Annotated in this window: 44 protein-coding genes and 2 tRNA genes (2 of these 46 running past the window's edge); 21 read left to right on the forward strand and 25 right to left on the reverse strand. The window is 54.7% G+C overall.

What is annotated here, in order from left to right; translation table 11 throughout:
* The 9 genes from IPI58_01420 to IPI58_01460 all read right to left on the reverse strand — a co-directional run.
* Positions 1-2,258 carry the 5' portion of a hypothetical protein gene (locus tag IPI58_01420; protein QQR69368.1) on the reverse strand. 232 nt of this gene lie to the left of the window's left edge, so 2,258 of the gene's 2,490 nt are visible here — the first part of the coding sequence; it begins with the start codon at positions 2,256-2,258; the stop codon falls past the left edge of the window.
* Positions 2,255-3,538, reverse strand: a complete 1,284-nt coding sequence (locus IPI58_01425; protein QQR69369.1) for a polysaccharide biosynthesis C-terminal domain-containing protein — start codon at positions 3,536-3,538, stop codon at positions 2,255-2,257. The genes IPI58_01420 and IPI58_01425 overlap by 4 nt, the downstream gene beginning before the upstream one ends.
* 52 nt (positions 3,539-3,590) lie before the next feature.
* Positions 3,591-5,507 (reverse strand): hypothetical protein, encoded by a 1,917-nt coding sequence (locus IPI58_01430; protein ID QQR69370.1) that lies wholly within the window; start codon positions 5,505-5,507, stop codon positions 3,591-3,593.
* A gap of 99 nt (positions 5,508-5,606) precedes the next feature.
* On the reverse strand, positions 5,607-6,377 hold the full coding sequence (locus IPI58_01435; protein ID QQR69371.1) for a class I SAM-dependent methyltransferase: 771 nt from the start codon (positions 6,375-6,377) through the stop codon (positions 5,607-5,609).
* A gap of 107 nt (positions 6,378-6,484) precedes the next feature.
* Complete coding sequence (locus IPI58_01440; GenBank protein QQR69372.1) at positions 6,485-7,534, reverse strand: glycosyltransferase family 2 protein; 1,050 nt, start codon at positions 7,532-7,534, stop codon at positions 6,485-6,487.
* Between the two features lie 74 nt (positions 7,535-7,608).
* On the reverse strand, positions 7,609-8,913 hold the full coding sequence (locus IPI58_01445; GenBank protein QQR69373.1) for a nucleotide sugar dehydrogenase: 1,305 nt from the start codon (positions 8,911-8,913) through the stop codon (positions 7,609-7,611).
* 122 nt (positions 8,914-9,035) lie between these two features.
* The gene (locus tag IPI58_01450; protein ID QQR69374.1) at positions 9,036-13,205 is read right to left on the reverse strand and encodes a glycosyltransferase; all 4,170 of its coding nucleotides are present in this window, start codon (positions 13,203-13,205) and stop codon (positions 9,036-9,038) included.
* Positions 13,202-13,738, reverse strand: coding sequence for a hypothetical protein (locus IPI58_01455; GenBank protein ID QQR69375.1), 537 nt, complete (start codon positions 13,736-13,738; stop codon positions 13,202-13,204). The genes IPI58_01450 and IPI58_01455 overlap by 4 nt, the downstream gene beginning before the upstream one ends.
* A gap of 166 nt (positions 13,739-13,904) precedes the next feature.
* Positions 13,905-16,019 carry a fused MFS/spermidine synthase gene (locus IPI58_01460; GenBank protein ID QQR69376.1) on the reverse strand — a complete coding sequence of 705 codons (2,115 nt, stop codon included), beginning with the start codon at positions 16,017-16,019 and terminating at the stop codon, positions 13,905-13,907.
* A gap of 271 nt (positions 16,020-16,290) precedes the next feature.
* On the opposite strand from IPI58_01460, the gene IPI58_01465 reads away from it, so the two are divergent.
* The 3 genes from IPI58_01465 to IPI58_01475 all read left to right on the forward strand — a co-directional run bounded on the left by IPI58_01465 (position 16,291) and on the right by IPI58_01475 (position 18,679).
* A complete protein-coding gene (locus IPI58_01465) occupies positions 16,291-16,659 on the forward strand; it encodes a response regulator (GenBank protein QQR69377.1) in 369 nt (122 codons plus the stop codon).
* 89 nt (positions 16,660-16,748) lie between these two features.
* Positions 16,749-17,852, forward strand: coding sequence for a chemotaxis response regulator protein-glutamate methylesterase (locus tag IPI58_01470; protein ID QQR69994.1), 1,104 nt, complete (start codon positions 16,749-16,751; stop codon positions 17,850-17,852).
* The gene (locus tag IPI58_01475; GenBank protein QQR69378.1) at positions 17,849-18,679 is read left to right on the forward strand and encodes a protein-glutamate O-methyltransferase CheR; all 831 of its coding nucleotides are present in this window, start codon (positions 17,849-17,851) and stop codon (positions 18,677-18,679) included. The genes IPI58_01470 and IPI58_01475 overlap by 4 nt, the downstream gene beginning before the upstream one ends.
* 8 nt (positions 18,680-18,687) lie before the next feature.
* Here IPI58_01475 and IPI58_01480 read toward each other — a convergent pair whose 3' ends face one another.
* The 3 genes from IPI58_01480 to mreC form a co-directional block, all read right to left on the reverse strand.
* Entirely contained in the window at positions 18,688-19,536 is an 849-nt protein-coding gene (locus IPI58_01480; protein ID QQR69379.1) for a 23S rRNA (adenine(2030)-N(6))-methyltransferase RlmJ, read from the reverse strand.
* Positions 19,533-19,994 carry a rod shape-determining protein MreD gene (mreD, locus tag IPI58_01485; GenBank protein QQR69380.1) on the reverse strand — a complete coding sequence of 154 codons (462 nt, stop codon included), beginning with the start codon at positions 19,992-19,994 and terminating at the stop codon, positions 19,533-19,535. The genes IPI58_01480 and mreD overlap by 4 nt, the downstream gene beginning before the upstream one ends.
* 68 nt (positions 19,995-20,062) lie before the next feature.
* A complete protein-coding gene (mreC, locus tag IPI58_01490; protein QQR69381.1) occupies positions 20,063-20,980 on the reverse strand; it encodes a rod shape-determining protein MreC in 918 nt (305 codons plus the stop codon).
* 216 nt (positions 20,981-21,196) lie between these two features.
* On the opposite strand from mreC, the gene trxB reads away from it, so the two are divergent.
* Together trxB and IPI58_01500 are read left to right on the forward strand one after the other, a co-directional pair.
* Complete coding sequence (gene trxB / locus IPI58_01495; protein ID QQR69382.1) at positions 21,197-22,180, forward strand: thioredoxin-disulfide reductase; 984 nt, start codon at positions 21,197-21,199, stop codon at positions 22,178-22,180.
* 17 nt (positions 22,181-22,197) lie between these two features.
* Positions 22,198-22,758, forward strand: a complete 561-nt coding sequence (locus IPI58_01500; GenBank protein QQR69383.1) for a PH domain-containing protein — start codon at positions 22,198-22,200, stop codon at positions 22,756-22,758.
* Positions 22,759-22,823: 65 nt separating this feature from the next.
* Here IPI58_01500 and leuA read toward each other — a convergent pair whose 3' ends face one another.
* Both leuA and IPI58_01510 read right to left on the reverse strand, forming a co-directional pair.
* Positions 22,824-24,590, reverse strand: coding sequence for a 2-isopropylmalate synthase (gene leuA, locus IPI58_01505; protein QQR69384.1), 1,767 nt, complete (start codon positions 24,588-24,590; stop codon positions 22,824-22,826).
* A gap of 208 nt (positions 24,591-24,798) precedes the next feature.
* The gene (locus tag IPI58_01510) at positions 24,799-25,593 is read right to left on the reverse strand and encodes an NAD kinase (GenBank protein ID QQR69385.1); all 795 of its coding nucleotides are present in this window, start codon (positions 25,591-25,593) and stop codon (positions 24,799-24,801) included.
* A 57-nt stretch (positions 25,594-25,650) separates the two neighbouring features.
* Between IPI58_01510 and mutS the strand changes: the two genes are divergently transcribed.
* The 4 genes from mutS (at position 25,651) to IPI58_01530 (ending at position 30,699) form a co-directional block, all read left to right on the forward strand.
* Positions 25,651-28,335, forward strand: coding sequence for a DNA mismatch repair protein MutS (gene mutS, locus IPI58_01515; GenBank protein ID QQR69386.1), 2,685 nt, complete (start codon positions 25,651-25,653; stop codon positions 28,333-28,335).
* 196 nt (positions 28,336-28,531) lie between these two features.
* Positions 28,532-29,047 (forward strand): peptidoglycan-associated lipoprotein Pal, encoded by a 516-nt coding sequence (gene pal / locus IPI58_01520; GenBank protein ID QQR69387.1) that lies wholly within the window; start codon positions 28,532-28,534, stop codon positions 29,045-29,047.
* Positions 29,048-29,245: 198 nt separating this feature from the next.
* On the forward strand, positions 29,246-29,944 hold the full coding sequence (locus tag IPI58_01525) for a hypothetical protein (protein ID QQR69388.1): 699 nt from the start codon (positions 29,246-29,248) through the stop codon (positions 29,942-29,944).
* Positions 29,905-30,699, forward strand: a complete 795-nt coding sequence (locus IPI58_01530) for a nucleotidyl transferase AbiEii/AbiGii toxin family protein (GenBank protein ID QQR69389.1) — start codon at positions 29,905-29,907, stop codon at positions 30,697-30,699. The genes IPI58_01525 and IPI58_01530 overlap by 40 nt, the downstream gene beginning before the upstream one ends.
* Here the strand turns inward: IPI58_01530 and IPI58_01535 are convergent.
* The gene (locus IPI58_01535) at positions 30,692-31,582 is read right to left on the reverse strand and encodes a hypothetical protein (GenBank protein ID QQR69390.1); all 891 of its coding nucleotides are present in this window, start codon (positions 31,580-31,582) and stop codon (positions 30,692-30,694) included. The genes IPI58_01530 and IPI58_01535 overlap by 8 nt on opposite strands.
* 281 nt (positions 31,583-31,863) lie before the next feature.
* On the opposite strand from IPI58_01535, the gene IPI58_01540 reads away from it, so the two are divergent.
* From IPI58_01540 to IPI58_01555, 4 genes are all read left to right on the forward strand, one after another.
* The gene (locus IPI58_01540) at positions 31,864-32,442 is read left to right on the forward strand and encodes a RecX family transcriptional regulator (protein ID QQR69391.1); all 579 of its coding nucleotides are present in this window, start codon (positions 31,864-31,866) and stop codon (positions 32,440-32,442) included.
* A gap of 80 nt (positions 32,443-32,522) precedes the next feature.
* Positions 32,523-34,484 carry an NADH-quinone oxidoreductase subunit L gene (nuoL, locus tag IPI58_01545; protein ID QQR69392.1) on the forward strand — a complete coding sequence of 654 codons (1,962 nt, stop codon included), beginning with the start codon at positions 32,523-32,525 and terminating at the stop codon, positions 34,482-34,484.
* Between the two features lie 143 nt (positions 34,485-34,627).
* Positions 34,628-35,542 carry a response regulator gene (locus IPI58_01550; GenBank protein QQR69393.1) on the forward strand — a complete coding sequence of 305 codons (915 nt, stop codon included), beginning with the start codon at positions 34,628-34,630 and terminating at the stop codon, positions 35,540-35,542.
* Between the two features lie 41 nt (positions 35,543-35,583).
* Positions 35,584-38,550, forward strand: a complete 2,967-nt coding sequence (locus IPI58_01555; GenBank protein ID QQR69394.1) for a response regulator — start codon at positions 35,584-35,586, stop codon at positions 38,548-38,550.
* 119 nt (positions 38,551-38,669) lie between these two features.
* On the opposite strand, the gene IPI58_01560 is transcribed toward IPI58_01555, so the two are convergent.
* Together IPI58_01560 and IPI58_01565 are read right to left on the reverse strand one after the other, a co-directional pair.
* A complete protein-coding gene (locus IPI58_01560; protein ID QQR69395.1) occupies positions 38,670-39,497 on the reverse strand; it encodes a hypothetical protein in 828 nt (275 codons plus the stop codon).
* Between the two features lie 67 nt (positions 39,498-39,564).
* Positions 39,565-39,759 carry a hypothetical protein gene (locus IPI58_01565; GenBank protein QQR69396.1) on the reverse strand — a complete coding sequence of 65 codons (195 nt, stop codon included), beginning with the start codon at positions 39,757-39,759 and terminating at the stop codon, positions 39,565-39,567.
* A 121-nt stretch (positions 39,760-39,880) separates the two neighbouring features.
* On the opposite strand from IPI58_01565, the gene IPI58_01570 reads away from it, so the two are divergent.
* Positions 39,881-40,207 (forward strand): hypothetical protein, encoded by a 327-nt coding sequence (locus tag IPI58_01570; GenBank protein ID QQR69397.1) that lies wholly within the window; start codon positions 39,881-39,883, stop codon positions 40,205-40,207.
* A 204-nt stretch (positions 40,208-40,411) separates the two neighbouring features.
* A tRNA-Cys gene (locus IPI58_01575) sits at positions 40,412-40,477 on the forward strand.
* A 4-nt stretch (positions 40,478-40,481) separates the two neighbouring features.
* Here the strand turns inward: IPI58_01575 and ftsY are convergent.
* From ftsY to IPI58_01600, 5 genes are read right to left on the reverse strand one after another with little or no spacing between them, the layout of a single operon-like run.
* Positions 40,482-41,429, reverse strand: coding sequence for a signal recognition particle-docking protein FtsY (gene ftsY / locus IPI58_01580; GenBank protein QQR69398.1), 948 nt, complete (start codon positions 41,427-41,429; stop codon positions 40,482-40,484).
* A gap of 41 nt (positions 41,430-41,470) precedes the next feature.
* Positions 41,471-42,250 carry an ABC-2 family transporter protein gene (locus IPI58_01585; protein ID QQR69399.1) on the reverse strand — a complete coding sequence of 260 codons (780 nt, stop codon included), beginning with the start codon at positions 42,248-42,250 and terminating at the stop codon, positions 41,471-41,473.
* A gap of 11 nt (positions 42,251-42,261) precedes the next feature.
* A complete protein-coding gene (locus IPI58_01590; protein ID QQR69400.1) occupies positions 42,262-43,053 on the reverse strand; it encodes an ABC-2 family transporter protein in 792 nt (263 codons plus the stop codon).
* Positions 43,050-44,000, reverse strand: coding sequence for an ATP-binding cassette domain-containing protein (locus IPI58_01595; protein QQR69401.1), 951 nt, complete (start codon positions 43,998-44,000; stop codon positions 43,050-43,052). Before IPI58_01595 ends, IPI58_01590 begins: the two co-directional genes overlap by 4 nt.
* A complete protein-coding gene (locus IPI58_01600) occupies positions 43,988-44,908 on the reverse strand; it encodes a GNAT family N-acetyltransferase (GenBank protein QQR69402.1) in 921 nt (306 codons plus the stop codon). The genes IPI58_01595 and IPI58_01600 overlap by 13 nt, the downstream gene beginning before the upstream one ends.
* Positions 44,909-45,210: 302 nt before the next feature.
* Between IPI58_01600 and IPI58_01605 the strand changes: the two genes are divergently transcribed.
* Positions 45,211-47,541 (forward strand): DNA translocase FtsK 4TM domain-containing protein, encoded by a 2,331-nt coding sequence (locus tag IPI58_01605; protein ID QQR69403.1) that lies wholly within the window; start codon positions 45,211-45,213, stop codon positions 47,539-47,541.
* 160 nt (positions 47,542-47,701) lie between these two features.
* Here the strand turns inward: IPI58_01605 and IPI58_01610 are convergent.
* A tRNA-Asn gene (locus tag IPI58_01610) sits at positions 47,702-47,777 on the reverse strand.
* A 351-nt stretch (positions 47,778-48,128) separates the two neighbouring features.
* Here IPI58_01610 and IPI58_01615 point away from each other — a divergent pair.
* Together IPI58_01615 and IPI58_01620 are read left to right on the forward strand one after the other, a co-directional pair.
* A complete protein-coding gene (locus tag IPI58_01615; protein ID QQR69404.1) occupies positions 48,129-49,733 on the forward strand; it encodes a DegQ family serine endoprotease in 1,605 nt (534 codons plus the stop codon).
* 78 nt (positions 49,734-49,811) lie between these two features.
* Entirely contained in the window at positions 49,812-50,597 is a 786-nt protein-coding gene (locus tag IPI58_01620) for a DsbA family protein (GenBank protein QQR69405.1), read from the forward strand.
* Positions 50,598-50,690: 93 nt separating this feature from the next.
* On the opposite strand, the gene IPI58_01625 is transcribed toward IPI58_01620, so the two are convergent.
* The gene (locus IPI58_01625; GenBank protein ID QQR69406.1) at positions 50,691-51,116 is read right to left on the reverse strand and encodes a hypothetical protein; all 426 of its coding nucleotides are present in this window, start codon (positions 51,114-51,116) and stop codon (positions 50,691-50,693) included.
* Between the two features lie 244 nt (positions 51,117-51,360).
* On the opposite strand from IPI58_01625, the gene accB reads away from it, so the two are divergent.
* The gene (accB, locus tag IPI58_01630) at positions 51,361-51,816 is read left to right on the forward strand and encodes an acetyl-CoA carboxylase biotin carboxyl carrier protein (protein QQR69407.1); all 456 of its coding nucleotides are present in this window, start codon (positions 51,361-51,363) and stop codon (positions 51,814-51,816) included.
* 5 nt (positions 51,817-51,821) lie between these two features.
* Here the strand turns inward: accB and IPI58_01635 are convergent, their stop codons facing one another.
* Positions 51,822-52,766, reverse strand: a complete 945-nt coding sequence (locus tag IPI58_01635; GenBank protein QQR69408.1) for a hypothetical protein — start codon at positions 52,764-52,766, stop codon at positions 51,822-51,824.
* Between the two features lie 256 nt (positions 52,767-53,022).
* On the opposite strand from IPI58_01635, the gene IPI58_01640 reads away from it, so the two are divergent.
* Positions 53,023-55,938, forward strand: coding sequence for a DotA/TraY family protein (locus IPI58_01640; GenBank protein ID QQR69409.1), 2,916 nt, complete (start codon positions 53,023-53,025; stop codon positions 55,936-55,938).
* A gap of 11 nt (positions 55,939-55,949) precedes the next feature.
* On the forward strand, positions 55,950-57,671 hold the 5' portion of the coding sequence (locus IPI58_01645; GenBank protein QQR69410.1) for a DotA/TraY family protein. It continues 984 nt past the right edge of the window; only the first 1,722 of its 2,706 coding nucleotides appear in the window; the start codon lies at positions 55,950-55,952; its stop codon lies off the right edge, out of view.

Below are 57,671 nucleotides of genomic sequence, written 5' to 3' on the forward strand. Positions count from 1 at the left end.
GTAACCATGGCATGGGCAAACAACACCATGCGTTTGGGCGCGGGTTCATCGGGATTCAGCGTACATTCGAAATAGGCCTTGGGGCCATCCGACCAACGTCCGTGCCCCTCGGCTGTACTGAAGCCATCGATAAGTACAGATTTCCCTATGATTTGTGAAAAATCATTATTTCTTAGACAATGACCGGATGCGTAGGACTGTCCGCTAATTTCGTATAAATACCATTCCGATGTGTTGGTCCTATGCCTTGTCGGCAGGAACATGTTGGAGGAATGCATTGTGTTGTGTATCCCATTCCTATGTAGATGTTCCCCGTTTGTGAAGAATGAATTTGAAAAGACGAGTTTTTTGACGAGATGCACCCCCCCTTCTTCTGCGGGGGTTGGTGATATGTAATAGAGTTTTCCTCCCATTTTTTTTGTCATCTCGTGTAATTGTTCGATTACCTGTTCCTCATGTGGCATGTCTGCGCGGCTCTGCGAATAAAGGAATACTTTAACTCCGTAATAGAGTCGTAAGGGCGTGAGTGGCACGGAGTTCATAGCTATCGTGAACAGGATGTCGTTATCAGATACGGCCTTTGCGATTTCTTGGGCAAAGGCTGGGGCCTCATCTTCCTGTTTTCCATATTGCAGGGCGGTATAGATGGAGAAGTATGTCAGCATGATTCCTATGCCTGCTAACGCGTACCATTTCTTATGGTTAGTGATGAAACTCACGAGAATGGCGGCGCATAGAATGAGGCTGATTGGTACCATCTCTCCCGATAAGTAGCGGCCATAATAATACAGATAAGGGATACTTGGTTGGAGAAGGACAACCATCCATGCGAGGGAAAAGAATATCACAAATAATTGTGTTGCTCCATTCCATCTCAAATTTGAAAGAGGCGTAATACATAACAACAAAAGGCCCAACGGGCTGATAAGCAGCATCAGGCGATAGAGGACATGGTAGCGGATAATCCATGGGTCTTGATCTGGCGAGATGGCGCTAAAAAACAAGAAAGGATGAAGAATGCCCGTTTGATATAAGGCTATGATTGACGGGATTGACAGCAAGAGAGCGCAGGGTATGGCCCATGGCGCAAATCGTTGTGTGATGATGCTGACTTGGTAAGCCAAATGATCTCCTGGTCGCGTTCCCTTTGGCTTTCGCCAGACTACCAGAACAACCAGAACGCCCAACGCCACTCCGGCAGCGGCAATCGCCACCAGAATTTGTGGTTTTGCCATTAGATTCAGGTGATTCATGATTGTCGTGAATAGAAGGTTTTGGTAAAAATAATAAAAAATGATGCTGACGGCGAATGCCAGTAATAAAGACAAGAGATACCCAGCGATCATAATACGTTGACGCACAGCCCATAAGGGCAGCAGGCACGCAACACCAAGCGCGGCCATAAACGGAATATGCATGATGAATTGGGGACGTGTATAAAGCAAAGCGTTAAAGCAAAGAAAAGAGATCAAGAGAAACAGAGTTTGCTGACGAGGCGGTTTCGCGCGCCAGCCACGCAGTAGGAACAGATAGCCGTTAATGGTGAAGGCGAAGGCGACCATCTCGCTTGCTGGGAATTTTGAAAAGAAAGCCAAAGCCGGATTGATGGCCAGGAATGCCATAGCCAGTAGGGCGGCGTGACGGTTTTCGAATACCTCTCGAGTTAAAAAGTAACCGCCTGCCAAGTAAAAAATGGAGAACATCAGTAAGGATAAAGTGTGGTTGCCTTCCCCAAGAAGAAAACCAGAAATTGCCATCCATGCGGGATGCAAAGGGTAGAAAACGACGCTCAACAAGGACTTCTCAGGATTAACCAAGGTAACCCCGGCCAAAGGAGACAAATCATATATATGTTTTAATTCTTCCGAGAGCATGTTCCGAAGGGGATCGACGAAGAACAGACTCTTATCATGCAGCAGCATCTTGGACATATTTGTATAAAGGCCCTGGTCTTGTCCGCCCATCAGATGGGGATAGATATCTATGCGGGCAAGGAGTGCGACGACGATGATGGCCAGAACGATAAATATGAATCGTCTCTCTTGGTTTTCTAAACTTAAACGGGGCATGTAAATCTGCACATTACATACATGTAATGTGGCCATGCAGAGTAGGGCGGTCGTCCCCAAGATCAAAGGCACATCGAAATAGGACAGCGCGATAAGAACCATGGCTATTGCGCTGGCGATTCCCGTGGCCAGGATGGCCAAGCTATGTAAATCGATGGAGGTCGGCGGTATAGGTTTGGTGGTGCTCATAGGCGAAATCCCAGTCGGCGGCGGACAAGCCAGACAAGATAAGGAACGAATAACACCTGGGAAATGGCGGTGCCCACCGCTGCTCCCATGGCTCCGAACCAGGGAATCAAGACCAGATTCCCAACCAGATTGGTCACGACAATCAGACCCGTTAACAAGGACTGTGACCCTGGATGGCCCCCTTGCTGAAGCATTCCTCCAAAAGGAATATAGCCGGAAGCGAGGATAATGCCGATCGCAAGGACCGCAAATACGGGCCAACTTTCGCTGTAGTCCGCTTGGTGCGTGATCCATTCAAGAACCCATGGGAAAAGCAGAATGGCAATTCCTCCGATACCAATCATCCCCAAATATCCCATGCGCTTACCTGTCGATACCAGATGGTGCAGGGCATCCCACTGTTTGGTGTGGTAGAGCCTGGCAATCATGGGATCGAAATTCAGCCGTAAGGTCGTATTGAGTAGGAATAAGCCTTCGGCGAAAACACTGGCCAGGCTGTAGATGCCCACCGCCCTGTCATCCGCCATTAACCCCAGGACTAGTATATCGATTCGGGTATTCAGGTCCGCCAACATGCCACCGGCCACGCCCTTGGCACCAAATCTCAGATGTTTGCGTGACCAATCGCGGAATTCATTGATACTCAGGCGGCGCAAATGCGGCAGACACGCCAGCATCAGCATGGCGAATAGCAAAGATTCGGACACGGCAAGGCACAAGGGAAAATAGGCACCCGGTACGTGTTTGATATGCATGGCGGACAGAATAAACAGCATCAGGACATAGCGCCCCGCATTGCCAATGGCGTAAAGCCACATGCGCCGTCGTGCGTTCAGATAGGTCAAAAGAACCTTGTTAAGTGGAAAGAAGAAGATTCCTATCGCCGCCGCGTTCAATCCCACGGCCACCGCTGGGCTATTCAACAATTGGCTGATGGAATCGCGTAGTGACCATAACAAAATGGCTGTGGCCGCTGCACAAGCTGCGACAGTCCATAGGGCAGAAGACAAGGCTGCGCTGATTTCAGCATGAGAATCTTCGATCTTTGAGACATGGTAGAGAACGGAGTAATGGATAGCAAACGCCGCCAGTTGGCCGGATAGCATGAAAATGGCTAGAACTTGATTAAACGCTCCCAAAATCTCTGGGGGGTAATGGCGTGCAATCAGCAGATTGATCAGGACACCGCAGATGCCAACGACAGCAAAGCCGACCAGGTTCGAGACGACGCCCTGGCTTATTTGACCGTGACCGCTGAGATGTCTGAACAATCGCCGCACATCGGTTCCTTGGGGGTTGCCTGGCCGATCTTATCCGGCCTCGGTGGTAAGACTAGCGTAACTTCTGTGTGTTGTTGATGACCGATAACGCCGCATCCAGGTTAAAACCGACCAATTGGGCGTATTCACGCATAGATTCGAAGCGAGGTTGATTGTCTCGTGCGATGGCCTTCATGGCCTCGTCGCGGGTGATCAGTCCCGCGCGGATTTGGTTGCTACGGAAGGTGTCGTGTTCGCTAAAGCCCGCAATGCTATGGTAGATGTAGTTGTAGAAAGATGCCGTGCCGTCGCCGATGCGCCATGTGCTGGATGCATCGGGAGAGCTTTCCCAGCCGTATTCATCGCGCAGGGTCTTGGCGATGGTTTGCTCGTTCCAATCCAGATAGCTGTAAAGATAAATCATGTCCTCGCGGCCGATATAGGTCGAATAAAAACCGAACAGTGTGTCTGCCAATGACCGGTTCAAATAGGCCGGGTTCAGGGCGATATTCTTGGCGTAATAGGCCAGCATTTTGAGCTTACCTGCCAGATCCAGGCCCAGCATGTTATTGTCGCTTCGGTCCTGCACGCCACAAAATCCAGTCTTGAATCGTGTCAGCTCTAGATTGTTGCCTGCGCAAAAGATAACCAGCGGCGCTTTCGTCTGCCGTGCGACTTGGCTGGCAAAATAGAAGAACTGCTTGTCGCCCGCCATGAACAGCGGGATCATCCCCAGCTCTGGCCGTTTCAACCACGCTTCGATGTTCAGGCGGATATTGCGGCGCTTGTTGATGATATCGGCGGATCGGATGATATGCTCGACGCCCAGTTTGCCACATACGCGGGCGCAATTGCGCCTGGCCTCGTCGGTGACCATGGCCCAGTCATAGGTATAGGCAACGGGGTTCATGCCCATTTCATGCTTCAAGACATGCAGGCCATAACAGCTATCACGCCCGCCGCTGAGCGCGACGACGCAATCGGGGCTGCCATCGCGGCTACGCAAGGGAGCCAGCCTCCGCTCCAAAGCTTCACGGTCAAAGGGACGTGTATGCGCGGGTTCACGGCAAAAGTTACACACGCCTTCCGAGTCGAAGCTGATATAGGGGAAAGTGTGAGGCAGAACGCATTTCGTGCATCGTCGCAATTCACGGGTACGGGGCGATTCATCACTGATGGTCGCAGACGAGGAATGTGCCTGGCCTGTTTCCTTCTCCGCCTGGGTAAGGACAAAGAGTTCCGCATGGCTGTCTTGGATGTCGATCAGCTGCCCATAGCCTGGCTTCAGTTGCTTTTCCGTACAGCTCAGTCGATGGTCAACAAGGGCAGGGTGACGCAGCAATTGGCGGATGAAGTAACCCTCCGACGCAAAGACAAAGAATTTATCTTGCGGCGCATGGGCGTAATAAAGCGAACCGACATTGGTGGCCAGGCCCAATTTGTCCTCGGCGTCGAAGTGAAAGGCGATGGATGCCTCGCCCTCTAACTGCGCATATGTCCGACCGATGGCCGCCGGGAGGCTCCCTGTGGCGGCGTATTCTTTTTCAACCAGGCGGTAAAGAACCTCGGTATCGACCTCGAATCGGCGGGTCAGGTCGGGGTGCCGCGCCCACAAAGCCGCATCATTGACGATAATGCCGTTATGAACGCCGACGATGTGATCGGTCACGACAGGTTGATTGTTGTCCTCAAGCCCCTGACTACCATTGGTGACCAGGCGGGAATGGCCGATGATGGCGATTGCTTCGCCAGGGCGGCGGTCACTCAGACACGACTCAAAATAGGCCTGGTATTCTGGGCTTCTTAGCATCTGCGAGGCCGGAATCGATCTCTTGAAATAACGGATACGTCCACCGCAACGAATAGCAATTCCAGCCGCCTCTTTGCCGCGATGCTGCGACAGACGAAATAGCCTTTGCGTCAGCGCGTCGATGGCTTCGTTGGATAGCGCGTTGCCCTGACCCAGCACAATTCCGAATATGCCACACATATTCTACCCCCTTTTTCACCGAAGCCGTTTGCCGCCGCGCACTCTATTAGCATCTTCCCATATTGCCCACCATTTTTCCTGCTCTTAAGGCAAGAAATGTCATGGCTTCTTGAAGATTTCCAGCATCGCGTCCGATGGGAAGATGCGTAACAACGGTACCAACATCATGGATGCTGCCCATGAGGCAATCGCCGCAGGTTTCGAGATGGACTTGTCATAGCAAATCCGATTCCACAGCGCCTTGGGCGAGACGGCCTGCAATTCGTGGCTTGCGGCAGGCACAAACCCAGCAGATGCCGTCATCCGTGTCAGTTGGCTGCGATTGAAGTAGCTGATATGTGGGGACGGGAAGGGTTTTTGCCACATGCGGTCGCGCGGCCCATGCACGCCCAGTACAGAGGCCAGCGCGGCGGCGCGAAAGAACAACCCATCCGCCGACGGAACCTTGACGACCAGCAATCCGCCCGATCTTAGGCGAGCAAAGCTCTCTTGCACGGCCATGCGCGGATTGGGCAGATGTTCTAGGGAATCGTTCCAGCTGATGATATCGAATGTCTCACCCTGCGGCACGGCGTCGGGGAAGAAGCCGTTCCAGATGGTGGCGACGCGGCGCGCCTCGGGTTCGACGACATCCGCGTCAGGCTCCACGCCAAAGCATGCATGGCCGCGCTTGGCGGCCGCCTCCAAAAACCAACCATGGGCGCATCCGACATCCAATAAACGTTTGCCCGTTGCAGGTGTCAGTTTGGCGATGTGGTCAAGGGTCAGATCGAAATTAAAGCGCCGTAATTCGCCAAGTGCCTCGCGCCGTATGTCTTCGGCCACGGCATCGGAATCGGGCTGTCCAATACGAATAGGCAGGCTGGACATCAAGAATCCGCACCCCGTACATTTCTTGATCCAGTCGGTGGCAGTTGGATTTAGTGATGATCCACATACGGGACAAGCAGGGATATCTTGGCTGGACATCACGTCTCCTAATCTATCGAAGGGGCCGACTTTGGGGGATCTTGCCGCCGCGCCAGTGACCCTTGTTTGCGCAAGAGGTAAAGAATGCGGTCTTGGTTACAGCGCACTTTGTCTAACATGTCGGCGACGATGCCGACCATGACGAACAGCATGGCCAGGATCATCAGGAAGGCCGAAAGGGAGCCAGCGAAATAATAGCCCTTGAATTCGCCGGTCAAAAGAAAACGCCCGGCAAACAGGGCCCCAAAGGCCAATGACGGAACGGCGAAGGCCAATGCGATGCCCAAGAAAAAGCGTAAGGGGAAATAGTCGCGATACGACCGAAAAATGATCGTGGCGGTATTCATCGCGTATTTAAGAATGCTACTGGCCACACGCGATTTCCGATCGCCGAAGTAACGCACGATCACCGGCACTTCCATGATGCGGATATTCTTGGCGGCGAAGTCCAAAAAGGTTTCTTGGGTATAGGTGAAGGCACCGTGCAGATTGATTTGCAGCAACGCTTCTCTTCCATAGCAACGAAATCCGCATGACACGTCCGCGAATTTCTTGCGGACCAACCGACTGATCAGCCAAGACATCATGTGATTGCCCATCAGCTTGACGCGCGGCATGTCAGGGGTTAGGTCGCGGTCCTTGAAACGCGACGCGGTGACCATATCTGCCTTACCTTCAAGTACTGGGGGCACCAATTTGTGAATATCTTGCGGATCAAACTGGCCATCGCCGTCAATATTGATCATCACGTCATAGCTATGATCAACGGCAAAGACCACGGCGGATTGAAAGGCAGCACCCACGCCACGATTCACTCCATGGCTATGCACCATGGCACCGGCAAGCCGCGCTTTTTCGGCGGTGTCATCGGTCGAACCGTCGTCCACAACAAGAATATCAATGCGTCCAATGCCGACGATGGAAGTCGGTATCTGACCAATGACCTTGGCGATGGTTTCTGCCTCGTTCAAACAGGGGATGGCGACCAGAAGCGTCTTGCCCTCTGTAAACGGGGAAGCCATGAGTAGATCGGTGGAAGCCGTAACGACGCTATCCATCAGCATGTTTCCGAATGTCGGGTATGGTCGAAAACGATGGGCATACGGACCTCGTTATGTAAATCGCGCAAGGGTCATGCCTTGACGATGTGGGGTGCGGGTTCCAGATAGACGCCGCGCGTATCCACGATCAACGGCGCATGGGCGCGGATCATGGCGTAGTCGAAGGCGTCGTGGTTCGTGGCAACCAGGACGACATCGTACGCGGCCACCGATTCGGGAGTCAGCGCAACGCTGTTCAGATCAAAGCTGTGTTCGCGCATCTTGGGGAAGCTGGGCAGATAGGGGTCGCTGTAAGAAACTTCAGCTCCCTTGGCGCGCAGCAATTCCATGATCTTGACCGAGGGCGATTCCCGCATGTCGTCGATGTTCTTTTTATAGGCGATGCCCAGCACCAGAACCTTGCTGCCGCGAATAGATTTTTGACGATCATTCAGCGCGTCCGCGACCTTGTGCATGACCCATTCGGGCATGGCGCAATTGACCTCGCCCGCCAATTCGATAAAGCGGGTGTGCAAACCGTATTCGCGCGCCTTCCAGGTAAGATAGAAGGGATCAATGGGGATGCAGTGTCCGCCCCAGCCCGGTCCGGGGTAATAGGCCACAAAGCCAAAGGGCTTGGTGGCGGCGGCGCGGATGACTTCATGAATATCAATGCCCATGCGGTCGGCGATGATCTTCATCTCGTTGACCAGGCCAATATTGACAGCACGATGGATGTTTTCCAGCAATTTGGTCAGTTCGGCGGCGCGTGTGGAGCTGACGGGCACCACTTTATCGATGACCTGACGATACAGCGCGATCCCCGCCTCTAGGCAGGCCGGTGTGCTGCCGCCGCAGACTTTGGGAATGGTGCGTGTGCAAAAATGGGGATTGCCGGGATCTTCGCGCTCGGGAGAGAAGACCAGAAAAATATCTGTTCCCACCCGCAAGCCGCGCGATTCCACGCGCGGACGGATTTCCTCTTCCGTCGTGCCGGGATAGGTGGTGCTTTCCAGGGCCACGATCTGACCGGAACGCAGCCAGGGCACCAATTGCTCGGTGGTGTTTAGGACAAAGCTTAGATCAGGCTCGCGTTGCTTATCCAGCGGCGTGGGCACGCACATGATCAGCGCGTCCGCCTCGGCTGCACGGGCGAAATCACAGCTTGGCTCAAACCCCGATGCGCGCGCCTTGGCCACGGATTCATCGGAAATATGCCCGATATAGCTTTCGCCGCGTGTGAGCTTGGCAATTTTATCTGCATCAATGTCAAAGCCGATGACGCGATACCCGGCCTCTATGAAGCTCAGCATCAACGGCAATCCAACATACCCCAACCCGACAACACCTATGATGGCGGTTTTTTTATCCAGTTTGGCGATCAGTGTGTCTTTCATTATCGCTTCCATTATCGCGTCTCCGATGGGGTGCGGCCCAATTTATAGGTGAGAAATAAAGGTCAAACAAGGGGCTGGAACGGTTCCGCTTTCATCTAAAAACCGACTACCAGGCAAGTATTTCAAGATTCGGGTGCAATATCGGTACGCTCCAGGACGTATCCGATAACTCCACCTATGACCGCATGATCCACCTCGAGACGGAAGGTCATGTTCTGCACATTCTGGGTTAACACGATATGTTCCTGCGGCTGCCAATGCCCCACAAAGGACGGCAACGCGCTTTGCCAAAGGATCACATCCGCGCTTTCGCCGCAGAGCAGGGATATCTTGGCATTGGCGTTCTCAGGAACATCAAGATGACCTTGCACGCGAAGTCGCCAGGTTCCAACCGAAATGGAGCGCGGATCGGCGGATAGCAGAACACCGTCCTTGCCAGTGGTCATCATACACTGGCCTTTCCGTTGACCTATCACTGTTCGTAAAGAAGGATCGCCCACATACTGACATAGGCGCAGCCCAGGGTGCCAGTGATATAGCCAAGGCCCTTCCATCAGCAATTTTTTAAGGTTATGGGCGCTTTCCTTCCATGTAAGCCAGGGGATGCCTTCAGGCTTGGGATGATGGTTCTGGCGGTGCAGTTTGAACCATTCGCGCACAGTTCGGGCCAACCCCTCGCCCGATTCGCCATCAAAATAATAAGCGTGTTCACCGGCGACTTCACGAAAAACCGGCAGATCACGCGTGATAATAGGCTTACCGTGCCGTGCGGCTTCAATCAAAGGCAGGCCAAAGCCTTCACCTTCAGAACAGATCAAAGCAGCCGTGGCCAGGTGATAGCAAGCCAGCAACAGATTATCGCTGGCAGCCTTCATCCAAAATAGGCGTTTGTTTATCTCGGGATGATTCTGAAGGCGCTGAATTAACTCATCAACCATCCAACCCGGCTTGCCGACTATAACCAATTTGGCGTTTGAGCCTTCCTTCCAAAGAATGTCAAAGGCGTCCAGGGCTTGTCGGTGACCTTTGCGCGGCTCCACCGTTCCTACCATCAGAATGATATCGTCATCCGTGGCGATGCCTTTGACCAAAGCATCGTCCTCTGTCGTCAATTTGTTTGTCACGCCCAGCGTTTCAATATCCGCGCCCAGGTGGAAATAGCCCAGCTTGAGGTCGCGGCATGGCGCATCGGGCATCCCATCAATCCAGTCGCGGATTTCGTTCGCAACAGAACGAGAGATCGCGACCAGTCCCGTGCTTATTTTTGCCAGACGGTTCAGCCATTCTTTAAATAAGGCTCCCTCATCCTGGAACATAAAACAATCCGGGCGGCGAACCGGCAGAAGATCATAGACCACAAAAGAGATATCCATGCCTCGCTGCGCATGATAGCTCAACCAACGCCAGGATTGCTCAACCATCAACATATCGAGATCGAGGCCCAGGAAATGGTCGCCAGGATTTACATCGACCGGTTCGTTTTCTAACCCTGGATTTTCAATTCCCAGCATGCCGCAGGTGAAGTGTCGCGCATAACGGTAAATGCCGCCATCTCGATAGACGGTTTCAATTCGCCATCCTGGGGGGGGGCTTTCCAATAAATGCATCAGGATGCATCGCACGACGCGTTGAATGCCGCTCTTCGAGTCGCGTTGGACCAGTTCGGAAATGTCGATCAGCAGTTGATGGGTCAGTGACAAGGAATGGTTTTGTGCAATGCAGATGGCTGCAGCCTTGATGTCGATATCTTGTAACGCGTTACTACTATGTGCTATTTCCTGCGCCAATTCGTTCATCACCCGATGACGCTGGATGATCGGATGCTTTCGTGCGAAGCCTTCAATGGCTTCGTAATACATCGCGCCGATATGCGCCGGTGAAAAAGTCTGACGCGCATAGCAGGCTGCCTTCTCGCCAATATCCATACGTTTTTGGGGGTCTTTGTAGAGCGTCTCAATTGCGTGAGAAAGCTGGGTGGTCGTGAAATCGTCAGGAATTTTGTAAACGACCGTGCCGGGCAGATCATGGGCCGTCCCTTGGGCATTCACGATCAAAGGGAGTCCATTGACCAAGCAATCGACTATGGCGACCGAGGCATCGCCATAGGAACCGCGGTGCAGTTGGATGGCCACATCGGCCACAGCCATATAATCCCTATAGGCTTCTTCATCCACATGGCCTGTCATGATGACGCGACTCTGCGTTTCGTCCATCATGCGAAGGCGTTGGTTTATCTTCGACCAATAAGCACTGTCTACGCATTCACCGACGAAAATCAACGTGCATTCCGGGTTGGCCGCCAAAGACGAAGACAACCAGGCATCAAGCAATTCTTCATTCATCTTATTTGAATTCATGAATCCGAAACAGCAGGCCACAAAAATGTGTTCAGGAACCCGCAGCCAGGACCGTGCATTTGCGCGCGAGGCCGGCAAGGGAACACGACGCAACATGGGAATATGAGTCAAAAGTTTACCGACATCCAAGCCATACCATTGCTGTGCTAGGCCGATGGAGTATTCCGAGTGAAAGATTATGCCCTGAGCCAGTTTGAGGATGCCAATGTTGCAAGGGAAGGCCCACGCCGCCTTTTCCGATTGACCGTTCGATGCCTGTTTCAGCGCAAGATAGCCATGCGCGTGGAACAGAGCCAGCCGGAATCTTGATGTCCTATGCCCACCGGATTCAAGAAGATACAATAGGTCGCTGATAAAAAAATCATGCAGCACGACCGTACCCGGATAACGTTCTAGCAAAGCCAACATATGGGCATGGAATTCCGAAGTGCCGAAGTGATACAAAATTCTGTCATATTGGTGAGCATTGCGCGAAAACGTGTCGATGCTAACCAAAGGAAAATGGTTAGCGAGGCGAGGGTGGCTGATGTCCTTTAGATCAGTAATCAGGTCGATATCGTAGTCCGCTAACAGCTCAGGCAGCAGATCGGCGCTGTAATCCGCGACGCTGGATTGCTGAGGAGGTAGAGGCGAAATATAGGCTAAACGCAAGCGTCTCTTTGTCTGCGGTTTTTCTGCTGGACCGATTGATCGGATAGCCACAGGAGCCTGGCGGCGATCATGAACCTCTTGCATGGCCTCTAGACTAATACGGGCGCTTTCCTTCCAAGAGAATTTGCGCGCTTGTCGTGTTCCTGATTCCAATATAGCCGTTCGAAATCCTTCGTCCGTCAGGGCGCGCTGCATGGTACCGGTGATAGACGGAACAGAATAGGGATCAAAAGTGGCTTCGGGCAGGGCAATGATCTCGGGAATGCTGCTGGTGTTCGATGCGATCACTGGCGCGTTGCATCTCATGGCCTCCAGCACGGGAAGGCCAAAACCCTCATGCAGAGAAGGCAGCACAAACAGGCGACACAAGGTGTACATTCCCACAAGGTCGGCATCGCTGATATAGCCGGTAATGACCATGTCGTGCGGTCCCAGGCCGTGTTTGGCGGCCAGGGCCGTCAACCTGCGCCGGTCGTCGTCACTCATAGCGCATACCAGCGCCAATTGGTATGAGCGGCGTAATTTACCCGGCAAAGCCGCGAAAGCTTTGATCAGGGCATCCAGATTCTTGCGCGGGTCAACACCCCCCGTATACATCACAAAGGGGCGTTCCAATCCCATGCGATAGCACAAAGAGGTTTCTTGGTCTGATGACAGTTTTTTGGCCACGAATTGGGGGTCCACATCGCCCATGATGGCCACCACGCGCTCTGGTGCGATCTTTAAGCGATCTATGGCTTCACGACGCGAATGCTCGGATATAGCCAACAGCAGATCGGCATGACGCAGCATGTCCAATTTGCGCAGATACCAGGCCTTCATCACTGGATTGTCCAGATACGACTCGGGATGCGCCATGGGGATAAGGTCGTACAGAGTCGCCGCTTGACCGTAAGAAGATTGCGGCGATAGCGATGTCACGCAATCATCAACAAAGCCTTCGAATAAGCTGCTGACATGAACCATGTCGGCACCCAGATCGGCCAGAAAGGACTGACGCAATTTCTCGGCCATCCTTACCCTGGCCATGGTGGGCGAATCGCATTCGCGTATGGGAACCGGTGTTGAGAAGCAATGCCAAGCTTCTTTAGGTAATAAGTCGTCCAATGCGGCCTTTGCCCATTCCAGATCCTCGAACATGTTTAGATTCAAGACGGCCTCGACGGATATATTGTCTTTGGCCTGTAAGATCATCGCGCGCGATAATGCGCGCGCATAACGTCCGATCCCGCGCATGCGCGAAGACGCATTTTGAAGCGACTGAAGGTCCAAAAGAAGTTTCATAGACCAGACTGCCAGGAATCTCTATGCGACACGGCATCTATCCGCTGACGCAGGCTCTGATAAACTTCCTGTGCGTTGGGCGTCATAAGATTGACAGCGAACTGCGTAGCGGTTTTGGGAATTCCCTGCTTGCTGTGTTGAACGGGATCGGTCGCGCGAGTCATGAAATCGAAGATACGGTAAGTCGCCAGCAGCGAACGGATTGCTCTTCCTACCAGTCTGCCTGGCCATGAATATCGCCAAGAGCGGCTCTTGTAAAAAGCATTTATAAGAATGCTCATGTGCAATAGTTGGCGGTCGCGTTCTTCAAGTTTTGCATGCAAAATCGATAGCTGGCGCTTTCTGAATTGCAATTCACTGCGCAGCTGAATCATCTCACACACATCTGCGGCGAGCAGAACATTCTCCCGTTTCGTAGTTTCCAGATCATGACTTAGCTGCAACACTCTTTGTTGCAACGGATTGGATTTTTTCGTCCATGTATCGAGATACGAGGGGATATCATCTCCCCCATCCTTTCGGATCGGCCTCACGCATCTCTCCTCAATGTCGCATATTCGTTCAAAGGATATCGCGAGTTTTGTACTGTTTATGGATATGTAAGGCTCGCATAATATCCCGCCTGATTCGTCCAATATTTAGACCGGAAACGCCATTCGTTTCAAGCCGCGGAACCGATTGGCATAACTGAGACTGTATCTATTTCCGATTTAATGACATCAATGTTGGCAATAGAGGCGCATAATCATCACTCCATGGTCGTTCTTGGGAAGAAAATCCTATCTCCTTCCAGCCTCGTTCTCGTAGCGGCTGTAATTGCGAAAAATCGTCGCTCAGCGCCACCCAAATCGATTCGTTCATCAGTGGATGCGTTTTTTTGAGGCTCGATCCCAGAACAATGCTCATGCCCAATTGCTTGGCCACGGTCGCAATTGGAGGTCCAAGCTTAAAATAACGATTCGATATATGAACCACGATCATGCCATTCGGAGCTAAACGCTGCCGATAAACCGAAAAAGCTTCCTGTGTCAGCAAATGAACCGGGATCGCGTCAGATGAGAACGCATCCAGGATGATGAGGTCGTGCTGGGTGTCTGTGGCCAATTCGAGTAGTTTGCGTCCATCACCGATCTTCACTTCCGCTGGGCCACAATTCCGGAAATTGCTGAACCACTGGCGAGCCACGGTTTCAACGGCAGGATCAATTTCATAATAGGTAAAATGACGGCCTGGTGCCGTGTAGCAAGCGAGGCCGCCTGCGCCAAGGCCGATGATGCCAATATCATGGGCATTTTGTAAGACATCGAACACGTCACCGACAGGACCGCTGCGGTGATAATAGCTGATGGGCTCATGTTCATATTCGGCGGTCAGGCCTTGGGTGCCGTGCAAGGTGGTGCCGTGGAGCAGTTCGCGCACGGGGATGCCCTTGATCTGCTTGTCTTCCACACGCATCACACCAAAGAAATTACGTTCAATATGAAGTGCAACACGTTGTGGTACGACGGATATTGTCAGTAGCACAACCAGCAGACAGGTGATACTCCATCGTCGGCGGTGCTGCGAGAGACATAAGGTAAAATTCATCACCACGGTGAGGGCCAGGGTACCCGCAATCAAAGCCCCCATGAATCTTTGATTTTGCTCACCAAGAAACGCCCAGGCAGCGGCTCCCAAAGACAGAGGGATCAGTGCCAAGCCAAAAATAACGGCGCTTTTCTTGGTTCCTTCGTTGTCATACCCAGGATGCATGGCGCAGGCCAAAGCCAGGATAATCGGATATTCGATCGGCAAAGGGAAAAGTATGGGAGCCAGAAACGCATTAAAACTGCCACCCAAAGCACCACCCAGAGCGAGATAAAAATAGAACAATGTCAGATGCTTGGCATCGGGGTGCTCTTGAGCCAGCAGGCGGTGGCACATCAATGCCGTTGAGGCAAAAGCGGCCAATTGCCAGGGGACAGCCCACCATCCCGGTGCCATGCCGCCACTGAACAGAAACAACAACCAGAATTGCAAAGCGGCAAAGAAAGGCTGTTCGATGAATTGCATTCCATCATGCGTCTGAATTTTCTTACCAAAGGCCAGAACGAAGGTCAGTAGATATAGGGCCAAAGGCATGACCCACAGAAGCGGGAAGGATCCCACATCCGTCGTGATGGATGATGTCACTCCTAGCATCAAGCTGGATGGCAAAAATGCCAGCCACAGCCAGCGTAACTTGGTCGTCAAAGGAATGGCGTCTTGCTTATACCGTATCGTCGGAGATTGGTGGAGCGCTTCGCACGTGTCTTTGCCTTGGCGTAACGACAATCCGAGGCATGAAGCGACGAGGAGAATCAAGGCGGCATATCCCCAGCCCCATCCTGCCGATTGATTGGAAAGTCCAATCATGTTCTCGATCACCAGAGGATAGATCAGCAGGCCTGTGAAGCTGCCCAAGTTGCTGGCGGCAAACAAGAAATACGGGTCCGCTTGTGTCGTTTGGGCGTATAGGCGCTGTAACGTGGCGCTAAGCGTTGACATGACGACAAAAGGTAAGCCGAACGCCGCTGCCAAGGCAGTCACCACGGCCAGAGCGGGTGTCCGGGTCAATTCCTCCACCCAGCCTTTTGGCACAGTAGGCGGCATCAGCAACAATCCGGCGGCCAATAGCCCCAGGATTACGGCAGCCTGTCCGCGCGGCGAGGTAAGTGTGGATAATCCCCATGCCAGAGCATAGCCAGCCAGCAACGCCATCTGAAAGAAAGCCATGGCCGTCAGCCATGTGGCCGGAGAACCGCCCAACATCGGTAGCAGAATGCGTCCCGCCATCGGCTGCACAGCAAAGAGCAGAGCGGCAGATGTAAACAGCGTTAGAGAGAATGCTAAACAGGCCGCAATCGGCGATCTAGTAACGTGCGATGGCATGTTTCACACCTATCCTGCAACAAATAAGGTTGTCCAAACTTAGCGTCAGACGCCAACCGTGCCTTATCATTATCGGAACTGGTTAAGGAAATCTTCGTGAATGAAGCGCAGTGTTTTTGAAACGTGATCAATGTGATCACAAGCATTGGATTGACTGAACGGTGGGGCAGATTCCGTGGCCAATACCTGTCTACTCGTCGACGATAGCCGCGTCATCCGCAAGGTGGCACGCAAAATCCTAGAGTCGATGTCCTTCGCCTGCGAAGAGGCCGAAAACGGTCAGCTGGCACTGGATGCCTGTAAGCTCGGCATGCCGATGTGCATCTTGCTGGATTGGAACATGCCGGTCATGAACGGACTAGAATTCCTGGTGGCTTTGCGTCAGTTGCCCGAAGGCGCTACGCCCAAGGTCATATTCTGCACGACCGAGAACGACCTGGAAAAAATTCAAGCCGCCCTGACGGCAGGGGCGGACGAATACATCATGAAGCCGTTCGATGGCGAGATTCTGCATGACAAATTGACACAACTTGGATTGCTCTAAGGAGGTTCGATACGGTGGCTGATCCTTTGAACTCACCCCCATCTTCCGGCGCTCAAGTCAAAACGCCCAGCGGCCAGCCACTACGCGTGATGGTGGTGGATGATTCCGTGGTCGTGCGCGGCATGTTGGCGCGCGCCCTTGAGAATGATCCCGGCATCACGGTTGTCGCATCGGTGGGCAACGGGCAGATCGCTGTTTCAACCTTGCAGCATGAACCGGTGGACGTGATTGTCCTGGATGTAGAAATGCCGGTGATGGATGGTCTGACGGCAATTCCTTTGCTGCTCAAGGTGATGCCATCGGTCAAGATCATCATGGCGTCCACATTGACCCAGCGCAATGCCGAGATCAGCATTCGCGCTCTTGAGGCGGGGGCCACCGATTATATCGCCAAGCCCCAAGCTACGCGAGATATGGGCAGCACCAGCATCTTTCGTCAAGAATTCGTGACCAAGGTCCGGGCGCTGGGCGATGCCGCTCGGCGGGGCAAGTCACATATTGATGCCATGTCAGGTGTTCGCGAACGCGCGGCTCCTGCGCCCAGGGAAGTTGTCAAACCGGTTATCACCTTGCGTTCGATGCCCGTTATCCCTCAGCGGCCCGATGCCATTGCGATCGGCAGCTCGACAGGCGGGCCGCAGGCTTTGATGAAAGTTCTGGAACGCTTGGCTCATAACGGGCCACCTTTGACCCAACCCGTGCTGATGACTCAGCACATGCCCGCCACCTTCACCTCGATCCTGGCCGAACATATCAGCCGTCAATGCGGCATTCCCTGCACTGAGGCTAAGGAAGGCGAGATCATCCAAGGCGGACATTTCTATGTGGCTCCCGGCGACAATCACATGACGATTGATCGTGATCTTGCCCGTAATCAAATATGTGTGCGCCTGAACAAGGACGCGCCCGAAAACTTCTGCCGTCCCTCGGTGGATCCGATGTTGCGCAGCATGACCAAGATCTATGGGCGCAAGTTGCTGACTGTCATCTTGACGGGTATGGGCAGTGATGGCTGCAAAGGATGTGAGTCCGTGGTGGCCGAAGGCGGAATCGTGCTGGCGCAAGATGAGGCCAGCAGCGTTGTTTGGGGTATGCCGGGTGCCGTAGCCGTGGCGGGGCTGTGTACGGCCATTTTGCCTTTAGACCAGATTGCCGATTCCATCCGTCGCTTGGCGACAGGGGGGGCGGGATGAAGGTCGAAGACTTCGACTGGATTGCCAATCTTGTGCGCCAGCGTTCGGGCGTTGTCCTGACGCGCGACAAGGCTTATTTGGTCGAATCGCGCCTGGTTCCCGTGGCGCGTCGCAACAACATGCCAAGCATTGACGAGCTGAGCCAGCGTCTGCGTGACAGGCGTGAAGAAAGTCTGATCCATCAGGTTCTGGACGCCATGATGACCAACGAGTCGTTCTTCTTCCGCGACCAGAAGCCGTTTGACATTTTTCGTCAGATTCTGTTGCCCAAATTCATGGAAGCCCGCGCCGCCAAAAAGCAAATACGCATCTGGTCGGCGGCGGCTTCAAGCGGACAAGAGGCTTATTCTCTGGCGATCTTATTGTCCGAGGAAAGAGCGCGGCTGGCCGATTGGAAGATCGAGATTGTTGGAACCGATATTTCATCGGAAATCCTTGAACGCGCGCGCAGCGGCACCTATACGCAATTCGAGGTCCAGCGCGGACTGCCGATCACGATGTTGGTCAAATATTTCACCAAGAGCGGCGATAAATGGCAGGTCGCGCCCAAGATCCGCGAGATGGTCAGCTTTCAAGAATTGAATCTTTTGGGCGAGTTCGGCCCTATCGGCACGTTTGATGTCGTCTTCTGCCGCAATGTGCTGATTTATTTTGATCAGCCCACAAAATCGCGCGTGTTGGACAGCATCGTCAAGGTGATGCAGCCCGATGGGGCGCTATTTTTGGGCGGTGCCGAGACCGTGCTGGGCATCACCAACCGCTTTAAGCCGTTAAGCGACGAGAACCGCAACGTCTATATGCCGGCCACCACGACGCGACCGGTTTAGGCTGGCATCTACGCTTCCGCGCGCAGCGTTGTCACATGGCTGGCACTGGTATCTTCGCTGAACCTCTCGTTCAGCAAAGGTAGAACTTCATCTGACAATGTTTGCGCCAAAGACCATGGCGCGTTGATGAACAAAAGGCCGGAACCGTTCAGGCGGTCGATGCGGTCGGGACTGTGCGTGAAATGCTCGGCCACCAAAATCGGGCGTTTGGGCGCCAGCTCCATCGCTTTCTCGTGAAAACTCCAGGCGGCCATGCGATCCTTGATCGGATACCAAACCATATATATTCCGTGACCAAAGCGGCGCAGAGCTTGGGACAGGCCGCGCAGAATATTCTCCCATTCATCCGCCGCCTCAAAAGGCGGATCGATCATCACCAACCCTCGGCGTTGCGGCGGAGGCAGGCAAGAGGCAAGGGCGGCATAACCGTCTTGCTCCAATACCCGCACACGGCGGTCATGCCCCATGCATTCGCGCAAATGGGCGGCTTCTTGGGGATGTTTTTCGATGGCGATCAACTGGTCGTTTGCACGCAGCATGCCCCGGATCAAGCTGGGCGAGCCGGGATAGTGGCGCAAAGCATCCTGGCCGCCATTCGCGGCCTTAAGGCCTTGCAGATAGGAGTCGAAAGAGGCGGGCAGGGGGCCGGACGAGATCAAGCGCAACACGCCGGATTCGGCATCAGCACTGCGCTGGGCTTGGGAACTTTCCAGGTCGTAAAGCCCAGCTCCGGCATGCGTGTCTAAAACCAGAAATGGCGCGTCTTTACGGGCCAGGCAAGACAAGACAAGGCACAAAGCGACATGTTTAAAGACATCCGCCGTGCTGCCGGCATGAAAGCCATGACGGTAGTTCATGATCCGCCGAAGAAGCGTTTCAGCCGATACAGGATCACCGCGATCAACGGGAAAAGAATGATGGCCAGGGCGGCTTGCACCACGACAGGTGCCAATGGAGGCAAAGAACCACCATCGGCGGCAGGTGTCACTGCCGCCGCAATAAGCCAGGACAACGCGGCAATAGCGATGCATGTCAGCGAAAAGCCGCGCCACAGCGCCATGAAGCTCTCCGTGACGTTCCACATGTGCGCAGCCATCAGGGCAGCCTGACGGGTTATCACAAATCCCAAGGCACCCAGCCCCAAAGGCCCCCCGCTGATGAGATCGTGCAGCACGCCGCACAACAAGGCGCCCCATAAGGGCATCAACAACGGTGCCAGCGCCGACCAGAAGAACAGGCTCATCATGGCCAATGGAGGGGCAATGGATCCCATGCCCGGGATATGCAGCGCAAGTCCGCCAAGAGGGGTCAACATCAATGTAATGACCAACGGATAAGAACGCCGAACCCCCCGGTCCAGCGCGTCAAGGAATCCCCCGATCATCAGGGCATACCGGAGGATTTGGCAGGCGCGCCGTTGTTGGGCGGCGGCGATGCCGTTTTAAGTCCCGCCAATAAGGTATTCGTCGTGCGGAAATCCACCAAACGCAGAACATCCAGCCGATCAAGTCCAGCCGTCAGGGAAATCTGAACACGATTGCCCTTCACATCAGCCACCACGCCAACGACCAAATCCGCCGGGAAAATGCCGCCCTGGCCTGAGGTCACCACGCGGTCCCCCGGCTTGGCCTCAAAATCCGTGGGCAAATAAATCAATGAGGGACGTGCGCTACCATCACCGGCCAGGATGGCCTGTACACGGGCACTGCCCACCGTAACCGGCAGGCGCGATATAGAATCCGTCAGCAACAGAATGCGAGAAGACCAAGTCCCGGACTCGATGACGCGCCCGGCCACGCCATCGCCGCTCATGGCCACCAACCCGGTACGGACGCCGTCGCGCTCGCCTGCCGTCACAATCACGCTGCGACGAAAAGGTCCGCCAGGATCCGAGATGACGCGCGCGGAAATAAAGCTGACCGATGGGTCGGGCTTAAAGTTCATCAGGCCACGCAGCGAGGCATTCTCAGCCTGCAGATTCAAGGCCAATTGCTGCCATTGCTTTAGATGCTCAACTTCCGCCCTTAGGCGTTCGTTATCGCTGTATATCTGTGAGGCATGCTCCAGCCCAAGAAGGCCCTGATTCATGGTGTCCACCGGACGCGACAGCGCATCCAACAGAGGAGCGAAGGCATCCATGGTGCGTGTACGCGCACGACTGACGGTATCGGGATGGGCCTGCCCATAAAATAGCATGCCGACAGCGATCAGCACGGCTGCCGTGAACGACATGCGCTGTGTAAATTCTCTATTATTGCCAATCAGCCAGGCCATCGCCATGGTCTGACGCCAGTCGCGCATGCTTTGCCCATCCTGCTGAATCAAGAGACCGAACCGATATTTTTTCTACGCCGATTTGCGGTCGTCTTCAACCACCGAATTGGGAAAAACTTGCCCCATGTGGTCTTTCCGACAACATGCCCCAGCCTTCGGCTTTTCCCTTGGGCGCAGGATATGCTAAGCCTGAGCGCGACTCGACTCGCATCGCCCTGCTGGCATAAAGGATCCAAGGCCGCCATGACCACACCCATCCCTACCACGCAAACCGCGCAGATTCTGATTATCGGGGCGGGACCGGCAGGCTATACGGCCGCGATCTATGCCGCGCGCGCCAATCGTCAACCCGTTGTTTTGCAAGGAATGCAGCCCGGCGGTCAGTTGACCATCACCAGCGATGTCGAAAATTTTCCCGGTTTTGCCGAGCCTGTGCAAGGTCCCTGGTTAATGGAGCAAATGTCAGCCCAGGCGGCACATGTTGGCACCAAATTGGAGGCAGATACCGCCTCACGGGTTGATTTTAATCAATATCCTTTTGTTATTGAAACGGATAGTGGCGTCACATGGCATGCCCATGTGGTGATCATCTGCACGGGCGCTCAGGCACGCTGGCTGAACGTGGCAGGTGAGCAGGAGTTTCGTGGCTATGGCGTATCGGCTTGCGCCACATGTGACGGTTTCTTCTTTCGCGGTAAGGATGTGGCTGTGGTCGGCGGGGGAAATTCTGCGCTGGAGGAGGCTTTATTCCTCACCAATTTTGCCAAAACGGTGACACTGGTTCACCGACGCGATTCTTTCCGGGGCGAGAAGGTGCTGCATCAGCGCGTGATGAATCATCCCAAGATTCGCGTGCGTTGGAACAGCGTGGTGGACGAGGTATTGGGCACCATCCAGGGCTCTTTGCGCAGCGTGACCGGCTTACGCCTGAAGGACACGGTGACGGGCGCGCTGAGCGACATGCCCGCCGATGGGGTATTCGTGGCCATTGGTCACGATCCAGCCACCGCCTTGTTTCATGGACAGGTGCAGACAGACAAAGAAGGCTATATCCTGACCAAACCGGATTCGACGGCGACCAATATTCCCGGCGTTTTCGCCGCCGGCGATGTGAAAGATCGGGTATTCCGCCAAGCGGTGACGGCGGCGGGTATGGGATGCATGGCGGCTTTGGAGGCCGAACACTTCCTGGCCATGCGGGAAAGCGATTCGTCTGCGGCAGTCTGATCGAGGAAAGAAAAAAGATGTCCAGTTATACGCGCTCTGTCTTAATGCCTGGAGAACAAATCCGCGCTCATGGCGTGCTGCACTGGGTGATGTTCTTGCAGCCTCTGCTGCTGACGGCGATCGGCGGGGCTTTTGCGGTTGCCGCGCCCAAAATGGGCGGGTTGCCGTTGCCGGATCTTTTGAAGACTGGGGCCATGCCCGAAATTCCCGTGGATAAATTGGGTTCGTGGTTGGCTATGGGCGTGGTGATGATGGGCGTGGTCAGTCTGCTGATCGCTTTCTTAAGACAAGTTACGACCGAGATCGTCCTGACCAATCGTCGAGTGATCATGAAGGTCGGGATCATCCAGCGTTCGACAGTAGAAATTCTGTTGGCGAAAGTCGAAAGTGCCAGCATCCATCAAAGCATCCTGGGACGGCTCATGGGATTTGGCAACGTTCTGGTGCATGGCACGGGCGGTGCTATGTCGCCCATTCGCTGCATCACCTCTCCGATTGAGTTTCATAACGTTTTGATGATGCTGATTGAGAAAGCGCGCGTCCACCGCGAGGATGTCAGTCATGATCTTCACGGATGATGAGGCATCCCAAGCCCCCCAGCTCAGGATGCCTCTGCTACTGTCTTGATGAATTTATCTTTGTTTCAGCCGATGTTGTTCCTCTCGGGTCTGCCGGATTGAACATCAACCGGGCGGTGGCTGGTTGGTTCGACGGACAGTTTCGGGAACCGCGCATCGATATCCAACTTGCCTTGCCGCGCCGCACGATTGACGCCGCCCAGCACGGCCAGGACCGAGGCCGTGGTGGTGTTCTCGTGAATGCCAACGCCCCATAGCTTGCTGCCGTCTTTAACACCGATTTCCACAAAAGCGATGGCCTTGGCGTTCGAGCCTTGCCCCATGGAACGTTCTTCGAAGTTACGAACATCAATCGGCAGACTCAAAGCATTGACGACGGCGTCAACCGGTCCGTTGCCTTCGCCGGTTACGCTTTGTTCTTGCCCGCCGATCTGCAGAGTTAGCCCGACTTTCTGGACGCGATCATCGCCATTTTGGCTAAAGCGGTGGCGGGAATGAGCGATTGGGTCTTTGGGGTGCCCCAGATATTCATCGCGGAATATCTGTCCGATATCGTCGGTTGTCACCTCACGGCCTGTCGCTTCGGCTCGTGCCTGCACCATGTTGCTGAACTCGATCTGGAAGCCGCGCGGGGTTTGGATGCCGCCCAAGGATTGCTCCAGAAGATAGGCCGCGCCAGCTTTGCCCGATTGGCTGTTGACTCGGATGACGGCCTCATAGGAACGACCCAAATCTTTCGGATCAATGGGAAGATAGGGTACATCCCAATGCTGCTGTGCGTGACTCTCTCCGGGCATATTCTTGCGGATCGCGTCCTGATGCGATCCTGAAAACGCCGTGAAGACCAGCTCACCGGCATAGGGGTGACGCGCCCCTACGGGAATCTTCGTCAATTCCTCGACAGTGGCGATGACCTCGTCCATGTTCGAGAAATCAAGGCCGGGGCTGATGCCTTGCGTGTAGAGGTTCAAGGCCATGGTGACAAGATCGACATTGCCCGTTCGCTCGCCATTGCCGAACAGGCAGCCTTCCACGCGGTCCGCGCCCGCCAGCAACCCCTGTTCCGCCGCTGCCACAGCCGTGCCGCGATCATTATGGGGATGCAGACTGATGATGGCGGAATCGCGTTTGTCTAATAGACGGCCCATGCATTCGATCATGTCGGCATAGGCGTTGGGCGTACTGGCCTCAACCGTGGCCGGTAGATTCAAGATCACCTTGCGCTGTGGAGACGCGCCCCACGCATCCATGACCGCGCCACAGATAGACTGGGCATAGGTCAGCTCGGTTTGGCTGAAGACTTCGGGACTGAACTCTAGGGCAAAATCTGTCCGTGGCTGTTTTTGCGCCAATTCGCGGATCAGCTTCACGCTGTCCACGGCCATATCGATGACGTCCTGCTTAGACATCCCTAACACGCTGTCACGGAATTTAGGTGCCGTGGCCGCATAGACATGCACGATGGCTTTTTTTGCGCCGCGCAGAGATTCCATGGTGCGACGAATAAGGGGCGCGCGCGCCTGGGTCAGGACTTGGATCGTCACATCATCCGGGATGCGGTCTTCCTCGATCAAACGTCGAACGAAATCGAAGTCGGGTTGCGAGGCGGAAGGGAAGGACACTTCGATTTCCTTGAAGCCAATCTCAGTCAGCATGTCGAACATGCGAAGCTTGGCGTCAATGCCCATCGGTTCACGAAGAGCTTGATTGCCGTCGCGCAGATCCGTGCTTAACCAGATCGGCGGCTTCGTGATGGTCCGCGCGGGCCATTGGCGATTTTGCAAGGGAATGGGTTGAAACGGACGGTATTTGGTTTCGGGATTCTCCAACATATGCGCTCTCCCCTAGGTGGGTGTGTGACGTGTGGCTCAACGATATGGGGGGAGGGGAGGGTATGTGCGCGCTATGCACGCAGAAACAGCGCCTGCAGGCCCGTAAAGAGCCAGCTCGTCAACGAGAAGGTGGCGACTGCGTAAGTCATGCGATGACTATAAACGCAAAACCGGCCCGATCGTCAAGAGCCATTGGTTTCAGTTGCCCTCAGCTTTGAAATTGCTCACGCAGAATCCGCTCCGCCAGGCTGTGTTCGGGGTCGAACAATAGGTTCAGGGCCAGGGAACGATCTTCGCTTACCTGGACGCGGCCGACGCGGCGCGCCTCGGTGATATCGGCGGCGGCGCTGACGGGGCGTTTGGAAGGCTCCAGCACCTCAATGGTGATCTCGCTGCGTGCAGCCACCAATGCGCCGCGCCAGCGCCTGGGACGGAAAGGGTTGATCGGCGTCAGGGCCAGCATATTGGCTTCCAAAGGTAAAATAGTGCCATGGGCCGAGAAGTTATAGGCCGTGCTGCCCGCGGGCGTGGCCACGATGATGCCGTCGCTGATCATTTCCTCTAACCGCACTACGCCATCCACGGATACGCGCAATTTGGCCGCTTGGCGGCTTTCGCGCCACAGCGACACTTCGTTCAATGCCAAAGCCTCGATAGGCGGCGCGTCAGGGTTTTCGGCTGACCAAGCCTGCATACGCAAGGCGTGCAGCGCCACTTCTTGGGCGGCAGAAACCCGTTCAATCAAATCGTCTTCGCGGTACTCGTTGCACAGGAATCCAACCGAGCCGCGCCGCATGCCAAAGACCGGCTTGGATTGTGTGATATTATTATGCAGCGTTTCCAGCACAAAGCCGTCGCCGCCCAGCGCCACCAGAATATCGGCTTGATCAATGGTGCATTGGCCATAGCGTTCCGTCAGACGCGTCAGGGCGCGCGTCGCGGCGGCATGCGGTGAGGCCAGAATGGCCATACGGGGAGGTAAGCGTTTAGTTATTTGATTCATTAAGATTTCTCCCAGACGTAGCGCGATGGCTCTGGGGGCATTATAGTCGCATCCGCCATGAAGTCCGTAGCAACCTTACCCCTGCCTTTGGATGAACCGTTCGAGCAAGAACGGACGCGTGACGATTCGGTCACGCCTATGATGGCGCAATACCAGATGCTCAAGGCCCAGCATCCGGATTGTTTGTTGTTTTATCGCATGGGAGATTTTTACGAGCTGTTCTTCGAGGATGCCGTGAAGGCGGCGGCGGCGCTCGATATCGCCCTGACGCGGCGCGGCCAGCATCAGGGCCAGGATGTGCCGATGTGCGGCGTGCCGGTGCATGCCTATGAAACCTATTTGGCGCGCTTAATCCGCAAAGGCTTTCGTGTGGCGATTGCCGAGCAGATGGAGGATCCCGCCGCGGCGCGCAAACGTCCGGGCAAGTCGCTGGTCGCGCGGGACGTGGTGCGCATCGTCACCCCCGGCACCGTGACGGAAGAATCCTTGCTGGAGGCGCGCGCCGCGAATCACCTTTTGGCGCTGGCGACCGAATCCGGCGGCGCTTTGGGCTTGGCATGGATGGACCTGGCCACAGGCCAGCCTTTGACCCAAGGCGTGTCGCGTGAGAATCTGGCCGCGTGTCTGGCGCGTCTGGATCCTGGCGAGATCATTTGTGCGGATACGCTGTTGACTCGGCCAGGCTTGGCGGCGGCCCTACAGCCTTGGCGCGACCGCCTGACCCCGCAGCCGGCCAGTCGGTTTGATCCCGTCAATGCCCGAAGGCGTTTGGAGGCGACCTATGGCGTGCAGGCCCTGGATTCGTTCGGGAATTTCTCGGCCACCGAGATGACCGCCGCCGGCGCGTTGCTGGACTATGTGGAACTGACGCAAAAGCGACAAATGCCGCTCTTGGCCCCCTTGCGACAGGTTTCGGCAGGCGGCGTGGTGCAGTTGGACGCCGCCACAAGGCGTAATCTGGAACTGGGACGCACCTTGTCGGGCGAGCGTCAGGGCAGTCTTTTGGCCAGTCTAGACCGTAGCCTGACGGCGGCGGGGGCGCGTTTATTGGCGTCGCATCTGGCCGCGCCGCTTACCGACCCCGCCTTGATCGAACAGCGTTTGGATGGCGTGGCGTTCTTCCTTGAGTATGGCACTTTGCGCGCCGCCTTTCGTCAGAATCTCCGATCTTGTCCCGATATTGAACGCTCTCTGGCACGGCTGGCATTGGGGCGCGGCGGACCGCGCGATCTGGCCGCGCTGCGCGACGGCCTGGCATGCGCGGCGGATATCGCCGGACGCTTGAATCAGGAAACGGGCTTGCCCGGTCTTTTGGCCCAAGCTGTGCGGTCTTTGCGCGGACAGGATACTCTCTATGCCGATCTGTCCGCGGCCTTGGCGGCAGAATTGCCCTTGGCGGCGCGGGATGGGGGCTTTATCGCGCGCGGTTACGCGGCGCATTTGGACGAACAATTTGTGCTGCGCGACGAGGGACGAAGGCTGATCGCGACGCTGGAAGCTTCGTATCGTCAGCGCAGCGGCGTCGCCAGTTTGAAGATCCGGCACAACAATGTGTTGGGCTATCATATCGAGGTGACCTCAGCCCAGGCCGATCGTTTGACATCGGGGCCTGAGCGTGAATCCTTTATCCACCGCCAGACCACGGCAAACTCGGTGCGCTTTTCGACGCAAGAATTGATGGACCTGGAGCGGCGCGTGGCCGAGGCGGGCGGCAAGGCTCTGGCCATTGAACTGGCCTTGTTCGAACGCCTATCTGCGCAGGCTTTGGAGCAAACCGAATCCTTGCGCGCCCTGGCGACGGGACTGGCGATGGTGGATGAAGCGGCGGCCTTGGCCGAGCGCGCGCAAGAAGGCCAGTGGTGTCGGCCTCAAATGACAAATGATGATACGTTCGAGATCGAAGGCGGGTGCCATCCGGTCGTGGTGGATGCTTTGGCGCGTCAGACGGCCACGCCCTTTATCCCGAATGACTGCGCCTTGATTCCCGAACAACGTCTATGGTTGGTCACCGGTCCCAATATGGCGGGAAAATCCACTTTCTTGCGCCAGAACGCCTTGATCGCCCTGCTGGCCCAAATGGGCAGTTATGTTCCGGCGCGGCGCGCCCGGCTTGGCGTTGTGGATCGCCTGTTCAGCCGCGTGGGCGCGGCGGACGATCTGGCGCGCGGACAATCGACTTTTATGGTCGAGATGCTGGAGACGGCCGCCATTCTCAATCAGGCCACTTCGCGTTCTTTGGTCATACTGGACGAGATAGGGCGCGGCACGGCCACCTGGGACGGGCTGGCCATCGCCTGGGCCTGTCTGGAACACTTGCACGACGTCATCGGTTGCCGTGCTTTATTCGCGACGCATTATCACGAGCTGACGGCTTTGTGTAAAAAGCTGCCGCATCTGTCGCCCGTGACCATGCGCATCCATGAAGGACCCGAAGGGATCGTGTTCATGCATCAGGTGATCCCCGGCACGGCGGATCGTTCCTATGGTCTGCATGTGGCCGCTTTGGCGGGATTGCCGAAAACGGTTTTGGATCGCGCGGCGCAGGTTTTGGCGCATCTGGAAGAACAATCGCTTTCGAATGGACAAGCGGGCAAAGCGGATATTTCGGCTCTGCCCGCGGCTATGATGGCTCCCGTCGTTCCGGCTTCGCCGGTCTTGGATGCCTTGCGCAGCCTTGATCCTGATACCCTGACCCCACGTGAGGCGTTGGATGCGATCTACGCCCTCAAGGCTAAAATATGACGAAGTTCCAAGAAAATAATCGGATTGGCTCTTGATTTGTCGGCCACATGCTTTTATTTATAGAGCGCGCTCCCGGCAGGACGCGCGGCAGGTTGGCGTAAGGGCAGGGCTGCCAAGATGGGCCGGAAACGGGTTGCACGATCTCGACAAGACGTCACGTCTTGAAGGTAAATAGACCAAAAGAAGGAGAACAGAAATGCGAGCAGGAAGAATTTTGACGATGGCGGCGGCGCTTGTCATGGTGGCAGCGTGCAGCTCCAACGATGACGAAGCCAGCCGTGGCATGGTCACAGGCCAGGCCGTCACCGGTCCTGGCGTTGGTGGCCATATGGGCCCTGGCGGCGCGGGTGCCGTTCGTCCTGGTAGCCAGGAAGAGCTGGTCACCGTTGGCGACCGCGTGTTCTTTGACTTCAACAGTTCAGACCTGACGTCCGAAGGGCGCGCGGTTCTGGATCGTCAGGCCTCATGGATGAAGCAGAACGCCTCGGTCAATGTGACGGTCGAAGGTCACTGCGACGAGCGCGGCACCCGTGAGTACAACTTGGCTCTGGGCGAGCGTCGTGCGCAGTCTGTGAAGAACTACATGGTGGCCGCTGGCATCGCGGAAAGCCGCGTTCAGACCATCAGCTATGGCAAAGAGCGTCCCGCTGTTCCCGGCTCGAACGAGTCGTCATGGTCGCAGAACCGCCGTGGCGTGACTGTGGTCAACTAAGGACCTAGAGGGCGCTTTCTTACAAGAAGACGCTTTCTAGTATAAGTAAATACAAGGGCGTAGCAGAATAACCTCTGCTACGCCCTTAATTTTTCGGACACTTCTATATCATTTTGATTTACAAAATATTGTGTATTAGTTGCAATTCTTTCCGTATAATAAGAAGGGTATTTAATGTTCCGTCCTGGGTCAGGAATCATGCCGCGCTCACCCAAAATCCATCATGTTCATATACACAGACGGGGCGCGGCAAGAAGTGTCGTAAGTGTTCATCATCGCGAATTACCAAAAACATGTCGGGAGCATTATTTTACGGGAACGACAGCCCTTAATATTCCCTCGGAAGAAGGAACAGGGGACTGGAGATTCCGTGAAGTTTTTATAACAACGCCATACGACCAGACGGGTATAGGTCATTTTCTAATTGCAGGTATAACATTAAAGGATACATCTAAATTGCTTGGTAACAAAGGTGTTTTTGATTATCAACACGTGTTTAGAGATGCCGGATTCTTCTCACTCCGCGGCCCCGTTTATGCCGCCGATCACTACCGCGCCCTTGCCGATCTTGCCTTGTATGCGGTGGATGCGGGCTTGCCTCTTGAGGGTACTGTAAACATTGAGGATTGGCTGCCGCGCAAAGACGAGATAATGCAATTCAAAGTGTTAATGGATGAAGCATGTTCCCAATTAGAGCCAGAGAAGGCCAATCGCATATCGGCATGGATGAATCGATATGCTCAAAGCCTACCGACACCACGCAACAAAAATGAGAGGGCGTTTCCTGGCAAGAAAAAGAACAAGGATACCACTCTTCACCGCGCGCCACAACGACCAACACGAGAGGCTCTATATCCATGGTATGCGATATCTCTACCCTGTACCTTTACGAAGTAGCACGGTGCGTTGCGGATCGGCCGCTCGTTCTTAAAGGTGGCTCAGCCCTGATTCTGCAAGGGCAGGACCGCACGAGCGACGATTTGGATTTTGACGCAACCGAGCCTTATTCGCTGGATACGCGACATGCATATGATATGAGGCGAGCTTTTCGGCAGGCGGCCGAGCAACTGAACGAGAGAGGCGTTTATATCAAAATATTGAAAATCGTTAAGAAGAAAGATACACGCACCACCCGGCGGGAGTTGGTAACTTATGACACATCCATTGGACAACGCCACTTAAAGACCGAGACATCCTTTCGGGAGAATAGGGTTGTGGATCCCCGCGAGTGCTTTATATACGAAGGCGTCAAGGTTTATGTTCCGCATCGTCTGGTCACGCTGAAGCTGAATGCCGCGCGGAATAGAACCAAGCTGCGTGACGCCTATGATCTTCTTTTCCTTGCGACTACATTTTCCAATCATTTTGATAACGATCAAAAGAAAGGGTTTATTGATTTTGTCGACACATTTCTTAATAGGGGAGCCACGTATGATCTGGACTGCACCGGCAGCAGCCTCATCGCTCCCAGCCGTATCCCGGGCGGTCATCCATATGCAACAAGGGATGATCTGACCAAGGCCTTCTTGAATCACATGGACGAAAAGCTCCAGGAATGCGCCATAAGTTTCATGGAGGGCAAGACAACAACAAAACCCATGCCGAAGACCAGCAAAGTTATTCAATTATCGAACAAACCGCCCTCTATCTGATATGCAGGACGCGGAAATAGTAGTACCCCCCACCGGGAGAAACTCCTATATTCGATGTGTTATCAAAACAGCCTTGAAGCGCACCGAGGTTTTCAATCGGATTGCCGTACAAGCTATCTGTTGGGATGCCGCCATTATTGGCGCTTCCAGTATAATAAGTTCCATCAAAAAATTGGTGACCGCTTCCATATAAGTAAAATCCATTTGGACCGGATGTTGTTGGTGGTGTTGTCGGATTTCTATTCTTGAACCCAGTCATATTATTTATTTGTAAACATTCATCTTTAGTAATCCAAGGTAGAAACATGACCAAATCAGCGCTGGTACTGCCATCAACGTAATAACAGGGAAAATCGCTCGAATTACCACCTTGCGGGTATCGCCCACCTGTGCCAACGCCCATGACACAGTTTGAAGCATAGCCGTAGTTACCTATTCCGGTCACGCCGCCAAATGGCGAATGTGTAAGCGCCAACTCATAATCAGCCTGACTCTGAGCGCTCGATTGTGGGGTCTTCCATACAATTCCGCCGCCATTTTGATCAAAGACATGGCAGGATTTATCGGCGGGCGCATTCGCGTTTGTATAACCGCTGACGATAGGGTTTTCAAAACTGATTTGCGTGTCGGTGCAGCCCCTTCCCAATACCCTATCCACGCCCATTTTAACGCTGTCCGCATATTCAAGAATGGCGGATGCTTTGGCCTTGGCGCTGACTGCGGAAGTATCGCCACTGAACGAATCCGACCCCGCCGAAATGGCCGCGGCGATGACGGCCAGAAGGGCCACGATGAACAGGATCGGGCCAATGGCTATGCCTGATTGAGAGCCTAAATTAAATGCCGATACCCGGCAGGGGGGGGGGGCGGGTTCAGCGCACACATTGCATCTCTACGATTAAAGGCTACGATTCCAGGGCTGGAAATTACGGCGCAAAGCTTGGTTTGTCCACTCCTACCCTTAATATTCCTGTCCACAAACCGAGCTGGTTCCCGAAAAGAAGAATGCGGCGCGGGTGGTTTTGTGGTGCGCGATGGGCAGGCGCAGATCATCTGTCCGTTCCAGCCAAATCGCTTATACACAACATATAGTCATGTTGTAGGCCGATGCTCATCTAGATAGGCATGTAGCATTTTCCCGTCTGTTATCCCATAGTTTGCGCCATGCCTTCGCCACGCCGCCTTACCAGAGCCAGCATCGTCACGCCCGAGCGGTTGCGCGCATCGGCCTTGGCGTATTTGGCGCGTTATTCCAGTTCACAAGAAGGACTGCGGCGGGTTCTGTCGCGGCGCGTGCAACGGGCGCAACGCCTGGGCGGCGAGGTCGATGCGGCCCAGGCCTCGGCCTGGATTGAAGCGATCATAGGCGATGTCGTTCGGCTGGGTTATGTGGATGATGCGACCTTTGCGCGGGGCCGCATCCGCGCTTTGCGCGCGCGGGGCCGTTCGCGTTCGATGATCGAGATGGACCTGACCAGCGTCAAAGGCCTGGCTCCCGATATGGTGCGCGACATGCTGGAAACCATGGAGCACGAGGAAGGGCAAGACGCGAACCAAGCCGAAGAAATGGCCGCCCGCGCCCTGATACGCCGCCGCCGTCTGGGCCCCTTCCGCCCGCCCGATCAACGCCACGCCTATCTTCGCCGCGACCTGGCGACCTTGGCGCGCGCCGGCTTTCCCCTTTCCCTCGCCCGTCATGTCTTGGACCTATCGCCCGAGGATGTTGAAGACATGGGAGAATGACAGGGCGGGCTTCTTGATGACAAAGCCCACCGCCCGCGCTATGAACGATCAGCAAATGCCGGATAAGGACATAAAGAACCATGTCGATTCCCTTGGAAGCGTGGATTGTGGGTGTGCCTTTGTTGACGGCGGTTTTGGCCGGATGCGGGGGGCGTCTGATAGGGGCGCGGGGCGCGCAGATCGTTACATGTCTGGGTATGATCGTGACTGCCGTTTTGGCGTGCGTTTTGGCCTATCAGGCTTGCTTTGAGGGGCTGACGCGAACCTGGATTCTGGCCCCTTGGATTCGCGTGGGGGATTTTTCGACATTCTGGGCGATCCGCGTGGATGCGCTCAGCGCCATCATGATGGCCACCGTCACCCTGGTATCGGCCTGCGTGCATGTGTACAGCATCGGCTATATGGCTCATGATTCTGGCGTGCCGCGCTTTATGGCTTATTTGTCCTTGTTTACGTTCTTTATGCTGCTGCTGGTCGGCGCGGATGATCTGATGCAAATGTTTGTCGGTTGGGAAGGGGTGGGGCTGTGCTCCTATCTGCTGATCGGTTTTTGGTACCACAAGGACAGCGCATGCGCTGCCGCGATCAAGGCGTTCTTGGTCAACCGTGTCGGCGATATCGGCTTTGCTCTGGGCATCATGGCTTGCTTTGCGGTATTCCGCTCGGTGCGCTTGGGAGATATCTTCGCCTCGGCGGCCTCCATGCGCCACTTCGCCTTGAATATGGGCGGCATGGAGATCCCGGCCTTGACGGTCATCTGCATTCTTTTGTTCCTCGGTGCCATGGGCAAATCGGCGCAATTGGGCTTGCACACATGGTTGCCCGATGCCATGGAAGGGCCGACTCCGGTTTCTGCCCTTATCCACGCCGCTACCATGGTAACGGCGGGGGTGTTCATGGTGGCGCGGTTATCGCCTTTATTCGAACAAGCGCCCGTGGCCCAGAATCTGGTGCTGATCGTGGGTACGCTGACCGCGATTCTGGCCGCGACCATGGCTCTGGTTCAAACGGATATCAAGCGCGTGATCGCCTATTCCACGATGAGCCAGCTGGGCTATATGTTCATGGCTCTTGGCGTGTCGGCCTATGGTGCCGGCATGTTCCATTTGGTGACCCATGCCTTTTTCAAGGCGCTGTTGTTCCTGGGCGCGGGCGCGGTGATCCATGCCTTGAACGGTGAACAAGATTTGCGGCGCATGGGCGGGTTGGGGCGAAGCATGCGCATCACTTGCGGTTTGATGGGCGTTGGCGTCTTGGCCTTGGCGGGAATCGGCGTGCCGGGATTGGGCGGATTCGCGGGCTTCTATTCCAAGGAAGCCATCTTGCAGATGGTGGTCTGGGGGCCGGGGGATTCTGTCGGTTTCGGTCTGCGCCTGGCCGCCTATGTGATCGGTGTCCTGACAGCTTTGCTGACGGCGATCTATGGCGGGCGGCTGATGATGTTGGCTTTTTATGGAGCGAAGGGCAGGGGAGAAGCATCCCATGCGCATGACGCGCCTGCCGTGATGTTGTGGCCCATGATTCCTCTGGGACTTGGCGCAGTTTTGGCCGGTTGGGCGTTGGAGCCGTTCTTTGTCGGTAAACACCCGGTATGGGGTAAGACCTTGATCGGTCCGGTTCATGACACCCTGCTGGCCGCGCATGATCATATTCCCCTTTGGGTCGGTGGACTTCCCTTGCTGGCTGGGCTGCTTGGCTTGGCGCTGGCCTTTGTCCTATACGGCCCACGTCCTGAATGGCCGCAACGCATTCTCGCGCGTTTCGCGGGCGTACATCGGTTGCTGCTGCGTGGCTATGGGTTCGATGACGCCTATCAGGCCCTGATTGTCAGCCCGTGCCTAAGGCTTGGCCGTATGCTGTGGCATGGCATTGATCAAGACATCATTGACCGTTTTGGTCCCGAAGGCGTCGCCACGCGCGTCAATGCGATGGGGACACGTTTTGCCGCTTTCCATCGTGGTCTGATCGGACAGCAGGCCATGGTCATGATCTTTGGCGTGATCCTATGTCTTATTCTGGTTGAGTTTTGGGTTAGGAGATAGGCCGTGACAATATTTATATAGTTATGAAATGTGATCTACCATAATCCTGCGCTCTAATCGTTTTGTCCTGCGCTCTAATCGTTTTGTTAGGAATTTATGATAGCTCTTGAAGGGTCTATGCCCTGGGCTGTGAGAGTTTCCGCATGCGAATCTATGATAACGATTCTGAAAAGCATCTGATTGAGATGATAGACCATTTGCGCGACGCGCCTTCGACTTGGCGCGCGTTGCATTTCCATTTTTCAGCTCTGCAGCCCGAGAATCGTCAGATACGCCAGCTGCAATCGGCGATCAATATCCTACAAGGCGCGCTCGGCCAATATCAGGGCGGGGCGTATTTGTGTCGCGACAGCGATTTTATTGTGATTTACGAGCATAAGCCAGGGGCATCCCTTGATACGATGATGCTCGATATGAGATTTCTATTCGCGGATGACCCTTTGGCCTCGGCTGGCTATGTGTCGGGTCAGCCCGACGGTTTTTTTACGGCTTATGATTTGTCTATCGGATTCGAGCAGTTCTTTTACTTGTGCCTCCATAAGCTATCCCTGACCAATCATGTCATGCCCAGCATGGCAGGCATGGTCGAAAACAAAGCTGTTCCAAACGACTTCGTGATGCCGGATCTACGCAGTTTTAGAAAAACTGCCAGCGAGAGGGCAGAACGTAAGCAGATCAAGATTCTGGTCGTCGAAGACAGTTATTTCTCGCGCCAAATGATTCGCCAAGCCTTGTCTGCGCAGCACGAGATGCTTTTGGCTAAAGATGGCAAGGAAGGCCTATTTCAATATCTGACATACGCGCCGGACATTACCTTTTTGGATATCGGTCTGCCGCATCTGAGCGGTCACGATATTCTAAGGCGGATTTCCGAAGCAGATGAGCAAGCATTTGTCGTGATGCTGACTGCCAGCAACCACAGCAGCGATATCAATCACGCCATTGCCTTGGGAGCCAAAGGCTATATCGTCAAACCGTTCACGGTCGGCAAGCTGCAGGCCTATATCGACTTGTATTTAGATAAAGTCAAAAATAACCGGGGCAGTGGAACATCATGAGGTGTGCTACCGTCATGCGCACTGGCTTGGCAGCATGATCGATGATCCTACCGGACTTACTCACTGCATGGGATGCTATAGGGATTAACGTTCATCCAAATATGATTTGGATAGCGCTGATGGTAGCTGGGATCACCTATATTCTGATCTATATCTCGTATGGCCGTACAATTCATGCCAGCATGAAAAGCGATGGTCTGCTTACTAAGAACAGCCATAAGATATCTCATCACAAGATCGCTGGGCATTGGTCGCCGATCTTTATGACGATCTTGATCGGCATTCCTACGTCGATGTTCTTGGCAGGATACATTTTGTATCTGGAATCTCGTCAAGAAGAGCTGTTCTACAAACAGCGCGCCATGCAAATGCAGTCGGTAGTCGAACAGCGCTTACAGTCGCTGCTTGGCGCTTTGGGCAGCATCAGCACGTTATTTGACGCGGTGGACTATGTGACAGGCGCCGAGTTTAAGCAATTTGTGACTCCCATCTTCGTCCGCCAGCCTGAAATCGACTCTATGGTCTGGGTTCCCTTTGTGCGCGTGGATCGTAAGGCTGCTTTTGAAAGCGATGCTCAGGTAACCTACCGCGAATTCAAGATGCGCAAACTGGATGGTTCTGAGCTGAATGAAAAGCCGGAAGGCTATTTTCCAATCTACTACCAGCAGCCAGATAGCGGGAAGGAAACAGGCCTGGATTTGGGAACGGATCCGACTATCGCAAAAGAGTTCGACAACGCGATCAAGGCAGGATCGATATCGGTGGCTCAGGGATTTCAGAGCCTAGATCATTCTCGTTTTGCGGCAGGAAGGCACAAGAACTCCTTGCCCATTTATCCTGTTTCACATGGCTTCATGAGAACGGTGTTGAATTTTAATCGCGCTCAGCCGGAAACAGATTATCCGCATTTTTTAGTTTTCCAGCCTGTCTATCGCAAGGCCATGCCAACGCAGGCTTTGGAAGAAAGGCGTGAAGGGCTGATGGGGTTCGCGGTGATGGTTCTGGATATGCGGAAGCTTTTGGACGTGACGGATAAGAGCGAACGCAATGCCTATATGCTCAAAGACATTCAGATGGTGATTGCTGAAGATGTCGTCGTTGATAATGGCTCAACAGAGGAAACTCAGGAGAGCTATGCGTTTATCAGTGGTATCGTTAACGCGGCACAGCATGTTTTTTATGGCGGGAATGACAATACCTTTGTCCATAAATGGTATCTACATATCGGATTAAAAACTCTAAAGATCAGCTTTGCATATGACAAACCGGCTCAGAATCTGATGAGCCATAAGATATTCTTTTTTGTGTTGATGATCTGTCTGTCGGTGGTCGTGCTGATGGCGACGATCTTGTTCAATATGCACAGTCTGACCAAAGCCAAATTAGCGGCAGAGACAGCCACGAATGCCAAAAGCGATTTTTTGGCCAATATGAGCCACGAGATTCGTACGCCCATGAATGGGATCATGGGCATGCTGGCGCTGTTATTGGATACGGATTTGTCAAGGCAACAACGGCAATGGGCACAAATAGCCAGCACTTCCGCCGAGGAACTCCTAAGCCTGATCAATGACATTTTAGATCTGTCTAAGATAGAATCCGATTATCTGGTCTTTGAGATGACTCCATTCGATTTACACGCCGTGCTTGAGGGAGCTACAGACATTATTCAGCCACGTGCCCAAGCCAAGGGCATTCAGCTGCTGGTTCAAGTGGATATGACCTTGCCGCGCTATGTTATAGGCGATCCCATGCGGCTGCGTCAGATTGTCATCAATCTATTGGGCAACGCCATCAAGTTTACCCATTCCGGCCATATGTTGTTGCGCGTTAATGTGCAGCACATCACGGAAACTGAAGTGACAATATTGGTTGAAGTTGAGGACACCGGAATCGGCATTCCGATCAACAAGCAATCTTATATCTTCAACAAATTCAGCCAAGCAGAAGAATCAACCACGCGCAAATTTGGCGGTAGCGGGTTGGGATTGACCATAAGCCAGAAACTGGCGCGGATGATGGGGGGCGAAATTGGCGTACACAGCATGGAAGGTCAAGGATCCACCTTTTGGTTTACCGCGCGTTTGGCGCTGGATGTCAGCCGTGGGGTTGTGGTCGTGGATCCATGCCCCATCGCAAGGAATGGCCGTGTTCTCGTGGTTGAGAGTTATGCCCTGCATAGATCCATCCTAAGAGGGCTTTTCCATGATTGGAATATGGACTGTGACGCCGTGGCTTCTGCAGAGGAGGCTGTGCAGTTCCTGAAAGAATCCATGTCTGCGGGTCGGCCCTATCGCTTTATGCTGTGGGATGGAAATCTCTACGAAAATGAGCAACAGAAAGTTTTTTCCCAAATATGTTCCATGCGCAAATCTAACCCAATCTATACCATTCTTTGCGTCACGGCTGATCGGTTACCCAATAGCGACGAGATTGAATCTCAGTCGTGCATTTCAGGAATCTTGACCAAGCCTGTTTTCCCTTCATTGCTGGCAGATATGTTGAATGCGCTGGCGACATCTCGTTTAGATGAAAAGCAGACTCTCTTGACGCGGCAGATATTAACGGTTGCCGCAGAGAGGAATGCATCTGACCCGAAGACTACTGCTGTACTGGATAGCGTACATGTCCTTTTGGTCGAAGACAGGCCGGTGAATCAGTTGTTGATGCAAACGATCTTACAGAAAATTGGTTGTCAGGTAGAGCCGGCTCTGAACGGCGTTGAGGCGGTGTTCAAAGCTGAAAGGGGGTATTTCGATATTATTTTCATGGATTGCCATATGCCGGAAATGGATGGGTTCGAGGCGACTCTAAAAATCCGTCAGTTCGAACAGACCACAGGCGCTCATGTACCCATTGTTGCTCTGACTGCCGATGCCATGAAGGGCGACAAAGATAAATGTCTTTCAGTAGGCATGGATGATTATTTGAATAAACCCGTCAAAGCAGCGGCAATCATGAATATGATCCGCAACTACGTCTCGGCCACGAAGATCAAAGACGGTTGATCTTCGTGGGGTTTGGCCTAATACGGTCTCCTAAATTTAACATAATATATCTTATGCGACAATGCCTCTATCATTCATAAGTCGCTTTGAGTAACTTTTAAAGATAAATTTCCACAACCCTAGAGGGCAGCTTTAGGGAATAGAGATTCGGGATGCAACCTCTCAAGCCTGACATCACTAAATGGTCTATTTTTCCCCCAACGGGTGGCCTGTTGCGCCAGATTGTAGGCCACTTCTTCAGTGACTCCGTACCGTAGCGCAGACGACTTTGTCATATTCCTTTTGGTATTTTGAAATGCCCTCTCGATGCAACCAGGAGCCCCATGCCATTGTCCGGAATCATCCAAAGCGCTGCCTTCAGGAATCTTAAAATTGAAACTCACCACGGCAACTTTTGAACCGGGAGCCTGCATGGGAAAATCATGCATCAAGAGCCACATAAAAGGCCGCGCCCAAGACACCGCCTTGCGCCGCCAATGCTTATGATCAGCAGGCGGGATCAATCCTACTTTCAGCATATCTTCTGCATTCTCGGTAAATTGGTATTCTGGGCCTAAATTTTTTGTTCCTAAAATTCTCGCCATCAAAAAACCTGCCCAGTATCCTGCCTGGGTCACCCGTCCGTTTTCAGTGACAAACACTCGCCGCGCCTTGGCCTGCTGCTGTCTATCTTGTTCAATACCTGTGCTGAACGCCGCAAAGCGCCTGACCGTAAGGGATTCTGTCACATATTGGCATTCTGGATCCGCTTGCCCAGGCAGGTGGCTAAAATGCGGTCTCACGCGCCTAGTTCCGGCATTGGGTAAAATATCGTCCGCACAAGGGCGAACTTCTTGTCCACAATCTGGACAGTGCGGAAAAATACGCTTGGCATAATAGTCGGATCCCGCCAACCGACGGAATTCCTCAATGGTTACCCATTTTCCTTCGTATATTGCACGGTACATGTCGGGGAGGCCTCCGTTTTTACGCAGCGCGAATGTAATGGCCCGGCCATGTCATAGACAACAGTTTCTAGCTGCTCAGCTTCTCCAACCCCATCAAGCTGCGGGCGAAGGATTCGGGTTCGAAGGGGCGTAGGTCGTCGATGCCCTCGCCTACGCCGATCAAGGGGACGGGCAGACCGAAACGCTCGGCCAGGGCCACCAAAACGCCGCCACGGCCCGAGCCGTCCAGTTTGGTTAACACCAAACCGGTCAGAGGCAGCAAAGAGAGATTATCGTCGCTTTACGTATGGAGGTGAGATTAAGCTTGAACGACATCGAAAATTTAATAGGAAATTAAGCTCAGAATTATAAAACTTCATCGAACGAAAAAAGGATGATTATCCATGGACAGTCCAGCTGTTATGTTTTTAGGAATGTTTTTCTTTGGGATATCATGGACGCTTAACAAAATTTTGTATTTTATTTTTCTGAAACCAGAGCAACAAAAGTTCGTTACAAAATGGTGGGTATTTTGGGTTGTAGATATGATTCTGTGGCATGTTACTCCTGAAACGTTAAATCGTATTTTAAAAATACCAACAGTTGATCAGGACTTCACACTCATAATTCTAACTTTTTTGTTTCCGGGAGTTGCCGCAACGATCATATATCTTTTTTGTTCTTGTATCAATATATACAGAAGCAAAAAACTTTCGCTCACTCGCTGGTAGTGTAGTCATAAAGCCTTTTCTTACGAAATCAGGGTATAAATAAGCGGCTGTTCCGACAGACTCATTTCGTGTGCCTGTGAGGATAAATAATACGAGATTTTCTCATTCTTGGTGTGCTAACATTCACGCCACTGTGGCCTTTCAGTTCATCTATTCAATTCTCTGGACTTAACGGCTCTAGTACGCATAAAAGTTTTCTGCGCAGTGGCAGAGTGGCTATGCAGAGGACTGCAAATCCTTGTATGCCGGTTCGATTCCGGCCCGTCTCCAAATCTTAGCTCAGCTTCTCCAACCCCATCAAACTGCGGGCGAAGGATTCGGGTTCGAAGGGGCGTAGGTCGTCGATGCCCTCGCCTACGCCGATCAAGGGGACGGGCAGACCGAAACGCTCGGCCAGGGCCACCAGAACGCCGCCACGGCCCGAGCCGTCCAGTTTGGTTAACACCAAACCTGTCAAAGGCAGCATGGATTTGAAGGTTTCAACCTGCGCCAGGGCGTTTTGCCCCGTGGTGGAGTCCAGCACCAAGAGCGTATCATGCGGGGTGGTCGGATCGCGCTTGCGCATCACGCGCACCACTTTTTCCAATTCGGCCATCAGATGCGCCTTGTTGTGCAAACGCCCCGCCGTATCCATCAGCACCACATCTACGTTCTCGGCCTGAGCGCGTTGCAGGGCGTCAAAGGCCAAGCCGGCGGCATCCGCGCCTTCGGGACCGACCATGACGGGACAGCCCGCCCTTTCCCCCCAAAGCTGCAACTGAGCCACCGCCGCCGCGCGAAACGTGTCGCCCGCCACCAGCAAGACGCTTTTGCCTTGGGCTTTGAGGTCGGCGGCCAGTTTGCCGATGGTCGTCGTTTTGCCGCTGCCATTGACGCCCACGAACATCACCACATGGGGCCGGTTTGTCGCATTCACCGACAAAGGCTGCGCGACGGGGGCCAAAATGGCGGCTATCTCCCGCGCCATCAGATCGCGCGCGCCCCCCTCGTCCATATCTTTGTCAAGCCGTTCGCGCGCCAAGGCCGCGCGCAGTCGCGCCGCCACGGCAGGTCCCAGATCGGCTTCGATCAAGGCTTCTTCCAGTATGTCCAATGTCGCCGCATCCAGCTTGCGCCGCTGAAAGACAGAGACCAACGAATCCTGAAGCTTTTCGCTGGAACGCGAAAGCCCGCGCGTCAGACGAGACAGCCAACCGCCGGAAGAGGATGTATCCTTGCTCATGCGCCTATCCGCGCCGGGAAAGCCATTTTTGTCAACCCCCTTCAACCCGTGCGCGACATAAACCCAGCCGCCGAGGTGTAACGCCGCAGGCCAAGATAAAACACCCACACCGCCAACGCCATATAACACGCCGCCGCCAACACCATGACGGGCAACCATTCCCAATGACCGCGCAGAATCTCGACCGGTAAAAGAGCTAAGAATCCGGCGGGAACCGCGCTGAACATCAAAAACTTCATGCCCAGACTTTGCGTGTGTTGCGGTACTGTCGTCAGGCATAATAGAACCATTTCTAACTGATCAGCGAAATAGCCGCCCACATCCAGGAAGAAGATCAAGGACTGGAACGCGATAACCGAGGCCTGAAAGATAAACGCCGCGCACACCCCAATCAGCAACGCCCCGGGCCATTGTTCAAGGCTAAGACCCGACAAACCCAGCATCATCAAACCCCACAGCACATCGCCCAAGCCCGAAGGATTGCTTTGCGTCAAGGCCAATTGCGGCAACACATGGCGTGGCCGCGCCAGATACGTATCCAAATCTCCGTCCAAGACCTTCTGGGCGATCATGCCGCTGCCATCGGCGACCAGATTGTTCAAACCGATGGCAAACGCGCCGACGCCGAATATCTTGAAGATATCCGACAAATCCCACCCTTGGATGTGTTGCACCTTAGCCATCAGAATCGGCCACATGACGAAGAACACGCAGTTTTGCAAAAACATGGCCAAAGCCATCCAAAAATAGCGGCGCGGTTGCATCATCTGCGATTTCAGGTTCAAGCGCAGCAACGCGGCGATATAGCGAATCTGAGACATCGTCTTTCCTCCTATCCCGCTTGGCGCTGCCAGCGGCGCAACAAAATGCCTTCCATGCCCATCACGACCCCGAACGCCACGATGGACCAAAATACCTGATGAGTCAGGCCGCCGATCCAGGCATGTTTCATCCCTGGTAAGGCCATATGGGCGGGGGTGGCCAGCATGGCCGGAAAAGGCGTCATCCACGCCAAACGCACCAGCCAATCCGGGAAGAACACCAAAGGCCACAGCAACGCGCCCAGCAGAAAGGTGCATTTCTGCCAGAGCCAAAAAATCGGCTCGGACTGTCCGGTCCACAACGTGCTGCATCCGACCACGAAATGCACGGTGTTCATGATCCACCCGGCCATCAGCAAAGAAGGGAACACCAAGGCCAGGCTTTGCCCATCCCATGGCCACATGCCGTCGGCCAACAGCCAGGCCGCGCCCCAGCACGGCACCAGCAACAAGACAACGCGCGCGGCATAGGCTCCCATGGCCTCGGCCATAAACAATCCGCCGTAAGAGACGGGACGCAATAGGTGAATCTCCACCATGCCGTTGCGGATATCCTGCTGCACCTGCTTAAAGGGTAGAAAGCTGGCGATCATCATGGTTTCCGTGACCGTGAAATACCACATCAGCAGTGCCGGATTAAGGCCCAACGAGTCCAGCACCGCGCTCGGCAAGGCCCGATAGATAGCGCCAAAGGAAATTTGCAAGGTCAGCATGATCAAAATCTGCCCGATCAGGCTGGCGCGCTCATGCGCCGCTCGGCTTGCCCCGAGCCTGGCCGCCGCAAGGAAGGGTCGCATCGTCATGCCCCCCTTCCCTGCTGCGCGTAGATGCGCTTGATCACATCTTCCAGCGGGGGATCCTCGATGGTCAAATCCTTGACGGATAGATTCGCCAGACATGCCGCCACCGCCCTATCCACCGGCAGGCGCGCGGTATCGACAACCAAGGTCAGGCTATGCGGACCGGACTGGGCGATCTCGGCCTCCGATACGGGGGATTGGGGCGATTCCTCATCCGTCACCAGGCGCAGGATCTTACGTCCCATGAAACTGCGCCGTAATTCGCCAAGGTCCTCGTCCACCACCTTGCGGCCATGGTCGATCAGAATGACGCGCCGGCAAATATGTTCGATATCGCCGGTGTCATGGCTGGTCAGGATGATCGTGGTGCTGTCCTGCTCGGCCAGATCGTTCAGATGGTCGCGCAGCAAAGCCTTGGCCGTGACATCAAGACCGATGGTCGGCTCATCCAGAAACAGGATATCCGGCCCATGCAGCAGACTGGCCACGATATCGCACCGCATGCGTTGTCCCAAAGACAGCGAACGCGCCGTCTGGCCCAGCAAATCAACGATGCCGAATATATCCACCAGCCGGTCACGACGTTGACGGGCGATGCTCCCCTCCAGGCTATAGATCGCCGCCAGCATGTCAAAACTGTCCCGCACCGGCAGGCTGGGCCATAATTGGGATCGTTGGCCAAAGACGATGCCCAGTTTATGCGCCAAAGCGCGGGTCTGCTTCCACGGCACGAAGCCCGCGACCAAAGCCTCGCCCGAGCTGGGATGCAAGATGCCGCACAGCATTTTAAGCGTGGTGGACTTCCCTGCCCCGTTCGGACCGATAAAGGCCACCTTTTCCCCGGGCGAGATGGCAAAGGATAATCCGTCCACCGCCACCATCTCGGTCCCGCCTTTTTTCTTGGGGGCGGCGAACGCCTTGCGTAATTCGCGCACGTCTATGGTGTGCATGGCTTTGATCCTTCCAAATGCTCGGGCAAGATAGGCAGTATGGGTGATGCCATCAACCAATCGGCGGTTTTGCGAAAGCCCAATTTCTCATAACAGGCAATCGCATCCGGCCTTTCGGCGAACAACGCCGCTTCCCGCACGCCTTGCGATTCGGCCAAACGCAAAGCCTTGGCCAGTAAGCTGCGGGCATGGCCGCGATTGCGTAATTCGGGCGGGGTCCACATCGGCCCGATGAACACCATATCCGGCAATGCACGATGCACGCCGCCCATGCTCACGGCCTGGCCTTCGCTTTCGAGCACATACCAGTTCTTTCCCACATGTCTTTCGAACTCTTTTTTGGCATGATCCCTCAAACTGGGATCTTGCGGCGATTCGCATAAGGCCTCGATGTAATAGGCCACGCGCCAGCCTATCAGCAGCTCTTCGTCTTGATCTTGCGACAGACGCAGCACTCTTTTGTCTTCAGCAAAGCCCGGCGGGTCTTTCATCTGCGCCAGATCAAGCTGGAACAGCCATTCCGGATTGGGCTGATGCAGCAAATCGGGCGTGATGCCCCAAGCCTTGCAGCTTGCCCAGGCCAAATCGCGCAATCCCATAATGCGCCGAATGGGACGCGGCGAAAGCCTCCAATGTTCCTTTAGAACCGCGCTCATCCCCTCGATGCATGCCGGGTCGGTGGCGAATACCCATAACGCGCTATGACCGTTAAATAACGCCTGCACGCCGACCAGATCGTCCCCCTGGAACGCTCCCACATAATCGCCCTGGCTGATCCTGCCCTCATTCACAAGGCCGCTATTCAACGCATTGGCACGCAAATAATAGGCCTTAGCCGAATGCGGTGCCAAAAACCGCTCGACCGTCTGGGCATCGCGCTGATCTAATAAACGAACGGAATCAAACATAGTCCTCTCCCTATCTGTGAGGGACCGAGTGACTTTGGGATCTAAAGGAAAGGATGATCTGTCTGTCGTCGGCCCCGATGGTGGCCGACGGAGTGTCGGCCTGTTACGCTGTATGTACGGCGTCAGACGCCACGACACACAGCGCGTCGGTCTTTCGACCGGCGACGGCATAAATCGAATAAAGGTTCGAGCTGTTGATCATCATGCTGTTATCGAAACACATCTTTTGTTGTGAAGGCAAGCACTTTTTTTGCACCGCACACGGTACATCCGACGAAAAGCTTCTGCTAGACTGCCTACCCATGAAACGCGCCATCACGATTCGCCCTTCCGGCCCCAACGCCGCCGCGCAAAAAAATCGCGGCAAGATACCCTTGCTGCCCGAGGCTTGGCGTCAGTATCTGCGCCGCCGCGCGGAAGACGGCCTCGCCGTCGCGCTATTGATTCTTAGTGCCTATGCCCTGCTGGCTTTGGCCAGTTACGACTCCATGGACAGTTCGTGGAATGTCGCGGGTGGACGGGGAATCTCGAACCTGGCCGGAACGGGCGGAGCCATATTGGCCGATGCCCTTTTGCAAAGCGTGGGGCTTGGGGCCTTATTGGTGCCGTTGATCTTGGGCGCATGGGGATGTCATTTGTTGATTCACCGTCCTTTGCCCGTGATGCCGCTGCGCGTCATGGCGGCACTGGGCGGGATTGGCATGTGCGCTTTGGCGGCGGGCGCGGTCTCGGGCCAGTCAGGCGGCATGCTGGGATTTTTATTGGCGCGGCCTTTTGCATCGCTGATGATGTCCTTGGGTGTGCCCACCGCTTTGATCGGTCTGCCCGCCTTGGCTATCGGTTTGCTGCTGGCCGGATGGGCGGGAGGGCTGACCTTTGCCAAAAGCCATGCCTTGATGGGAGGCTTTGCATCCGTGACAGGCAAGCACCTGATTCCGGTTTTGCGCGATATGTTTGGCTCGTCCAAGCGGCCAGATACCACTTCGTCGTCCCAGCTTTCCATGCCAACCGAAAGCGGATTTCAAATCGCGATCGCCGCCAAGGGAGATGATCGGCCCGTTTCTACGCCCAAGCGCGCGCCGCGATCCAAACTGCCCGCCACCGCGATCCCCGTCGAAGAGAACGGCGAAGGCCCGCAGCTTCCCCCCTTAGACCTGCTGCAACAGCACACGGCATCTCAACGTCCCACGCAGATGACCGATGAACTGGTGCAACGCAATGCCCGACTGCTAGAGGGCGTGTTGGCCGATTTTGGCATCAAGGGGGCGATTACCCGCGCCAGCCCCGGCCCTGTCATCACTTTGTACGAGCTGGAACCTGCGCCGGGGGTAAAGTCTTCGCGTGTCGTGGCCCTGGCCGATGATATCGCGCGTTCGATGAGCGCGTCATCCGCCCGCATCGCCGTCGTGCCCGGACGCAACGCGCTGGGCATCGAATTACCGAATCCGCGCCGCGAAACCGTCTGGTTGCGCGAATTGCTGTTGGCCGAAGAGTTCACCAAGGCCCCTGCCCGTCTGGCCCTGGCTCTGGGCAAGGATATCAGCGGCGCGCCCGTCATGGCCGATCTGGCGCGCATGCCGCATCTGTTGGTCGCTGGCACCACCGGCTCGGGCAAATCCGTGGCCATCAACGCCATGATCCTGTCCTTGCTGTTCCGCCTAAAGCCCGAACAATGCCGACTGCTGATGATCGATCCCAAAATGCTGGAATTGTCGGTCTATGAAGGCATACCGCATCTTCTGGCCCCCGTCGTCACCGAGCCGCGCAAAGCCGTCGTGGCGTTGAAATGGGCGGTGCGCGAGATGGAAGAACGCTATCGCGCCATGTCGCGCCTGGGCGTGCGCAACATCGAAGGGTATAATCAGCGCCTATCCGAGGCACGGCGACGCGGCGAGGTTCTGACCCGCAAGGTACAAACAGGCTTTGATCCCGACACGGGCCGTCCCGTCTTCGAGGAACAGCCCCTGGACCTGACCGAATTGCCGTCCATCGTGGTGATAGTGGACGAAATGGCCGATCTGATGTTGTTGGCGGGGAAAGACATCGAGGCCGCCATTCAGCGCCTATCCCAAATGGCGCGTGCGGCAGGCATTCATCTGATCATGGCCACGCAGCGCCCTTCGGTGGACGTCATCACCGGCACCATCAAGGCCAATTTTCCGACGCGCATCAGCTTTCAAGTCACCTCGCGCATCGACAGCCGCACCATCCTGGGCGAACAGGGTGCCGAGCAGCTTTTGGGGCAAGGCGATATGTTGTTCATGACCGGCGGTGGCCGCATGGCCCGCGTGCATGGTCCCTTCGTGCGCGACGAAGAGGTGGAGGCCGTGGTCCGCTTCCTAAAAACCCAAGGCACGCCCGAATATCTGGACGATGTGACGGTGGACGAGGAAGGCGAGGAATTATTCTCCGAGGACGAAGCCAGCGGCGCGCCCGGCACCGGCGATCCGCTTTATGATAAAGCGGTGGATCTGATTCTGCGCGAAGGCAAAGCCTCGACCAGCTTCCTGCAACGCCATCTGCAATTGGGCTATAACCGCGCCGCGCGCATCATCGACCGCATGGAGCGCGAAGGCGTCATCACCGGCGCCGACCATGTCGGCCGCCGCCGCGTGATGGGCGGGGGTGAATAAGCCTAACACAGCGCCGTCTGTGCATAGCAGAGGCTTCCGCGACGAGAGCTATGCCTAAAAATCTTCGCTGCTGGCCTGCCCTCTCAAAAATTAACGATCCTCGTCTTTAGACGAGGATCGTTAATTTCATGGTGGTACAGCCGAGAAGATTGAAGTCGCATGGCTCCCCGGGACGGGCTCGAACCGCCGACCCGGTGATTAACAGTCACCTGCTCTACCAACTGAGCTACCGGGGAATACCGCGCCTTCTGCGGACGCATCATAATGCCTTGTATCGGCCAGGACAAGGCCTCTTGAAATCCTTTTCTCGGCCAGGACAACTGAGACAGTTAAGGGTCCTTGAAGAGGTAGAAAAAAGATAGGAAAAGGGGCAAGACCACCCCAGAGCGAGAGATCAAGACCGTGGGGTATCTCGAGGGGATTTCACAGCGCACACATCTGAATCGATTCGCCTCCCTAATCCAATGGCTCATATCTGCTTGGCAGATGAAGATTCGTATTTTGCCACAAATCAGCCCATATTCGAATGCAGAATCAAGCCCCACGGGCCGAGGTTCCCCTCTGGCCCCTCCCATATCTAGATAGTCATGAGGAGCGTCATGCATCTGCTTGTGAACCGCACACGCCGTTCGAATGCCGCCATGCGCATGGCCTGCGTGGCCATGTGTCTGCTATCATTATCTCTGGCCGCACCACATATGGCGCAAGCGCGCGGTGCGCCCGAAAGCTTTGCGGATTTGGCCGAGGGACTTTTACCATCGGTGGTAAATATCTCCACCACGCAAAGCTTGGATAAGGGGGGAGCGACTGACGCCGGTCCTGGTGAGGACATGATGCCCCAATTTCCGCCCGGCTCACCGTTTGAGGATATGTTTCGCGATTTTTTTGACCGTCATAAAATGGCCCCCAATGGACAGTCTCAACCCAGCATGCGCCGCGTGACATCACTGGGGTCGGGATTCGTGATTGATCCTTCGGGCTACATCGTCACAAACAACCACGTTATCCAGAACGCTGAGGAAATAACGGTCATTCTGCATGACGATACCAATCTGCCTGCCAAGGTCGTTGGCCGTGACAGCAAGACGGATCTGGCCGTGCTCAAAGTCACGCCGCCGCGCCCTCTAACAGCCATCAAATGGGGCGACAGCGACAAGCTGCGCATAGGCGATTGGGTGCTGGCCATCGGCAATCCTTTTGGCCTTGGCGGCTCGGTGACGGCGGGGATCATCTCGGCCCGTGCGCGCGACATCAACGCCGGCCCTTATGACGATTTCCTGCAGACAGACGCCCCCATCAATCGCGGAAATTCGGGGGGACCGATTTTCAGCATGAACGGAGACGTGATCGGCGTGGCCACGGCCATCCTCTCGCCCTCGGGCGGTTCGGTGGGCATCGGCTTTGCCATCCCCGCATCCATGGCGCAAGCCGTGGTGGCGCAGTTGAAAGACCACGGCAAGATCCGCCGGGGTTGGATCGGCGTGCGCATCCAGAACGTCAACGATGATATAGCCAAGAGCCTGGGGCTTGAGAAGTCGCGCGGTGCCCTGGTGTCAAAGGTCATGCCCAACAGCCCGGCCTCGAAAGCGGGACTACAGACAGGGGACGTTATTTTGTCTTTCGACGGCAAAGACATCAACGAGATGCGCCGTCTGCCGCGCATCGTGGCCGAAACGCCGATTGACCGCCAGGTTTCATTGAACTTCTGGCGCAAGGGACGGCAAGAAAGCACCAAGATGACCATCGCCGAGATGGAAGTCACCCCTGAAGACGAGGATGAGGACGCTCCCAAGCCGGCCAAAGCCGAAAAAGCCGAAACCGGCACGGTCAAAACACTGGGGATCACCGTCTCCAAACTGACCCAAGAACTGCGCCGCCGCAACGATATCAACGACAAAACACAAGGCGTTCTGATCACCGCCGTGAGCGAGGACGGCCCGGCGGCGGATAAAGGTGTGCGTCCTGGCAGCGTGTTGATCGAGGTCAATCAACAGCCCGTGGACACGGTGCCCGAAGCCGTCAGTGCCATGAACGACGCCGTCGCCCGCGCGCATCGTGAGAATCGTCCGGTCCTTTTGTTGATCGAACAACGTGGCGATTTGCGCTTTGTGGCCTTGCAGCCTTCGAAGGGAGCAAAAGGCAACAAGGAAAAGGGAAAAGCGGAAACGGACGAAAATCCCGGTGGCGAATGAGTGAGCGATATGTCATCGTCACACGAATCACATCTGTGCCTTAAGTTTAGCCCTATCCTCAACGATGGAGTTCGATCAATGAAGAATCTGTCTCGTGTTGCGTTTGCTGGCATGATAATGCTGGCTCCGGCCCCGGTCTTGGCGGCAGCTCCGGCTCCGGCCCCGGAACCCGCGCCGTCCAAACCCGCCATTGCCGTGGATGCCGCCGAGCGCGGCAAGATCGAATCCGTGATCCGCGATCTTCTGGATCGTGAGCCGGAAATCGTGCTGAAAGCTGCCAAGGACGCCTATGGCCGCGAAGAGGCCAAGGCGCAGGAAAAGGCGCGCCAGGAAATCAGCCAGAACCGTGATGCTCTGGTCAAGAGCGCCCATGGCTCGGAAGCCGGCAATCCTAAGGGTGATGTGACCGTCGTCGAGTTCTTCGACTATCAGTGCGGCCATTGCCGCTCAGCCCATGGCACCGTGGCTAAGCTAATCAGCGAAGACAGCAATGTGCGCGTGATCTATCGTCACATGCCGATCCTGGGCGAGGCTTCGGGCTGGATGGCCTTTGCCGCTATCGCCGCTCAGCAACAGGGCAAGTTCAAGCAGATGCATGACGCCATGATGACCGTCAAGTCTCCCCAGACCAAGGAAAGCTTGATCAAGATGGCCGAAGGGGCCGGTCTGGACGTGGCCAAGTTCACCAAGGCCCTAGACAGCAGCGAATCGAAAGCTGCCTTGACGCAAGACGTGATGTTGGCCAAGACCTTGAACATCAACGGCACGCCCGCTTTCATCATCGGCGACCAGATGTTCAGCGGCGAGCTGCCGTTAGAGCAGTTCAAGTCCGTGATCGCCGAACAGCGCAAGAAGAAGAGCTAAGTCTTTCATCTGCCTCCATGGCAGGATGAGCGGACGGGGCGGCCTTCCTTGCGGAGGCCGCCCTTTTTCTTACACTACAGAATGCTGTACTTTTTATTTCCTATTCATGTGTGCATTCCACAGAGCCTTACGCGCCTCAAGATAAGCATTCTTAGGACGAGCCGGCCCACCTGCAACCGATATTCCTGTTCCTAATGAGGAGCCTGCAGGTATCTGCTGGAGATTGACTGATTTTGCTTTCCCAGGAGCGTTCGCAGGCCGTTCCGGAATGGTCAGTCTGACTGACTCCGGATCCACCCGAAAGGGGCGGCAAAGCGTACTTGCGACCTTGATTGTCTGACCATGTTGAGCGGAAAAAGCATGGTTGCAATTGTTCGTTTCTTCTATGTCGGCTCTTCTGGGATCAATGCCGTATTTTTTTATTTGTTTTCCGATAAGGAATGTGGGGATACCAACAAACGGGGAAACGATTGCAATTGAGAACACATATGGCAATGCCGCCGCAATAATACTACTCATACTTTCTTCCCCTATTTTTTTGAATTGGTAGTGTCTAATTATTCTGCAACCGCACCATAAATAACGTCAATCATATTTATTCTGTTTCAAAAAAATAATCACCATGGGTATGAACATCTCATGGCGTATCTATAATTTTCCACTTGTATGGTGTTTAGATGCGCGACATCCGCGAGGGGATTTGATAAAAGAAGGACCGAGCCTGCCCAGAGCGGGGCCCATAAGCATAAAATGAGATCGCCTGATGCCTAAATTCGAAGTCGATGCCGAGATGGTGCGTAACCTGGCCAATCTGTTGACGGAAACCGGCCTGACGGAAATTGAATACGCCGAAGGGGAAAAGCGCCTACGCCTGATGCGCGGCTCGGTCGCCGTGTCCGGCCCAACCCTGCCCGTGGCGGCCATGCCGGCCCCCCATCTGGCCACAACGGCCCCGGCCACAGCCCCCGCCAATGAAAGCCAGCCGCAAGGCGGCGTCACCTCCCCCATGGTCGGCACGGCCTATCTAGCGCCCGAGCCTGGCGCGCCCCCCTTCATCAAAGTCGGCGACCGCATCGAAGCCGGAGCCACATTGCTGATCATCGAGGCCATGAAGGTCATGAACCCCATCAAGGCCCCCCGTTCAGGCACCATCAGCCGAATCATAGTCACCGACGCCAAGCCCGTAGAGTTCGGCGAGACGCTGGTGGTGATTGAATAGGGCGTTTATTTGGGAGCAGAGACGGGGAGTTGCGTTGCCTTACCGGTCATTGCGCCCCGCTTTGGTCGCATATCATCATCGGAAGGGTTGCCACCGGTGGGTTCCTTTACGGCAGGTCGAGCCGTGCTATCCGGGGTGATGCGCCGTCCATAGACATAACCCGCATTCTCAGGATTCTTTGGATCGCGGACGACAAAAAATTCATCACCTGTTCCTGGCTCAGCGGCCGCTTTGCATATATCGACTCTCGTGTTGATTGGCATAACCGGGCCTGTATAGCGAAATCGGGAGCTTTCCCCATGCTTATCCAAACGGTCGATCAACTGCACGGCGTAATCCCTGATCTTTGCCGTCCCTATGGGGTTCTTGCATATTTCCTGCAATGATTGCTTGACGGATTCGTCAAGCGGTTGCGCGACATCCTGGTACTTTAAGGTCAGCTGCTCTGGCTTCACAAAATGATTAACGCGGGGAGACATGGCCACAAGCCAGTTCTGACCATCGATATTTATATCTGCCGAGTTACAGACAATAATTCCTTGTCCCGGTTTGATATCCCATTTCGTGGCCTTATTAGAATTCGGATCTTCGTATATTTTTGTGCCTGGTTTGGCGTAGAAAACCGCCATGTTCGGGTCTTTGCGACACCCTTCGTAATCGCCCCCTGGCAAGGCGGCACGCACCTTGGCATCGATTGCCGCATTGATCGCATCTTGCTTGCGTTGATTTTTTTCCTGCACATCGTGGAACAGCCTATTAAGGCCGTAACCCCCAGCAAAAACGACTGTCGCAAAAAGCGCCCAATACCGCTTTTTTTGATACCAAGCCCGTTCCTCGCTGTTGACTTCTTTTGTGGGTTCCTGAGCCGCATTCTCACCCTGAGCAATGCTCGGGTTTGCAGCGGGTTCTGTAGGTTTGACGCTTATATTTGTGGATTCTTGCTCGGCCATGGCTTTGTCTCCGTTCAATAAGAGCTATTTATAGTGGTAATCATACACTAATTTCGTGAAAGCAATATATATGCCGCCGATGCCTGACTTCACACGACGCCAGGGGCGTTGTGCAGGCTTTTTTAACTTGTGCCTGTCACAAAAGACGGGGCAAACTGGTTTATCTGCGGCAGGGTTGGCCTGTATCAAGCCTATCGTGATCGTAGCAAATTGAGCCGAAATTTGTTAAAATGAGAGGCATCGAAAGGTCACGAAAATGAGCCATCCGGAGCAAGAGCGTCCCGGACCGCAGAATGAAAAAGACAAGCGAACACCGACGTTAGGAAGTGTGGCGCGCTTTGCTTTGATGCCGGAGTTTAAACGCAGCGTGACGCCTCTTTTCGAGGTGGGCCGCATTCTTTCGCAGGTTCTGGCTATTCTGTTCGCTTCCCAAGGGTTGTTTGACCGTGACCATCCCGGCCTGCGCGGACAAGGGCCTTTGCCACTGAAGAATGTGATCGGCACGGCCTGGTCGCGCGTGGAGTTCACCAAGGAAAAACTGCCCCAAGCCGCCTTTTTCCTGGCTGTGGTGATGAGCCTGGTGATGACCGTGGCCACGATGGTGATCGTGTTGATGCTCAGCCTTAGCTCCGTCGCCCATGCCGCACCCGCATCAGGCAATGAGCTAGGCATGTTCGAGTCTCCCGCCGGCGATAAAGACTGGGCCAATAATTGGATCGAGCATTTGCTGGGGGATAATCGGGATATTCAAATCCCCAATCCCGGCTCGGGGCAAAACGTGACCGCCACGGGCACCGGGTTGGTCAAGGTGCTTAAATCCGTTTTGTCGATCTACAGCCTGGCACTGATGGTTCTTGCCACCGTGATCTTGCTGTATCACGGCATTGGCTTGACGGTGGAGACAGCCTGGCGCGGCAAGATGATGGGGCGCGGCAGCCAGATGTGGGCCGCCTTGCGCCTTGTCTTTGGCCTTGGCTTGCTGGTCCCTTTGGCATCGGGCCTGAATTCGGGCCAGCATATCGTGATCCAAATCGCTAAATGGGGTTCGGGCCTGGGCAGTTATGCCTGGACGGCGATGTCCAAGGAATTGCTGAATATGAATGCAGGGCTTTTGCCTCCCTCCAACGCCGCCATAGGGGCCAATGTGGGACGCATGATGGCCATCGGTATCTGCCGCGAGGTGTATGACGGCGCAGTGCGCCAAGACAAAGGCTGGATTTCAAAAGATGTCGAAACAGGCATGTATAAAGTGACGGAAATCAGTCCCTATATGGACGAGAACCCCCTGATCCGGGGGATTGGCCAGTATGTGCGCAGATGGGATGTTTCCCCCATCCCTGCCAAACTTGCGGCGGTGGCCAACAACACATATGCCGATCTTCAAGGGGCATGCGGCAGTGTTGCCTATGCCACGGAAGCGGCCAAAGGGAGCATTTTAACAACCAGCGCTGTGCAGAAACTCCGCGATATTCATAAGGCCGCTTTGTTTGACGGGGGCGTTTCCTGCCCCAGCTCGGACCCCAACAGCGTGCAGAACAGCTATTCCGTCTATACCTGCGCCATGGACAAGGGGCGTGAATTGGCCGCCGAAGTCCTGGCCAAGCGCGCAGGTGCCACGGTGGTCAAAGATTGCAACAGCGGCAGCATTTGCAAAGCCGAAGAAAAAGTCACCGACCTGCTGGCTCTGGTCACGAATTACCAAGATGCCATCGTCAAGAAATCTCAGGAATATCTGGCCAAGGAGACCCTGGGCAGTCTGATTAGGGAAGACCACGTCTTAAAAAAGGTCGCCTCGGGTGAGAGCAATTTCGGCTGGATGTTCGCCGGCCTCTATTACATCGCCTATTCCCAAGTTGTCAGCAAGATATGGGAAGAGGCCAGTGCCGTGCCGAAAGTTGATGGATCGACAACACAGCTGATGGAGAATGCCTCGAAAGATTCAGCCTCAGCTATGATCAATCCTGACGTACCTGCAGATAGTCGTGAAGCCCAGATTGTAGCTGAAAGCGTTTACGGTGACCACCAATCGAAGGCAGCAACAGAACTGGCCCCCACCTTCCAGGCCACTTACAACATGCTCAAAGCCGATAAACGAATGTCGGCACAGGCGATTGGCGAAGGGATCACGCTGGACAACAGCTTCGGATGGATCGTCAGGAAAGGTATGGAACTTGGCATATGGAATCAGAATATGGATTTCTTTCCCATCACAAGCTTTCAACAAAACGCCAATGACGCCATCGGTTCTTTCGTCATTCTGGGTATGCGGCTGTATAAAATGTCCATCGCGATGTTCGGCAGTGGGGCGGTGGCCTCGGGCGTGGGGGCGATAATTGAGGGCGTTTCGGGATGGGTGGCGGGTCTAAGTCTGGCGGCTGGCCCTCTGGGCAAAGCCGGTTCTGTGCTCCTCAGCGGTTCTCTCTTTTTTACGGGCAAGATTCTCAGCATGGCGGGCGCATTGTTAATGACCTTGGCCTTTATCATATTCGGTGCGGCGTTGATGTTGGCTTTTCTGTTGCCTATCGTCCCCTTTTGGCGCTTTCTGCTGGGCATCATGACTTGGTTGTTATCGTTGCTGGAGATGGTGGTGGCCGTGCCCTTGGTCGCTTTGGCGCATCTGACGCCTTATGGCGATGATATCTATTCGCCATCCAGCAAGGGCGCCTATATGGCTTTGGTGCAGTTGATGTTCCGGCCCATCCTGATGCTGATCGGCATGATCTTGGCCATTTTGTTGGCCAATTCGTTGATTGGTTTCCTTAACGCTGTCTATTGGCAGGCGGTGGGAGCGGCCGTGGTTCCCGATGTCGAGGTTGCGACCGCGCGTCTTCCCGATACGCTGGGGGTATTACAGCGGTTGGTCTATATCCTGATCTATTGCATGGTCGGCTATACCATCTGCAACAGCTGCTTTAAGCTGATCGATACCATCCCGCAATTCGCCATGGGTTGGATCAACCAGCAAAACTTCGAGAAGCCGTTCGATTATGACCTGCACGGCAACGTCAAGAACGCGCTGATCGGCGGTAGCGGTATGCTGGCTCCCATCAAGAGCTTGGGCTCTGATACGACAAAGGCCCTATCGGGCATGGTGACCGAGCCGCTGGCCGACTACAAAAAACAAAAACTCAAAGACCGTTTGAAATCCATCGATAAATGGAAGAAGTCATAGAGATGAAGCCCATGACGATATCTTCTCGCCCCGCTCGCCCCATCATCGCACTGTTGGGCATGACGTTTGGCCTGATGCTGACATTCTTTGCGGCCCCATATTCGGCAAAAGCCGAAGACGCCCCGGCCTTTACCCCGGCGGCGGAGGAATTGTTTAAGCCCAGCCTGACGGATGATTGGGCCTTGAAATGGATCGATCATTTACTAGGCCCCGACAACACCGATTTGGTCTTTGCCAATGGCGATAACGGCACCACCACGGTTTCGGGCGCAGGGCTGACGACGGTGCTCAAGACATTGCTGCGTATCTACAGCATCGCCATGCTGGTCGTGGGCGGCATCATCCTGACCTACCATCTCATCGTCATCACCACGGAAGGCGCGTGGAAAGGACAGATGGGGGGACGCGCCAACCAGATATGGGCACCCATCCGCGTGGTCTTTGCCATCGGCCTGTTGGTTCCCTTGGGATCGGGCATCAACACCGGCCAGGAAGTGGTGCTGCAATTCGCGCGCTGGGGGTCCAATCTGGGCAGTTACGCCTGGACAAAAACCCTGACCTATATGCTGAATATGGACAGCGGCGTTGTGGTCTCGACCAAATTTAATATGTCTGTTCCTGCCGCTCAATTCGTGATGACGGGGATATGCACGCGCGTCATCGAAAACAATCGCATGTGCGTGGCTGAGAAATCCCTTAAAGATAATGGATATAATGTGATTGGCTATGCGGCGGGAGATAAGGTGCTTGTAGCTGGTAATGAATGTTCCACGGATCTATTAAGCAACCAGAAATGCGGCGCACTGCGATTGGCGAGTGCGGGCGGCGATAGCACAGGCATCTTAAACCCCGCGATAGAAGACCTACTGCGCACCAGGCAAAATGGGTTGTTCGTAGCTCAATCGGATGTGTTCCGTAAGTATGGCTTTGACGCAGCAGATGGCATACTCAAGGGCAGTTTGATCGGTGAACCCCCGGGTTATGAGGATGATGTTACATCCTTCAACAATCAGTTATCTGCCTTAACAAAGGAAATTGTGGGCGGCAAAACGATCAAAGATTTGATTAATCCTAAGAACCCTCTTTATATCCTCTCGCAATCGACGGGAGATGGATCATCCGCCAGCGGCAATCACGGTTGGGTGTTGGCGGGAATGTACTATGTCATCATCTCGCGTGTGTACTCTGAAATGTCATCGGCACTCGCTGCATTGCCTCAAGTGGCTATCCCTGAAATTAAGGGTGTGCTGCCCAATAATCATATTAGAGAGGGAGAAATTCAAAAGATTATAGACGGTGCAACGGTAGCTTTTGGCAACGCCCTTCAAGGGGCGCGGAAATCTGCGGAAGACGCCAAAGGCGAGGATGGTGAGCTGGATCAGGTCATGCGGTATGTACGGGGACTGATGACATTGTATGGCATTCTGGACTCGGAAGGCGACTTAATCCTGACAACCGCAAACTTTACACAAAATCCGGGCGATGCGATTGGTTCGATGATTTCTCTGGGCAATCGGTTGCTGCGCGCATCGTTGTCCATGATGGGATCAGCCGTGATGACCAGTACGATTTTGGACACGGGCGCGTTGTTTCTTAAGAAAGCCACGACGAATCCGGCATTGAACTTTCTTGCGACAGGTATTGATAAATTCACGGATATTGTCGTGGCTTTTGCCATCGCCATCGGCTTTATTTTATTTGTCGCGGCGCTGACCCTGGCCTTTATCCTGCCG

This window comes from Alphaproteobacteria bacterium, assembly GCA_016699305.1.
Taxonomy (GTDB): Bacteria; Pseudomonadota; Alphaproteobacteria.

What these genes read in the sequence shown, in the direction of transcription:
- IPI58_01430 (QQR69370.1), bottom strand. Translation starts at nt 5,507, where the DNA reads ATGTGTGGCATATTCGGAATTGTGCTGGGTCAGGGCAACGCGCTATCC.
- IPI58_01435 (QQR69371.1), bottom strand. Translation starts at nt 6,377, where the DNA reads ATGTCCAGCCTGCCTATTCGTATTGGACAGCCCGATTCCGATGCCGTG.
- IPI58_01440 (QQR69372.1), bottom strand. Translation starts at nt 7,534, where the DNA reads ATGGATAGCGTCGTTACGGCTTCCACCGATCTACTCATGGCTTCCCCG.
- IPI58_01445 (QQR69373.1), bottom strand. Translation starts at nt 8,913, where the DNA reads ATGAAAGACACACTGATCGCCAAACTGGATAAAAAAACCGCCATCATA.
- IPI58_01450 (QQR69374.1), bottom strand. Translation starts at nt 13,205, where the DNA reads ATGAAACTTCTTTTGGACCTTCAGTCGCTTCAAAATGCGTCTTCGCGC.
- IPI58_01460 (QQR69376.1), bottom strand. Translation starts at nt 16,019, where the DNA reads ATGGCGGGACGCATTCTGCTACCGATGTTGGGCGGTTCTCCGGCCACA.
- IPI58_01470 (QQR69994.1), top strand. Translation starts at nt 16,749, where the DNA reads ATGGTGGTGGATGATTCCGTGGTCGTGCGCGGCATGTTGGCGCGCGCC.
- IPI58_01475 (QQR69378.1), top strand. Translation starts at nt 17,849, where the DNA reads ATGAAGGTCGAAGACTTCGACTGGATTGCCAATCTTGTGCGCCAGCGT.
- IPI58_01480 (QQR69379.1), bottom strand. Translation starts at nt 19,536, where the DNA reads ATGAACTACCGTCATGGCTTTCATGCCGGCAGCACGGCGGATGTCTTT.
- mreD (QQR69380.1), bottom strand. Translation starts at nt 19,994, where the DNA reads ATGTTGACCCCTCTTGGCGGACTTGCGCTGCATATCCCGGGCATGGGA.
- mreC (QQR69381.1), bottom strand. Translation starts at nt 20,980, where the DNA reads ATGCGCGACTGGCGTCAGACCATGGCGATGGCCTGGCTGATTGGCAAT.
- trxB (QQR69382.1), top strand. Translation starts at nt 21,197, where the DNA reads ATGACCACACCCATCCCTACCACGCAAACCGCGCAGATTCTGATTATC.
- IPI58_01500 (QQR69383.1), top strand. Translation starts at nt 22,198, where the DNA reads ATGTCCAGTTATACGCGCTCTGTCTTAATGCCTGGAGAACAAATCCGC.
- leuA (QQR69384.1), bottom strand. Translation starts at nt 24,590, where the DNA reads ATGTTGGAGAATCCCGAAACCAAATACCGTCCGTTTCAACCCATTCCC.
- IPI58_01510 (QQR69385.1), bottom strand. Translation starts at nt 25,593, where the DNA reads ATGAATCAAATAACTAAACGCTTACCTCCCCGTATGGCCATTCTGGCC.
- mutS (QQR69386.1), top strand. Translation starts at nt 25,651, where the DNA reads ATGAAGTCCGTAGCAACCTTACCCCTGCCTTTGGATGAACCGTTCGAG.
- pal (QQR69387.1), top strand. Translation starts at nt 28,532, where the DNA reads ATGCGAGCAGGAAGAATTTTGACGATGGCGGCGGCGCTTGTCATGGTG.
- IPI58_01525 (QQR69388.1), top strand. Translation starts at nt 29,246, where the DNA reads ATGCCGCGCTCACCCAAAATCCATCATGTTCATATACACAGACGGGGC.
- IPI58_01530 (QQR69389.1), top strand. Translation starts at nt 29,905, where the DNA reads ATGGTATGCGATATCTCTACCCTGTACCTTTACGAAGTAGCACGGTGC.
- IPI58_01540 (QQR69391.1), top strand. Translation starts at nt 31,864, where the DNA reads ATGCCTTCGCCACGCCGCCTTACCAGAGCCAGCATCGTCACGCCCGAG.
- nuoL (QQR69392.1), top strand. Translation starts at nt 32,523, where the DNA reads ATGTCGATTCCCTTGGAAGCGTGGATTGTGGGTGTGCCTTTGTTGACG.
- IPI58_01550 (QQR69393.1), top strand. Translation starts at nt 34,628, where the DNA reads ATGCGAATCTATGATAACGATTCTGAAAAGCATCTGATTGAGATGATA.
- IPI58_01555 (QQR69394.1), top strand. Translation starts at nt 35,584, where the DNA reads ATGATCCTACCGGACTTACTCACTGCATGGGATGCTATAGGGATTAAC.
- IPI58_01560 (QQR69395.1), bottom strand. Translation starts at nt 39,497, where the DNA reads ATGTACCGTGCAATATACGAAGGAAAATGGGTAACCATTGAGGAATTC.
- IPI58_01570 (QQR69397.1), top strand. Translation starts at nt 39,881, where the DNA reads ATGGACAGTCCAGCTGTTATGTTTTTAGGAATGTTTTTCTTTGGGATA.
- ftsY (QQR69398.1), bottom strand. Translation starts at nt 41,429, where the DNA reads ATGAGCAAGGATACATCCTCTTCCGGCGGTTGGCTGTCTCGTCTGACG.
- IPI58_01585 (QQR69399.1), bottom strand. Translation starts at nt 42,250, where the DNA reads ATGTCTCAGATTCGCTATATCGCCGCGTTGCTGCGCTTGAACCTGAAA.
- IPI58_01590 (QQR69400.1), bottom strand. Translation starts at nt 43,053, where the DNA reads ATGACGATGCGACCCTTCCTTGCGGCGGCCAGGCTCGGGGCAAGCCGA.
- IPI58_01595 (QQR69401.1), bottom strand. Translation starts at nt 44,000, where the DNA reads ATGCACACCATAGACGTGCGCGAATTACGCAAGGCGTTCGCCGCCCCC.
- IPI58_01600 (QQR69402.1), bottom strand. Translation starts at nt 44,908, where the DNA reads ATGTTTGATTCCGTTCGTTTATTAGATCAGCGCGATGCCCAGACGGTC.
- IPI58_01605 (QQR69403.1), top strand. Translation starts at nt 45,211, where the DNA reads ATGAAACGCGCCATCACGATTCGCCCTTCCGGCCCCAACGCCGCCGCG.
- IPI58_01615 (QQR69404.1), top strand. Translation starts at nt 48,129, where the DNA reads ATGAGGAGCGTCATGCATCTGCTTGTGAACCGCACACGCCGTTCGAAT.
- IPI58_01620 (QQR69405.1), top strand. Translation starts at nt 49,812, where the DNA reads ATGAAGAATCTGTCTCGTGTTGCGTTTGCTGGCATGATAATGCTGGCT.
- IPI58_01625 (QQR69406.1), bottom strand. Translation starts at nt 51,116, where the DNA reads ATGAGTAGTATTATTGCGGCGGCATTGCCATATGTGTTCTCAATTGCA.
- accB (QQR69407.1), top strand. Translation starts at nt 51,361, where the DNA reads ATGCCTAAATTCGAAGTCGATGCCGAGATGGTGCGTAACCTGGCCAAT.
- IPI58_01635 (QQR69408.1), bottom strand. Translation starts at nt 52,766, where the DNA reads ATGGCCGAGCAAGAATCCACAAATATAAGCGTCAAACCTACAGAACCC.
- IPI58_01640 (QQR69409.1), top strand. Translation starts at nt 53,023, where the DNA reads ATGAGCCATCCGGAGCAAGAGCGTCCCGGACCGCAGAATGAAAAAGAC.